Below are 52,260 nucleotides of genomic sequence, written 5' to 3'. Positions count from 1 at the left end.
TCGTATTAAAACCACTCGAACTGACGTTGGTTCTCGATACGCTTTGCACTCGAACTGACGGTGTGTAGTGTTCGTCACTTCGAGTGATTTTATGAAGCAAAGCGGAATAAAATCGTATCGAGAAGCGGTTTGTTTTTTAAAAAGTAGTAAACACTAAATGAAAAAAATAGTATTTCTTACAGGTACAAGAGCTGATTTTGGTAAATTAAAATCACTAATTCAAGTACTTCAAAATAATAATGATTTTGAGCCTTTTATTTTTGTAACAGGCATGCATTTACTGGAAAAATACGGATATACTTTAATAGAAATAGAACGCAGCGGATTTAAAAACATTCATGCCTATAAAAATCACACGCATGAAACTACAATGGACTTAACCTTAGCAAAAACAATAGAAGGTTTTTCAAGTTATGTTAAAGAAGTAAATCCGGATTTGATAATTGTTCATGGTGATCGGGTTGAAGCCTTAGCAGGTGCAATAGTAGGCTCGCTTAATAATGTTTTGGTAGCCCATATTGAAGGGGGAGAATTATCAGGAACTATAGATGAATTAATCCGACATTCTGTAAGTAAATTGAGTCATATTCATTTTGTAGCTAATGACGCTGCTAAAAAAAGATTGTTGCAAATGGGCGAATTGGAAACGTCTATTTATGTTATAGGATCTCCAGATGTTGATGTAATGTTTTCAACGAATTTACCAACAATTGAAAAGGTTAAAGCGTATTATGAAATTGATTTTGACACGTATGGTGTGGCCATGTTTCATCCGGTTACAACAGAAATAAAAAGTATGCAATTGTATGCCGCTAATTTTGTGGAGGCTTTATTAAATGATACTAAAAACTATGTAGTTATTTATCCAAATAATGACCTAGGGTCAGAAATTATTTTAAAAGCATATCAACGGTTAACTGGTAATAAACGCTTTCGTGTTTTTCCATCCATTCGATTTGAATATTTTTTAACTTTATTAAAACACAGTGATTTAATTATTGGGAATTCTAGTGCAGGCATTAGAGAAGCACCTTATTATGGAATTCCAACCATAAATATTGGTTCACGCCAAGAAAATAGAGCGGTTCATTCACACATTATCAATACAGATTATTCCATTGCTGCTATATCAGAAGCATTGTTGTTAAATAAAGAAAAGGTGACAATAACGACCGCATGTTTTGGTTCAGGTACAAGTGCACAAGAATTTTTGGAGAGTTTAAACTCAAAATTACTTTGGAAAATTAACCATCAAAAACAGTTTAGAGATTTAAAAAATAATTAATGAAAAAATTAGGTGTTGTTATAACCGATGGTGTTGGCTTTAGGAATTATGTAATGAGTGATTTTTTAAAGGAAGCTTCAAAACAATTTGATAGTGTAATTGTATATTCTGGATTGCCAAAAAGCGCTTATAAATCAATTGAAAATTCAAATATTATTATTAAAGAACTAACGGTTTTTAATGAGCCTAAATTAACGTGGTTTTTTAGAAAATGGAAAGAAGTAGCGCATTTAAAAAAGTATCAAAACTTTTTTGGAATGAAGGCTAGTTTGGCTTTAGGATATCCTTCTAACAATTCGTTAAGATCGTTATTAATAAAATTTATATATGCTATAACTAGTATTTTTAACACATCAAAAAGTATTCTTTTTATTGAAAAATTACAATTTTTATCATTTTCAACTCATAAAGTAACAAAGGAGTATGTAAAGATTTTAAAAGAAGATATACCGACACATTTATTTTTTACACATCAAAGACCACCTTATTTAGCACCTTTTTTATATGTAGCTTTAAAGTTAAAAATTCCAACCACCACCTTTATTTTTAGTTGGGATAATTTGGCTTCAAAAGGTAGGATGTTGGGTAGTTTTAATCATTTTATGGTTTGGAGTAATTTAATGAAAGAAGAGTTGCTTTATTTTTATCCGAATGTTAAACCAAATGATGTAAAAGTAGTTGGAACCCCACAGTTTGAACCATATGTACTGGATAGATATACTATGAATGAAAATGATTTTTTTTCAAAATTTAAGTTAGATACATCAAAAAAAATACTATGCTATAGTTGTGCAGATGTTTCTATTGGTAAAAATGATCCTATAGTTATTAGTGTTATTGCAAAAGCCATTAGAAATAAAAGTATAAATGAGCAAGTGCAACTTATTGTGAGGACTTCACCAGCTGAAGATGAATCGAGATTTAAAGAAGTGAAAAATGAGTTTCCTGAAATAATTTGGAATGTGCCTAAATGGATATTAACCAGAGAAAACCATATTGAGCGTTGGTCGCAGCGGATACCTTTAGAGGAGGATATAAGAGATTTACGCGCTTTATTAACGTATTCAGCTATTAGTATTAATATGTGCTCAACCATGAGTTTAGACTTTATGTTGTTTAACAAGCCTGTGATTAATACAGTTTTTGGAACAAAAAACAATGGTTTGTATGATGATCAAAAGTTTTTAAACTACGATCATTATAAGAAAGTGATAGAAAGTGGTGCTGTAGTTATTGCTAAAAATGAATATGAATTGATATCAGCTATTAACAACGAGTTAACAGCACCTGAAAAAAGAAAGCAACAACGTGAAAAATTAATTGCTTTGCAAATAAGTAAGGAATTGAAAGGGACGAGTAAAAGAATTGCTGAAAATTTAGCATTATGAAATCACAACAAAGAATAGCAGTATTATGTAATTATGCCTTAGATGCGGATAGAGTTGGTGGTATGGATTATTTTTTTTGGAATTTTGATGAAATTTGTAAAGCAAATGCTATACGTGTAGATTGGTTTTTTCCAAATAAATTGGCACACGGCGGTTATAAAAATATGACTATCTATGCAAGTAATCAGGTTAATGTTGAAAATTATTTTGTAAAAAACAGCTTACAAAACAAATCTGAATATAGTTATATTATTACGCATTTTGTTGAGCTATGTACCCATGTTTTTAAAGAAATAAAGCAAAAATCAAACGCAAAAATTATTTGTGTTGACCACAATCCTAGACCAATAAATGGATATACTTTTAAAAAGAAAATAGCTAAAAAAATAAAAGGGTTTCTGTATGCTAAATATATTGATTTATTTGTAGGTGTTTCAAATTATACTTCAAATGAAATTATGAAGGATTTTGGTGCGCATTTAAAATCAAAAACAATTACCATATATAATGGTGTTGTTATAGATGAGATCTTAGTTAGAAAAGAAAGAAATTTTCAAAACCCTACTTTTTTAGTGGCGTCACATTTAAGGGAGTCAAAAGGTATTCAAGATTTAATTGCCGCTGTAGATTTACTACCAAAAAATTTGAAATCTAAAATTAAGGTTGATGTTTATGGCGATGGGCCTTATAAAGCTACTTTACTAGCGTTGATTAAAAAATATGAGTTAGAGCCTCAGATAACATTTAAAGGAAGTGTATCCAATTTAAATAGCATTTACTATTTATATGATTATATGTTGCAACCTACACATATGGAATGTTTTAGTTTATCCATTTTAGAAAGTTTGGCAGCCAATGTACCTGTTATCACAACCAATGTTGGAGGTAATGAAGAAGCAATACAACATACAAAAAATGGATTTATTTTTAAAGCTGGAAACATACAAGAACTTTGTACTATTTTAGAAAATATAGTAACAGCAGAAATGAAAATTACAACAGCAACCAGAAATTTAATTGAAACCTCATTCTCATTAAATGAAATGGTAAAAAATCACTTCAAATTAGTGCAATGAATATAGCTTTTTTAACTTCCGAATATCCTCATCCTAAAATTCTGAAATCTGCTGGAATTGGTACAAGTGTTAAAAATTTAGCAGTAGCATTAGCTAAAAGAAATTATAACATTACTGTTTTTGTTTATGGACAAGATTGCGATGAAGTATTTGTTGAAAATGGTGTTGAGATTCATAAAATTAAATATGTAAAGTTCCAGTTTCTAAGTTGGTTTTTTTACAGAAAAAAAATTCAGAATTATATCAATCGATTTATTTTAAAGAATACTATATCGTGTATTGAAGCTCCAGATTGGACAGGGATTACTGCATTTATGAAATTTAAGTGTCACTTGGTAATTAGACTACATGGTTCTGATGCATATTTTTGTAATTTAGAAGGCAGAAAACAAAAATTTAAAAATTATTTTTTTGAAAAAGTAGCATTAAAGTCTGCGGATTCTATCATATCAGTAAGTTCATTTACCGCAAAAAAAACAACAACGCTATTTAATTTAAGTGCGAATATTAAAATTATTCATAACGGAATTGATATGCATTATTTTAATACAAAATTGATAACTAGTATTTCCAAAACTACTAATAAGGCTGTAAATACCAATCAATTATTATATTTTGGAACAATTATTAGAAAAAAAGGAGTGTTAGAATTGGCTGAAATTTTTAATGAAGTGATTAACAAAATGCCAACTACAACTTTAACTCTTTTAGGGAAAGATGTTGTAGATATTTTTGAGAATAAATCAACCTTACAACTTTTTAAAAATAAATTATCTAAAGAGGCAAAATTACAATTAACACATATTGATGAAGTTACTTATGATGAAGTAAAGAGTTATATAAATAACGCAACTGTTGTTGTTTTGCCTAGTTTTGCTGAAGCATTTCCAATGACTTGGTTAGAAGCTATGGCAATGGGTAAGGCATTGGTTACCTCAAATATAGGTTGGGCAACAGAATTAATGATTGATGGTGAAACAGGGTATATGGAACATCCAAAAAATCACATAGAATTTGCTAATAAAATTATTGTATTGCTACAAAATAAGGAGTTAAATAGTACCTTTGGAATAAATGCAAAAAAACGAATAGCAACCCATTTTTCAATTGAAATTATAGGAGATGAAAATAGTAAGTATTACCAATCTATAGTACATGAATGAGATAAAAACACATATAACTAAAACAGGTGAATCATTATTGTATTTTGGAAATCCTGATTTAAGTCAATTAGATGAATTAGCATTAGGACCTGGAGATTTATGGCATAGCTCCTTAGATCAGGGGTTTACAAATGCATTTGAAGATATTATCTATCAAACGGCTGTATATTGGTGGTTTTTAAATGACTTTGAAGGGTGCAATCAAGTTGTTTCATGGCGTGTAAATCCATCCAGTTTTGTCATTCGAAAAAAGATATGGGAACAATTAGGAGGATTTGATTCAATGTTTCTATCCATGGAAATGAAAGGTATTGATGTAGGTTGTAACTTGTTGCGAAATCAATTTGGCTTACCACTTTATATAAAAGGACTTTTTCAACCAGAAGAAAATAATATTGAAATTCCTTCCAATGATCGCTATTTATTTTATCGGAAACATTTTAAGATTCATCATAGTATTTATATGATTTATAGAAAAGGGTTGTTTAACTTTTTTTCAGAAATAAAAGCTTATAAGTATGCAAAAAATCATTTTGTAAAAAAAGAAGTACTTCCAGTAACACCTAGAAAATTAAATCCAATTGAAGGAACTCCAACAGTTAGTTTGGTGATACCAACCATGCGCAGGCAAAAATACACTCAGTTGTTGTTAGAAGACCATAAAAAGCAAACGTATCCTATTTCACAAGTTGTAATTGTTGATGCAACACCAGAAGAGGAGCGAGATGCAAGTTTTTATAAACAAGCTGATTTTAATTTTAAGTTAGACGTGCATTGGCAAACCACCAAAGGAAGTTGCAGAGCTAGAAATGAAGCATTAGAAAAGTGTACTGGCGATTATATTATTTTTGCCGATGATGATATTCGCATTCAACCAGATTTTGTTGAAAATCATATTCGTTTATTACAAACCTATAATGCTGATGCTTGTAATGGATTGGATATAATGGCTGAAAATGTAAACCAAAATTTAGAAGATTTAGAGAATAGATTGAATAAACTTGGAGAAAAAAGATGGCATGTTGGCGTAGCAAAAGCATTTAGTAATGCTAATTCCTGTGTTAAAAGAGCATGGATTGATAGAATTGGATTTAATGATATCAATTTTGATGGTGGTTATGGTGAGGATAGTGATTTTGGAATGCGTTTATTAAAAAATGGCGCTGTAGTATTACACAATCCATTTTCAGCAAATTTACACTTAAAACCTCCAACAGGTGGATATAGATGGTGGGGAAGCCAAGCTAATATTCTTGGTAAAAAAAGAAAACAACAACCATGGGAATTAAACAATCCTGTTAAATATATAAAACCAGTTCCAAGTCCTACTATTACTTATGGAATATTGAAGCATTATAAACCACATCAAATTAAAGAATGGCGTACAAAACATTTTTTTATTTATTTATTGAAAGCGCCATTAAAGGTTCAACTAATTAGGTTTTTAAAATATCCGTATAAACAACTTCAATTTAGCAAATCACTACAATATGCAAAAGGCTTGCTACATATAGGTGAACGTTTTAAATAATTTATTTTATGAAATTTAGCCTAATTATTTGTACCTATCAGCGAAAAGAAGCTATTGAACAACTATTAAATTCAGTTACCCATCAAACCTTGTATCCTTCCGAAATTTTAGTTGTTGATGGTTCAATAGATACTGAAACCCAAACATTTATTGAAGCATCCAGCTATAAAAATCTACACTACTTTTTGGTAGAAGCAACAAATAGGGGATTAACAAAACAACGCAATTTTGGAATTTCAAAAGTTGCAATAGATAGTGAAATTGTTTGTTTTTTAGATGATGATACCATTTTAACTCCCACTTATTTTCAAGAATTACTTAAAACGTATCGGATTAAACCAGATGCTTTGGCTGTTGGGGGCTACATAGCCAATGAAGTAAAATGGAGTAATGCTGTAATAAAAAATGGCTATTGCATAGATGGCTATTGTAGAAAAGAAAGTGTACGTTTTCAACTTCGTAAAAAATTAGGACTTATTGATAATACACCACCTGGCTTTATGCCTACATATTCACATGGTCGCTCTATAGGTCATTTACCTCCTAGTAATAAAGTTTATCCTGTGGAGTTCTTTATGGGTGGAGTGGCTTCCTATAAAAAAGAAGTAGTTGATAAAATTCAGTTTTCTACCTATTTTGAAGGCTATGGTTTATATGAAGATCTAGATTTTTGTTTGCGAGTTGCGAAACTGGGAAATTTGTATGTAAACACAGCAGCTCAATTAGCGCATGATCATCACGAAGCAGGAAGACCAAACAAGTACAAGTACGGTAAAATGGTAGTACGCAATGGTTGGTATGTTTGGCGTGTAAAATACCCGAAACCAACATTAAAAGCTAAATTGTTATTTCACCTAAATGTAATTGTGTTATTAAAACTGCGTTTTATCAATAGTATTACTGGAAGTCATAAAAAAGAAGCATTTACAGAAGCTTTAGGTAGATTGGTTGGTTGGTTTTCATTATTTTTGAATAAACCTAAATAACCGTATGAAATTCGCTATAATAACACATGCCGAACATAAAATTCATGAGCAGCAAATAGTTGCGTATGAACCCTATGTGAAAGAAATGAATTTATGGTTGAAGCATATTGATGAGGTTCAAATTGTTGCTCCGGTTGCTAAGGGTAAGAGAAGTGAAATTGATAGTAGTTATCAACTAAAGAGACAGATTCCCAATCAAGTTGGGAATGACGAATACGTAGTACAGGTCTCAAATCAAATTCAGCAAGACGAATCTGAACGGCATCCTCAGCTTGGCGACAGCAAACGTCATCCTCAGCTTGGCGACAGCAAACGTCATCCTCAGCTTGGCGACAGCAAACGTCATCCTCAGCTTGACTGGGGATCTCAAGAATTGGAAAACGAGTATAAGATTCCGGATCAAGTCCGGAATGATGGAATAAAACTAATTGGCATACCTTCGTTTGATATCACTTCATTGAATAATAGTATGAATGCATTGCTAAAAATTCCAAAAATTTGTTATAAAATTTACCAAGCCATGCAATGGGCAGATCATATTCATTTGCGCTGCCCAGGAAATATTGGATTGTTAGGATGTTTTGTACAAATATTATTTCCAAAGAAACCAAAAACGGTAAAATATGCTGGAAATTGGGATCGAACAAGTAAGCAGCCAAGAAGTTACAGGCTTCAAAAATGGATACTTTCAAATACTTTTTTAACTAGAAATTGTAAAGTATTGGTATATGGAGAATGGCCGAACCAATCAAAGAATATTGTACCCTTTTTTACTGCAAGTTATTCAGAAAAGGAGATTGAAGCGATTGAAATTAGAAGCGTTTTGGGTTTTAAGAAGCAGATTCCGCATCAAGTGCGGAATGACGGATACGATGGGCAAGAATCAAATGAAGTTCAGCATGTCGATTCAGAACGTCATCCTCAGCTTGACTGGGGATCTCAAGATTTGGATTTCGACAAACAGATTCCGCATCAAGTGCGGAATGACGGAATACTAAAATTCATCTATGTTGGTGGATTAACACCAGGAAAACAACCATTGTTAAGTGTTCAAGTAATTCATAAACTGAAAAAGAATGGCTATAATGTTCAGTTAGATATGTATGGCGATGGTGTTGAAAAAGCTAAAATAACAGATTATATTTTAGATAACTCATTAGAAGGTATTATAATTTTACATGGAAATACTTCAAAAGAAATTGTAAAAAAGGCCTATCAACAAGCTCATTTTTTAGTATTTATTTCAAAATCTGAAGGATGGCCAAAAGTAGTTGCAGAAGCTATGTTTTGGGGATGTGTTCCTATGACAAGTAATGTATCATGTGTTCCAGAAATGTTGGGAAATGGTAGTAGAGGAACTATTGTTACTGCTAATTTAGATGAGATTGTAAATGCTGTAGAAAACTATGTTAATAATGACAGTTTGTATGCTCATCACGCTCAAAATGGTATGGATTGGTCTACATTGTATACATTGGAAAAGTTTGAAGATGAGATTAAAAAGTTATTGTAATATTCCCATCCAAGAGGGGAAATGTGATGAATGAAAATAAATTAATGAACAAAACCATAAAAGTCATACAAATTATAGATTCTCTACATCCAGGAGGTGCTGAAATGATGGCAGTAAATATTGCTAATGGTTTGTATGAGCAGGGAGTTGAATCGCATTTGTGTGCCACTCGTGTTGAAGGTTCTTTAAAAAATAATATTGCTAATGGAGTTGGTTATTTGTTTTTAAATAGAAAGCACACATTAGATATACAAGCAATTTTAAAGTTACGATCTTATGTTACTAAACATCAAATAACTATTGTTCACGCACATTCATCGTCATTTTTTGTGGCAGTATTGTTGAAAATAGTAAAGCCATCAATTCAAATTATTTGGCACGACCATTATGGAAATAGTGAGTTATTACACGAAAGAAAAAGTTTTGTGTTAAAATTTTGTTCCTATTTTTTTAAAACTAGTATTGCAGTTAATCAATTATTGTTAGATTGGGCAACTATAAATTTACATAGTAAAAATAAAAAGTATTTAGCAAATTTTGCTCATTTAAATACTACTGTTGAAAAGAAAACATTTTTAAAAGGCATAGAAGGGAAAAGAATACTATGTTTAGCCAATTTGCGCCCTCAAAAAGATCATTTAAATTTATTAAATGCTTTTAAAATAGTGCACCAATATTGTCCTGATTGGACGTTACATTTAGTGGGAACTGATTTAAATGACCAATACGCTTCAGAACTAAAAGAATTTATACAAAAAGAAAGATTGCAAGCGTTTGTATTTATTTATGGTAACTGTGCAGATACCTTTGAAATTTTAAAACAAGCATCTATAGGAGTACTGGCATCAAAATCTGAAGGCTTACCTGTTAGTTTATTGGAATACGGACTGGTTTCTTTACCGGTAGTTGCAACAGATGTTGGAGCGATACGTAATGTAATTATTGCAAATAAAACGGGTATATTGATTCCTGCTGCTAATCATTTAAAATTAAGTGAGGCATTATTGAATTTAATAAATAACAAAGATACAAGCATTCAATTAGGAGCTGCATTGCATATATTTGTAACTAAATATTTTTCTAAGGAAAAATATATAAATGAATTAATTAATAGATACCAATTTGTATAGCTTTTCAAAATATACACGCACATTTTTAACATTATTACATTTGGTATTAGGTGTTTTATTGTTATTAGGTAGTGTTAGTAAGATTTATTCAATTCTTATATTATTTATTGGCTTGTTAGTTATTTTTAAAACTAAAAATAAACATAATGAAGCTATGTTTTGGAGTGGTTATTTGGTTGGTGGAGAAGTATTGTTTAGAATGTCAGGTGGTATGTTTTTTCATGAGTTACCAAAATATGCAGTGTTACTATTTTTATTTATGGGATTAATGGTAGAGACCAAAAGACATCATGTATCCGTAAGTTACCTCATATATATATTATTATTATTAATTGGCATTGCCTTTGTTGATATTCCTTTTAATGAATCTATACGAAAAGCTATTGCTTTTAATTTAAGTGGTCCAATTCTTCTAGGTGTAGCTGCTATTTATTTTTATGGAAGAAAAATAACATTAACAGCACTTTTAAATGTATTATTTGTAATGTGTTTACCTATTATTTCCATGCTAAGTTATTTGTATTTTAAAACACCTGATATAAAAGATATAGCATTTGGAGGAACTGCAAATTTTGAGACTTCTGGAGGTTATGGCCCTAATCAAGTAGCTACGATATTGGGATTGGGGGTTTTTATTTTGGTTGTGCATCTTTTTTTAAAAAAGCGCTTTTTATTTGTTTTTAGTCTAGATATTTTGTTGCTGTTATATTTGTTATTTAGAGGATTGATTACACTGTCAAGAGGAGGAATGCTAACTGCATTTATTGCGATTGTTGCTTTTGCCTTTTTTTATATTTTATCTAGAGAAGATAGAGTAATAAGTTTTTTAAAATATGCTGGGTTAATGACATTGTTTTTGTTAATTACTTGGATATATTCTGCTGATTTAACAGGAGGCATGTTAACCAATAGATATGCTAATAAAAATGCAGCTGGTGTTGTAAAGGAAGATGTTAGTACTGGAAGAATTGATTTATTTGAAAGTGAACTGGAGGCTTTTTTTGAACACCCATTTTTTGGAATTGGAGTTGGGGGGTCAAAATATAAAAGAATAGACGAATCTGATATTGTAGCAGCATCACATAATGAAATAAGTAGACTTTTAGGAGAACATGGTATGATTGGTTTACTAATTTTGGGAATTCTTTTAATTATTCCAATACGTAATATGTTTAAACAACCTTTACTAACAGTAGCATTTTTAAGTGCTTTTTTAATATTTTGGTTTTTAACCATCAACCATTCTGCCATGCGTGTAGCATTTCCTGCTTTTATTTATGGTTTAAGCTTAATAATTTTAGAAAAAGATAAAGAAAATGAAGAAGCTACTGTATATAGGAAATAATCTTTCTCATGGAAATCCAACCACCATTATACAACTGTCTTTAGCCTTAAAAACTGAAAATGTTGAAGTATTGGTATATTCTAATAAGAAAAATATATTTTTTAGATTATTGGATATGTGTTGGGGAATCATAAAAAATTATAATGCATCATACATTTTAATTGATACTTATAGCACCGCTAATTTTTATTATACATTTATAACATCACAAATAGCAAGACTATTGCATATAAAATATATTCCGATATTACATGGTGGAAATTTACCTAATAGGTTAAAAAACAGTACCTTATTGTCAAAAATGATTTTTAAGAATTCTTATATAAATGTTTCACCTTCTAAGTACTTGTATCATGAATTTTCAAAATCAGGTTATGATACAATCTATATACCTAATGCAATTTCAATGCGTTTGTATCCGTTCACTTTAAGATCAGTGTTTACTCCAAAGCTTTTATGGGTACGTGCTTTTGATGAAATTTACAATCCAAAAATGGCAGTAGAAGTACTTTTTGAGTTAAAAAAGAAATATAAAAATGCAGCGTTGTGTATGGTTGGTCCTGATAAAGATGGTAGCTTACAAGAAGTAATTGATTTGGCTAAAACTAAAAGTGTAGCTGACTCTATTGAATATACAGGATTGTTAAGTAAACAGGAATGGATTAAAAAATCTAAAAACTATAGTTTTTTTATAAATACAACTAATTTTGATAATATGCCTGTAAGTATTATTGAAGCTATGGCATTGGGTTTGCCTGTTATTTCAACAAATGTAGGAGGAATGCCTTATCTAATTGAAGATGGTGTTACAGGAAAATTAGTTGCTAAAAATAATGTTTTACAAATGGTAAATACTATAGAAAGTATTATTGAAAATTCATCTTTAGGTATTGAAATTACGAAAAATGCAAAACAACAAGTGACACATTTTGATGAGGCTATTGTAAAAAAAATGTGGTTAAATTTATTAAAATAATGCTCTATAAATTAATTTTTAAAATTGGTCAATATTTTAGAAACCCTTCATTAACAAATAATTACTTGTTTTTGAAGGCTTCAGAAAAATGGTCTTTAGAAAAATTACAAGCATATCAACTGTTAAAACTACAAGCATTAGTTACATTTTGTTACCAAACTTCACTTTATTATAAAACCATTTTTGATGAAATTGGTTTAAAACCAGAAGACATTCAATCATTGAATGACATAAAAAAAATACCAACAATATCTAAACATGAACTGATTCATTATAACGCTACAATTCACACTTCAAAAAAAATAAGAAAGAAATTTAAAGCATCAACTTCTGGTACTTCAGGTAGCTCATTAACATTTTGGAAAGATGAACATGCCGATTCATTTAATAGAGCAAGCATTTTTAGAGGTTATTCTTGGTATAATGTAAATCCTTGGGAGCGAAATTTATATTTTTGGGGGTTCCAATTTTCTGTAGTTTCAAAAATTAAATATAGTATTTTAGATGGGTTACAAAACAGATTTAGAATGTTTAGTTACAATGAAAATACCATAAAAAAAATAATTCCTAAATTTTCAAGCCTTTCCTATATTCACGGTTATTCCTCTATGATTTATGAAGTTGCTAAAATTTACAACAAACTGCATTTAGAAAAACCTAAAAAATTAAAAATGATAAAAGGCACTTCTGAAAAAGTATTTCCGGCCTATCAAAATGAGATAATCAAAGCGTTTGGATTGCCAATAATTAATGAATACGGAGCTGCTGAAACTGGTATTATTGCATTTGAATGCCCTAAAGGAAATATGCATTTAAATATGGAAGGTGTAATTGTTGAAGAGGTTAATAATGAAATATTGGTTACAAACTTACAGCAAACTTCATTTCCCATATTGCGCTATAAATTAGGAGATTACGTTACGTTAAGTGATGTTAAAGTTCAGTGTGCTTGTGGAATACAACATACTATAATTAAAGAAGTTACAGGAAGAGTTGGTAAAGTTGTTTTAGGGTTTAAAGAACAATATCCGAGTTTATATTTTTATTATATTTTTAAAAACTTAGGGTTAAAATACCAGTTATATTTAAATTATCAAGTAAAGCAACACGAAAAGGGAAAATTACTATTTTTAATAGAACAAGATTTAAGTATGGGGCAATTAGAAATCTTAAATAAAGAAATTTTTGCTTATTTTAATACAGATATAGTTGCTGAAATTACATATAATCAGAGAATTTCATCTAACTTAAAAAAACAAGAAAGTTTTATTTCAACAATTTAGTACATGAATAACCCTTTAATTTCTATTATTACTCCCAATTTTAACGCAAGTCAATTTATTTCGCGCACAATAAATAGTGTGCTTAATCAAACGTATAAAAATTGGGAACTGCTAATTGTTGATGATTGTTCTACAGACAATTCAGTTGAAATAATAGAAAAATTTGTTTTAGAAGATGCGCGAATAAAACTTTTTAAAACACCTCATAATTCGGGACCAGCAAGTACCAGAAATTTAGGTATTAAACAAGCGTCAGGTACTTATATTGCTTTTTTGGATAGTGATGATTATTGGGATGTAAATAAATTAGCAATTCAAATTAAAACAATGCTTGAAAATGAGCTATCTTTTACATTTACAGGGTATTATGTAGTGAGTGAAGACAATCAAGAGTTAAAATTAGTAAAGCCTAAACACATAGTTAATTATACTGATTTATTGACAAACAACTATATTGGTTGCTTAACGGTAATGTATTCTGTTGATGCTTTAGGGAAAGTGTATTTTCCAAATATATTAAAGCGACAAGATTGGGCTTTATGGTTAGCTATAACAAAAACAGGAATAAAAGCAATTGGCATAGATAAGCCTTTAGCATATTATACCAAAAGAAATAATTCAATTTCAAGCAATAAATTATTGCTATTAAAATATAATTGGATAGTTTATCGTAAATTTGAAAAAATTAAATTGTTACAATCATTAAAATTGATGTTCATTTTAATTATAAAAAAAATTTTGAAATAATTGTTTTTACTTGTATTTCATAAAAATTAAATGCCAAATTCTAAAATACATTTCTCCCTATCTGAACGTAAATTATATTTGCGATTTTTAGATATGTTTTTCCCCATTTTTAGCTTTTATTTAATTAGTTTACTTACAGATTATCAGTATTTTAATTTTAATAATCCACAGATTTTTACCTGGAGTATTTCGTTAAGTATTTACTTGTTATTTTTTGGTGAAATATTTGAAATGTATAACTTAAAAGTAGCAAGTGATATTTATTTAACCCTTAGAAGTACCATACTTACCGTAGTGTTTGCAACGTTGTTTTATGTTTTTACACCGTATTATTCTCCTTTACTACCCCAAAACAGGTTACAAATACTTTATTTTTTCGGAGTACTTTTAGTTGCAATTTTATGCCACAGATTTATTTACATCAAATTTATTTTTTCTCCACGATTTTTAAAAAATATATTAGTTATTGCTGAAGAAGAAGAAATTGAAAAAATATTGGCCTGTAAACAACATCAAGAAATAAATACTATTAAGTGTTATGTTTCCAATGAAAGAATTGAAAATGACACTCTAAATTTTATAAATGTTAACGATGCTAATATTGCTTTTTTGGTAAAAGAATATGCTATTAATGAAATTGTTGTAGCATCAAACAATAGTAAGTTAATTACTAAAAGTATTAATAATCAGTTAATTGCAATTTTTGAAAAAGGATTGAATATTAAAAGCGTTGATAGTTTTATTGAAGATGAAACTTTTAGAGTTTCAGAAAATAAACTAACACATAATTTTTATAATTATTTTACATTTAGTAAAAGTCATCAAAATAATTTATACATGGCTTTTCATAGAATTTTAGATATTGTTATTGCTATTATAGGAATACTTACACTTGTAATTTTAGTTCCTGTAGTACTTTTAGGAAATTTATTGGGCAATAGAGGAAAGTTAATTTATACACAATTGCGTGTTGGAAAAAGAGGCAAAGTATTCAAAATTATTAAATTTCGTTCAATGGTTTCTAATGCTGAAAAAGATGGTGCAGTTTGGGCTCAAAAAAATGATATGCGTGTTACCAAATTTGGTAGATTGTTGCGTAAGTCTAGAATTGATGAAATTCCTCAATTTATAAATGTTTTAAAAGGTGAAATGAGTTTAATTGGGCCAAGACCTGAACGACCTGAATTTGTGAAACAATTAGAAAATGAAATTCCTTATTACGCCATGCGTCATGTAATTAAACCAGGTTTAACAGGTTGGGCGCAGGTAATGCATCCGTACGCCAGTACTTTTCAAGATCAGCAAGATAAATTAATGTACGATTTATATTACATTAAAGAGCGAAATTTGTTGATGGACTTTAAAATTATTGTTAAAACAATTAGTACCGTTTTATTTTTTAGAGGAAATTAAAATTTTTCAAAAACTCCCAAACCAAACAACGCAAAATCGTATTTTACAGGATCAAGTTTATCCATTTTCCTTAAGTTGCTATCAAGTTCAGCCAATGCTTTAGCATCGTTTTGTTTTCTTTTAAGCAATCCTAATTTTCGGGCAACATTTCCAGAATGCACATCTAGCGGACACGATAATTGAGCAGGAGAGAGATGTTTCCAAATACCAAAATCTACATCAGCTGCATCATTTCTAACCATCCACCGTAAAAACATATTGATCCGCTTTGCAGCCGAACCTTTTAAAGGGTCTGATATGTGTTTTTCGGTACGTTTTAAATGATTAATTTCAAAAAAAACATTTTTGAATTGATGTATAGCAGGTTGTAACGAGTTTTTTGTAGCTGAATTTTGAAAGATAGTTTCTAAACCGTTATAATTTTTATAAATATGATTTAATGCAGTTATAAAATAGGAAAAATCGTCACTGTTAAAGGTTCGATGCACAAAATTATCAATGGTATTTAAATGTTCTTTTTTATGGTTCATTACAAAATCAAAAGGAGAATTACCCATTAAGTCTATCATTTTATGAGCATTTTTAATAATCATTTTTCTATTTCCCCAAGCAATAGTTGCAGTTAAAAACCCTGCAATTTCAATATCTTGTTTTAATGAAAATAAATGAGGAACTTGAATAGGATCACTTTCAATAAATTTTGGATGATTGTATTGAATTACTTTTTCATCTAAAAATTGTTTTAGTTCTGTTTTATTCAAAATGTAATAATTCGGTTATTTTTTTTATGATTTCAGCGGTATTTTCATCAAAGTTAAACCAATGAATATCAGTATCTTTTTTATTCCAAGTAACTTGTCTTTTAGCAAACCTTCTGGTATTTTTTTTAATCTCTTCAATGGCAAAATCTAAAGTAAACTCATTTTCAAAATAGCTAAATAGTTCTTTGTAACCAACAGTTTGCAAGGCATTTAAGTCTTTGTGTGGATGTAGTTTTTTAGCCTCTTCTAGCAAACCTTGTTGCATCATTATATCAACTCGTTGATTGATACGTTGGTACATGATTTCTCTTGGAGCTGTTAATCCTATTTTTATAGTTTTAAAATTTCTTGGATGTTTATTTTTATTTTTAAATGAAGCGTAGGTTTTTCCTGTACCAATACAAATTTCTAAGGCTCTAATTAATCTTTGAGGGTTTGCTATTTCAATGGTTTGGTAACTTTCAATATCCAATTTTTTTAATTGTTCTTGAAGTGCGGTAATTCCATTTTGTTGTAACTGATGATTCAGTTGTTTTCTAATATCAGGAGAAACTTCTGGAAAATAATCTAACCCGTCAATTACAGCGTTGGCATATAAACCACTTCCTCCAACAAGCACCACTACATTATGTTTTTTAAATAACTCTTCTAATTTTTTGATTGCATCTTTTTCAAAATCGCCTACACTATAATCATCAAAAATTGATCTGTTTTGTATAAAATGATGTTTTACTGCATTCAATTCTTCTTTGTTGGGAACTGCAGTGCCAATTTCCATTTCTTTATAAAATTGGCGAGAATCACATGAAATAATTTCAGTATTCAAATGTTTTGCTAATTGAATGCTTAATGTTGTTTTTCCGATAGCAGTTGCTCCAACAACAGCAATTAAATACTTATTCATAATTTAATTTTTCGCCACAGTTACTACAAAAACTTGAATTGTCTAAATGTTTATCTGAGCCACAGTTTGCACAATGTTGTGTATTTTTAGGAACGTTATCTATTTTAGCCATTTCAGAAGAAACAATCCCTGTTGGTACGGCAATAATTCCATAACCCAAAATCATAACAATACTTGCAATAAATTGCCCAAGAGGAGTTTGTGGTGATATATCTCCATAGCCAACTGTTGTTAAGGTAACAATTGACCAGTACATACTGTAAGGAATGCTTGTAAAACCGTTTCTAGGACCTTCAACTAAATACATAATTGTTCCTAAAATAATGGTAAGCACTAAAACGGTTAATAAAAACACAATAATTTTAATTCTACTGGCTTTTAAGGCTGTAGTTAAAATTTTTGATGCACCTAAATAACGGGCGAGTTTTAAAATTCTAAAGACTCTTAAAAGGCGTAATGCACGTAATGCAATTAATGCGTGAGTACCAACAAATATTAAAGATATATATTTTGGTATGGTGGCTAACAAGTCTATAATTCCGTAAAAACTAAAAATATATGAACTTGGTTTTTTTATAGTAAAAATCCGTAAAACGTATTCAATGGTAAATAAAATGGTAATTATCCATTCTGCAATATTTAAAAAGTTGTGATAATTTTTATTTATGCTTTCAATACTTTCTAGCATAACTAAAATGATACTCACTATAATAGTGAGTATCAAAAGTATGTCAAACCATTTTCCAGCAGGAGTATCTGCTTCGTAAATAATTTGATGTATTTTTTCTTTCTGTTTCTCGAAAGTTGTTTTAGTTTCTTTCAATTATTATTTTTTAATAAATATAAAGTCTCCACCTTCATCACCAATACCATGTATTACACCGTATTGCGGAACATTAGGACTGTTATTTGCAACAGGTGTTTTTATGGCACTAAATAAGTCTAATGCAGACATATATTTTTCATTATTATTTTTTAATCTATCGATTAAGTATTTGTAAAATACACTTTTATTTGGAACTGTTTTTAAAGTTCCGCTTGTAATTGCTTTTTTACTTGGTAATTCATATAATTTTTTAAATGCCGTTGGTGCATCTTCTGTTAATGCTCTAGATTTAAAGATACTTCCACTAAAACAAGCATCAGAAATTAGTAATGTATGTTTAGATTTTATTCTTTTAATTGTTGAAACAATTACAGAATTTTGAATCCAATTTGCAGTGTATTCTTTTTCAGCATCCGAAGGTAACCAATATCCAACTTCAGAATCTTCTTCATAAACACCGTGGCCAGCATAAAAAATTAATAAATTATCTTCATCAGTTAATTTTTTTCGTAAATCATCAAAAGCATTTAAAATTTCAGTTCTTTTAGCATTTACCAATACTTTTACATTTTCAGGCTTAAAATTATAAAATGTTTTTAATATAGTGGCTAAACCTTCGGCATCTTTATTTGGTAAATCTTCTAAATCTACAATTTTTGCATCACCATATTCACTAACACCAATTAAAAGTGCATAATATTCTCCGTTATTGGTGGTAACAACATTGTCATTATCGTCATCATCATTGTTATTGTTGTTATTATTAACAACCACTACCGGAGATTCTCTTTTGAAAAAGAATTTTTTTGTTGTTGTTTTTCCTTTAATATCAGCCGCTGTAACTATCAATTCATTATCGCCATATTTTAAAGGAACATCTGCATTAAAATCTCCATTTGCTGTAACATAGGCATCAATATCGTTAATTTTTACGTAGTAAATACCATCTTTATCGGTTGCTTTACCTCTAACTTGAATATTTTTTGTTTTTACAATTTTAAATCCTCTTGAAACAACTTCTGGTTCAATAATTTCTATTTCTGGAGGATTATTAAAATCTTCTTGAAGGTATTTAATTTTAAAATCATCAATTTCTAATACTGTTTTATCATAAATTACCCAGCCAAATCCTGTACCTGGCAATGAATATACATCAATTTTATCTAAATATTGATTGTTGATAAAGAACCTAAATTGATTTCCGTTTTTACGAATACTTAAATGGTTTGGTGCGGTTCCTGTTGCAATATACGGACTCTCTGTCCAATCAAAAACAATTGTTTTTTCTCCATTTATATATTTGCGGAGTAAATAACTGCCATTATTGGTAATAAAAAATTCATATTTATTATTGTCGTCTTTTTTGCCAAATACAAATGCTAAACTTGTATTTGCCATTGTTTTTCTTTCTAAAGTGGTTTCAATTTCAAAATCTTTAGATTGATTAATAGTTACATTTTTACCAAAGTACCATCCACCAGTTTCTCTTTTGTGCTCAATGTGGTATTTGCCATTTGCAACGTACGAATAATAATTTTCAGTATTTGCAGATACCCACGAAGCGCTGTTATTGCTAAAATCTTCATTAATGATATAATCTTTATCATTATTGTCATTTGTTACAATTACATTTTTTTTGCCATCTAAATACTGAATTGTTAAATAGTTTACTGCAAATTTTTGCGTTGAAAAAGCCACAAAACCAATATTATTGCCAAAAAATGGTGCATAAGAAATTTCATTTACATACGTATCATTAATATAAAATGTATATTTATTTTGATCTTTTTTTATTTTTAATTTATTGGCTACTCCTATATTTTTGTTAATTGCATCTGTAGTTTTCCAATCTATAATATTAGTATATACGCCATTTTCATATTTTGATATTCTATAAAAACCAGTACCCGAAATATTAAATAAGTATTGATTATTAGCATCGTTTCTTCCAAAAACTAATCCATAACCACTATTATTTTCACCAGAAATTCGTGTTAATTCAGTTTCAATTTCAAAATCTTTGTATGAATCTATTGGAGCATTGATAAATCTGTAAATACCTGATGATTTTTTAAATTGATCAAAATAATAATTTCCAGCTTGTAAATAAGTATTCACATCAGCATTTGATCCTGTTGGCCAATAATTTGTATTTGAGGAAAATTGTTCATTAAAAGCAAAATTTTGCCCATTAGATAAATACGAAACATTTATGTTATCAATTCCAATTTTTTGATTTTGATTTACAACAAATCCAACTCTATTAACATCAATTGCTTTTAAAGTTGCTGTATAAATTAATTTGTTATTTACATAAAAATTGGTGGTATTTCCTATTTTACTAATACTTAGTATGTTTGAAGCTTCTTCGGAATTATTAGTATAACTTGTATATTCCCAATTTTTTAATGCAACAAATTGATTGGTAGATTTGTTGTAATTGTATAAAGAAAAATAGCCCTGGCTGGTTATTAAAAACTCATAATAATCATTATCAGTACCCCAATCTAAACCATAACCAGAGTTTTTAACGCCGCTAATTTTTTTAATTGCAGCTTCAATTTTATAGTCTCTTTTGGTATCAATTGTTATATTTTGAGTTGTTAGCCAGCTTCCTTGTAGTTGCTTATGTTCAAAATAATAAAAGCCATCTCGAACTGAAAAAGTTCTTTTGTTATCACTTCCTTCATACCAATTGTTGATGTTTGAATTGAAATTGTCTGAAAAAATTTCTGTACTATTTTGAGCTATAATGGTTTGAAAACAAAATAATACAAGAAAAAGAGCTTTAAGTTTCATAGTATTCTATTTATGGTTTACTTCTATAAATAATGGTACAATAGCTGCATTTTTATTTGTTGAAGTTGCTTTAAAAGCAATTGAGTTTTCTTGTAATTGTAAATCTTTACCAGCATATAAATAAGGTTTTAATATAGATTTTAAATTACTCGTAAATTCTCCGTTCATTTGTTTTAAGGATGTAAATATTGAATTTAAATCAAGCATTTTTGTACTGTATAAAATGCATAAAATATCTGTACCAGGCTTGTTATCAAATTCAATAAAATAATCTTCATTTGGAATGGCAATTTCACTTTTTGAGTATCCAAAGTAAGCGCTGTAGTTTTCAAAAGGATATAATTGATTGATAGATTTATCGCTACCGCCATAACCAATTAAATAAATATAAGCAGCTTGTTGGCTATCAAAATAAATTCTGAATTGAGTTCCAGAACTATATGAATCAACAATTTTGTAGGTGCTTTTGCTTGCTGCAACTATATTAAAGTTTCTTGTTGCATCTGGTAAAAGTTGCGCTTTCATAGTTGTTCCATTGCTTAATTGAAGTTTCATAGAACCTTGTAAAGCAATAGTTTCAGGTTTAGGTTCTTCAATTTTATCAATCATTACATAGGCAGTTTTTACATAACTTTCAAAGTTATTATATTTTACCCAAATAAATCCGTTGTTTCCCCAAGTTGCCCCCCAAGAATTCATAATTTCAAAAGCACCGCCATCTTTGTTATCATCATAACCAACTACTACCATTGCATGTCCACCAATTCTGCCTGATTGTAATCCGCTCCAAGTTCCTTTGGTATAATGAAATGTATCTGATATTTGCATACCAATTACTACCGGATTGTTATTTGCAATTGCTTTTTTTACTTTTAAGGCTAGGTTAGAAGGATTGTCCCAATTTGCTAACCTTTCAAAATTTTCAATTTTATTCATACCTGCAATTTCAAGTGCGCTATCAGTAGGCAATAAGGTGCAACTTTGTTGATTGTAATTGAAATCACTTAATTTTAAAATGCCATATTTTTTAATAAGCAACATGGCATCCGAAACATAAGATCCGTTTTTACAAGCGGTGTCTGTAGGTCCTTTAATTAAGTTATATACAAATGCTGGTGAAAAAGTGTTTTCATTTATTTTAGCAATGTTATTTGCCCATTTATTTTTAATCGCATTTGAAATTGTTCTTGCTCCAAAACCACTTGCCCATCCAACACATGATGGTTGAGCTCCTTGACTTTGTGGCGTTGGGCAATATGCTTTTAAACTGTAGGAAGCTGGTAAATCATCTAAACTTCTTGTTGTTAATGGAGCGGTTAATTCAATAGCCTCATACTTTTCTTTGTCTAATAACAATCCTGTTGTAAATTGTTCTTGACTAAAAATGATGGAAGTGAAGCATAAAAATAAGAGCGTAATTTTTTTCATTGCTGACAGATTTTATTTATAATTAATAAATGAGCTTTTAAAGTGCTCATTTACAAATATAAATTTTACGCATAACATAAAAAATACGCTAAATGCCGTATATTTTATATTACGATATTTTTTTAATGATTTTTTATGCGAAAATTGAATTTATTGCAAAGCCTGTTTTTACATACATAAATTAATTAAAACTTAAATTATTTTAATTGAAATAGGTTGTTTTTGAGTTATTATAATTTGTTTAAAATATTCTTGTAAAAACTCATAATCTGAATTGTAGTATACTGCCTTATTTATAGTAATTGTGCTGAACAATCCTAATTTAGAATTACTAAATTTTTTGGTAGTATGAATAAATTTTCCGCCATTTTCTGGTAAACTTATGGCTACATTGTTTGGAAATGATTCAATTTTATAGTTTTCAGGTATTTCTAACATAAAATTAACCACATACTTTTTTGGATGACCAAAATTAACAGGATATAATCTTTTATTTTGTTTAAAAGGGTTTTGTTTAAATTGTTCTGTAAAGTATGGATTTATAAGATGTGTTGTTGCGTTTGTTTTATTTTCAATTACAATATCAATAATTTGTATAAGCGGTTCATTTAAATTGTCTTTGTTTTCAATTTTATAATCTGTTACTTCCAGTTTATTGAAGTCTTTTTCAAAATCAGACATTAAATACTCAATACTTCTATTTTCAATTTTTTTACGTTCAGAAATGGCATCATAACCAAAACTCAATTTTTTTATTTTTCCAGTAATTGTACCATTTTCATCTAATTTTAAATCTACATTTAACTGACTTTTTGAATTTTCTATTGGAATAATATCTGTCCAATAACTGTCATTTTCAAAATCCATTACTCTTCCATCTTTATTTAAACATCTAAAAGGTAATGTGCCAAACGGCGTAAATTTATCAGTAGCATCAAGAAAATAGGTGGTATTGTTTATGGTAGTTTTTGCAATAATATAATTAAAGTCAGAAATTACTGGATGCAATTTTGTTGGAAAACCATTTTCACGAGTTGAAATTAATACAAGATCACAGTTTATATTGGCTGCTTTCAGGGAATTAATTAGTGAAATATTAATTTCACCTACATTTCCTATTTTGGTTTTATAACTTTCTTTAATATCTATATCTTTAAAAATGTTGTATTTTTTGTTCCAGGTATAATAAGATTGAATATAACTATAAATAGCTTTTGCTTTATCTAATTCTGAAGTTATTGTATCAATTTCTGGCGGTAATTTATCTTTAAAAAAGTTAGTTTTTTTAAATTGTCCACCTATATTTTTATCTGTTTTAAATTCACGGTCAACTGCTTCCCAGGTTGTTGTGTATTTTTGTTTTCTACCATCAAACCAAATAAAATCTGCTAATTCAAATTTAATTTTTGATATGAAGTTTTCCTCATTAGTCATGTAATCTTCAGGTGTAAAAGCAGGAATGTCTTTTATGGCATACGTTACATTTTCACAATTTGCAGTATTTACATATCCAGGTACTCTAAAGCAATCTTTTTTAATATCTGAAGAATTAACATCTAGTTTTAAATAACCATTTAAAATTCGGTTGTAGTAATAATTTCCTGGTATTGAAGCTTTGTATATACTGTAAACTTTAGGAATACTAGATTGAAATTTCCATCCTGTTAAATTAAATTTAAAAGGAGAGTCTACCGTATATTCTAATTCTATAACACTTCCGTCTTTTAAATTGGGCATTGTAAATTTAACTTCATTTACATTCTCAGTCAATTTATCTTTAAAAATTTGAGACTTATTTAAATATGTTTTTGTAAAACCGTTATGAGTTATTGCTTTAATATCAATTACTTCTTCGCGTGCATTATTTGTTTTATACAATTTAATACTAAAAGTTCCATGTTCAAATCCGTTAGAATTAAAGAGTTTTATTTTTTTATAAAATTTTGTACTAATAATTATTTTATCATTTTTAAGATCAAATGTTGTAGCACCCATTTCAAAGAGTACAACAGCATTGGCTAAAGTATCTTTATCATATTTTTTTAAATCGAGTTCTTCTTTTGATACAATGCCAAATTTATAGTTATCAAAATTTTGAGCAATTGTGGTTGAAATTAAAAGTAATGTAATAATAAGGGTAGCAATCTTTTTCATCTTTTTTAAGTTTAAAATCGAATGAGCTTTTCGACTTTGTTTTTTTGTAAGTAATTTTTTATAATATACCTATTTTCAATAGAGTTTTCCATTGGTGAAATAAGGGTTCTTAGTATTTCTATATTATTAATCTGATATTCTAAATTTACGTAGCAATAGCCTTTAAATTGATTGTTTTCAATAAGTAAAACAGATTTTTCGCCAATAGATCGCCCTTTATCAATCACTAATAAATTTTCGTTGCTAAATTCAATTTTAGAAAACTGTTGTTTTTTTGTAAAGTTGAATTTAGGTTTGTTGGTTTTAATTTCTTCTAAATATTTTAGTTGTGCAATTAAATCGTTTCCTGTTTCTTCATAAGAAACAGACACTACACTGTTTTGTATAATAGTTGCTTTTTTGGAAGATCTTAAAAATAACTGATTAACTGCTTTTTGTATATTTAAACCTTTGCCAATATAAAGAATGTTGCTGGTGCAATTATGTACATAAAACAAGCCAATCTTTTTAGGAAGTTCATCTAAAATATTTAATAATTTAGGTGCTAATTTTCTTGTTGTATCAATTTTAATAGCACTTTTAATAATTTCTTTATGAACGTCTTTACTTAGTAAAAGTTTGAATAATTGTACGGTGGCAAGGGCATCACCTTCAGCTCTATGTCTACTAGAAACAGGTATACCTAACGATCTGCAAAGTTTTCCTAATTTATAGGAATCTTGTTCTGGAATTAATTTTTGACTTAATTCTACCGTACACAACGTTTTTCTTTCAAAATCAAAACCCAAACGTCTAAATTCGGTTGTTAAAATTCTATTATCAAAATTGGCATTATGTGCCACTAAAACACAATCTGTAGTTATTTCAACAATACGTTTTGCAACTTCGTAAAATTTAGGAGCATTTTTAAGCATTCCGCTATTTATGCCAGTTAAATTCACTACAAAAGGTTGAATTTCTCTTTCAGGATTAATTAAACTAATAAATTGATCAACTATTTGATGCCCGTCAAATTTGTAAATAGCAATTTCAGTAATTCCTTCTTGATTGAATTTACCGCCCGTGGTTTCTATGTCTAATATTGCGTACAAAAATTAATTATAGTTTCTTGTTCCAAAAATTGAACTACCAATTCTTACCATTGTACTACCTTCTTCAATGGCTATTTCATAGTCGCCACTCATTCCCATTGAAAGTATTGTGGGGTTAAAATTGGTTGTTTTGTATTTTTTTGATGAATTTAAGTAATTTTTTAGTATTCTAAACTCATTTTTTATAATAGTTTCATCATCTGTAAAAGTAGCCATTCCCATAAATCCTTTTATACAAATGTTATTTAAATTTTTAAGATTCTCATATGCTAATAGTTGAGTTGCTTCAGTTGTTGATAATCCAAATTTGGTATCTTCAGAAGCAATTTTTATTTGAAGCAAACAATCAATAACGCGGTTATTTTTTATAGCTTGTTTGTTAATTTCTTCTAGTTTTTTAAAACTATCAACACCGTGTATTAAACTTACAAAAGATGCCATATATTTTACCTTGTTGCTTTGTAAATGTCCAATCATATGCCATTGAATATCTTTAGGCAGCGCTTCATATTTTTCAGCCATTTCCTGAATTTTATTTTCTCCAAAAACACGTTGCCCTGCGTTATAGGCTTCTAAAATATCAGATTCAGGTTTTGTTTTTGAAACAGCAATTAAGGTAACTTCTTTTGGTAATAATTTTTTAATGTGTTGTAGGTTTTCTGCGATACTCATAAAATATAAATGCTATTAAAGTTCAAAGATACTTTAATTTTGCTAATCATTTATTTCAAAAATGGTTAAACCACTTCTTAATTTTGGTTCAATGTATGTACTTTTTGGTGGCATACGTAAATCTTCGTTTACAACTGCTTTTAGCTGATCGACAGAAACAGGAAACAAACCAAATCCAACTTTAAAACCACCAGAATCTACTTCTTTTTTTAATTGTTTTTTGTCTAAAATAGCTGGTAGGCACTTAATTCTAGGATCCGTTTTTAAATCGTAGATTCCTAAAATAGGTTTTAATATTGTTTTATGAATGATGTGCGTGTCTAGGTCAGAAAGTGCATTGTTAATTTTATAATTGGTATTTTTTAAGTACAACGAGTAGTAATTACCGTTTAAATACATACTAAAATGATGTTTTTTACTTGGCTTATATACTTTTTCACCTTTTAATTCAATGGTATAAAATTCACTTAGTTTTTCTAAAAATTGTTCGCTGGTATAACCATTTAAATCTTTTACAAATCGGTTAAATTCTGATATTTTTAAATTGGCATCAGAAATTAAATATCCCATAAAATAATTATAACATTCCTCACCAGTATGATTTGGATTCTCAGTTTTCAATTTATTTGCTAAATAATTAGATGAAGCTGTTCTATGATGTCCATCGGCAATATAAATAGCATTCATTTTTTTAAATTCTTCAGAGATGGTTTCAATATCAAATTCATCATCAATAATCCACATTTTATGCAGTCGTTTTGTATGAGTCATAAACTCATATTCTGCTCTGTGTTGTGAGTATTTTCTATAAATTCTATTTAAAGAATTATTATCAGGATAGGTGAGTAGTACAGGCTCAGCATTAAAGCCTGCAATACCTAAATAATTCCCGAAAAGTTCTTCTCTTTCCTTTAATGTATCTTCGTGTTTTTTTATGATGTTATTTTGATAATCTTCTACATGAACTGCTGCAATAATTCCCCAAAAAACATCTTTTCCGTACGATTTTTGATGTAGATAATAATTTGGTTTTGTGTCTTTTTTATAAATTTCTTGGTCTTTAAAATCTTGATAAGTTTTATGTACCATTTTAAATTTTTCTTCGCCCGATAAATTAATGTCATTTACATATCCAGGTTTTATTATATGAAGAAAGGAGTAAGGGTTGTAACTTAATTGTGCTTTTAACTCTCTTTTAGAATATTGATCATATGATCTTGATGTTGCAAGAGCAGCTTTATCTCGTGTAGGTCTAATTGCTCTAAATGGTTTGATATTTGCCATATTGATAAAATGAGTTTGTTGCGTTATTGATAAATTAGCTATTCAAATATACGTTAATATTACATTTTAATCAAAAAAAAGGATGCTATTTTAGCATCCTTTTAATTTATTTTGGTATTTGTAATTATTTTAAAATACTTACAATTTGTTCAGCAAGTTCTGTTCCAATTCTATCTTGAGCTTCAGCTGTTGCTGCACCAATATGAGGTGTTAAAGATAAAGCAGGATTCATTAATAATTGAATTTCAGGCGTTGGTTCATTTTCAAAAACATCTAATGCAGCACCTGCAATTTTACCAGATTCAATTGCTTTTACTAAAGCAACTTCATCAATAACACCACCACGAGCAGCATTTACAACAAAAGCACCATCTTTCATTAAATCTAATTCTTTTGTAGAAATTACGTACTCTTTTTGAGCCGGTACATGAAGTGTAATAAAATCAGCTTGTTTTAAAACTTCTTCTTTTGAAATGGTATTGATATTAAAAAATAACGCTTGACCATCAAAAAATTCAACTTCTAAATTTACAGCATCAATAAATGGATCAAAAGCAATTACTTTCATTCCTAAACCTAATGCAATTTTTGCGGTTGCTTGTCCTATTCTTCCAAAGCCTAAAACACCTAATGTTTTTCCTTTTAATTCAATTCCTTTACCATAGTTTTTTTTAAGTGCACCAAATTTAGCATCGCCTTCTAATGGCATATTTCTATTTGATTCAGGTAAAAAACGCACTAATCCTGATAAATGAGCAAATACTAATTCTCCAACAGAATGTGATGAAGCAGCTGGTGTGTTTATTACTTTTAGTCCTTTTCCTCGGGCATATTCTACATCAATATTATCCATTCCAACACCACCACGACCAATAATTTTTAAAGAAGGACAATTGTCAATAATATCTTTTCTAACTTTTGTAGCACTTCTAACAAGTAATACATCAATATTATTTTTATTTATATAATCTACTAGTTGGTCTTGTGCTACAGTAGTTAAATCTACTTCAAAACCATTTAAACCAAGTGCTGCAATACCACTTTTAGCTAAACCGTCATTTGCTAATACTTTCATTTTATATTTATTTTTTTAGTTATGCTATTTTTCTAGTTGTTGCATGGCTTTAATAAGAACTTTAACACTTTCTAAAGGTAAAGCATTGTACATACTTGCTCTGTATCCACCAACTGATCTGTGACCTTTAATTCCGCTTATTCCTGCTTCATTCCAAATTTTATCGAAAGCTTCTTTATCACTTTCATTTGTTAAGTTAAAAGTTACGTTCATTAAAGATCTATCTTCTTTTGCTGCATATCCAACAAAATGCGGATTTCTATCAATTTCTGCATATAAAAGAGCCGCTTTTTCTTCGTTAATTTTTTCAATTGCTGAAATTCCACCTAAATCTTTTAACCATTGTAAAGTTAACATTGAAACATATACAGGGAAAACAGCCGGTGTATTATACATACTGTCTTTTTTAATATGAACCTGATAATCAAGCATTGAAGGGATTGTTCTGCCTGTTTTTCCTAAAATTTCATCTTTAACAACTACTAAAGTTGTTCCTGCAGGGCCCATATTTTTTTGTGCACCAGCATAAATTAAATCAAATTGAGTAAAATCTAATTGGCGAGAAAAAATATCTGAGCTCATATCACAAACTAATAAGCTATCAGTTTTAGGGAATGTTTTTAATTGTGTTCCGTAAATTGTGTTGTTAGATGTGCAATGGATGTAATCTACATCTGTTGGAACTGTGTAATTTTTTGGTATATAATTAAAGCCTTTATCTTCTGATGAGGCAAACACATTAATTTCTCCCATCATTTTTGCTTCTTTAATAGCTGCTGTACTCCAAGTTCCAGTATTCATATAGCCAGCTTTTCCATTTACTTTTAATAAATTGTAAGGTGTCATTAAAAATTCTAGACTTGCGCCACCTTGTAAAAATAATACAGAATAGCCTTCGGGTAAGTTTAATAGTTCTTTTACTAAACTACGCGCATTTTCCATTACATCTACAAAATCTTTGCTTCTATGCGATATTTCAATTAATGATAAATTTAAATTGTTGAAATTAAGTACTGCATCAGCAGCTTTTTTTAAAACTTCTTGTGGTAAAATACAAGGACCTGCACTAAAATTATGTTTTTTCATTTTTTATAATATGAGTTTAGTTCAAACAAATTTCGTGAAAAAAAGAGAAATAGCCCTAATTTATTTACTAAAAAAAAGGTTATAATTTTAGTAAAAATGAAATTGTATCAACATTATCTGCATAATTCCATAATTTAGGATGTTGAGTTTGCCCAAATTTTACGAAATCTACAACGTTTTCGTTGCTTACAACGCATTGAATATCTGATTTTTCAGTATTTAGTTTATTTAGTAAATTATCAAAATCATCATAAAATTCGTAAAATACTGTTGCTATGGGAGATGCGTAGCTTTTATCTTCTTTTAACATTACAAATCCGTTTTCTAAAATATTGAACAAACTCATAATATAAACTGCTTTGTTATAGTCGTAATTGTTCTCGTATTTTTTATAATTTATAATGTTATTAAATTTGTAAATGGCTTTAAAAAGCATATCAAAATTATAATTTTTTGGTACAAATAATTTTGAAACACTTCTGCAACCTAATCCAAAATATTGAAAAATATCTTCGCCTAATAATGCTAATTCTTCTTCAGTTTCTTTTCCTGTTAAAATAGCTACAGAATTTCTGTTTTGACGAATAATTGAAGGATATTTTCCAAAATAATGCTCAAAATATCGTGCAGTATTATTACTTCCAGTTGCAATAACCGCATCAAAATCAGTTAAAACAGTATCAGTAAAAGTAATTTTATTTTTAAAATATGGATTTGTGTGTTCTAAAAACTTAGCAATTAATGGCAAAAAATGTTTGTCGTTAGATGATTGTTTTATTAGCGCTTTATTTCCAGTTATTAATACCGATAAAAAATCATGAAAGCCAACTAAAGGAATGTTACCAGCCATTATAATGGCAATAGTTTTAGGAGATGTGTTTTTGGAGAAACTATATTTAGAAGTCCATTCAATTAAATTTTCTACGCTTAAAGCTTCACTCCAACTTTCAAAGGCTTTTAAAACATTTTCTTTGGTAAACCAACCATTAAATTCTTGTGCCCGTTCAATTTGCATTTTAAAAGCATCAAAAAATAATGTATTTATTTCAGAATTTGAATGTTTTTCAATTTTAGCTGTTGAAAATTGTTTAAAGAAAATACCCAATTTTTGAAATGCATTTATCCGTTGCGCTAAATTCATTGAAATAATTTTTTAGATTTAAAATTTTATATTTGCACAAAAATAATCTAAATAATAGTATGGCAATAAAAATAACCGATGAATGTATTAATTGTGGCGCTTGTGAACCTGAATGTCCTAACAATGCCATTTATGAAGCATCTGAAGAATGGCGTTATGCTGATGGAACCTCACTTTCAGGAAAGTTAGTATTACCAAATGGAAAAACTGTAAATGCAGAAGATTCGCAAGAACCAGTTAGTGATGAGTATTATTTTATAGTAACTGATAAATGTACGGAGTGTAAAGGCTTTCATGATGAACCACAATGTGCAGCTGTTTGCCCAGTAGATTGTTGTGTGCCAGATGAAGAGAATGAAGAAACGGAAGAACAATTACTTGCTAAACAACGTTTTTTGCATAAAGAATAATTTATTATATTCGCCTAATTAAAAAATTTCAAATTTTATAAATTATGCTGAAGAATTATATTTTTTCTATACTATTTTTAACGTTTTCTTTGTCATATTCTCAAAGTAAGATTACAATTACTGCAAATTATACTGATGCAACTTTCTATAAAGTAGTAGGAAATGATATTATAAAACCCGCATTAGGAGTTGGTTCAATAGTTCTAAAACTTGAAAAAAATGAGCTGAATAAAATTATTGTTGTTAAAGAAGGATTTCAATCAGTAATTCAAGAATTTCCAAGAACCAGAAAATGGCCAAAAAATGTTCAAGTTAACCTTGAAAATAGATTAATTGAACTTAATGTTGAGCCATATGATGCTGGAATTTATGTAGATGGTCATTTTGTTGGTAATAAAAAATACAATTTAGTAGTTAAGAAGGATTTTAATGCAACTGTTGAAATTAAAAAGAAAGGATATAAACCTATAATAAAGACTTATTATAATACCAATAATAAAGAAGTTCCACCATTTAATGCAAATTTATCATTAGCTGATAGAATGGTGCAAGTAAAAGTTTCTCCAGCTGATTCAGAAATTTTTGTAAATCAAAATTCTCAAGGAATAGGGTATTCAGAAGTTATTATACCTAAAGGAGAATGTGTTGTTGTGCAAGTAAAAAAAGATGGTTTTGTTTCTGAAGAAAAAGTTTTTTGCAATAAAGAAAATGATACAGAACCTCCAGTTAATTATCAATTTAATTTAATTGATAGATTAGTAAAGTTAGAAGTTACGCCTAATGATTCCGAAATTTTTGTTGATGGAAAAGTTGTAGGTGTAGGTGTATATGATTTGAAAGTGCCAGAAAATACGTGTGTAGAAGTAATAGTTAGTAAAGAAAGTTTTTTATCTATTAAAAAAAATTATTGCAATTCAAATGATTATCAAGCACCACCTTTTAGAGATCATTTAGAACTAGTTGAAGACGAGGCTTATAAACAGTCAATTGCTACGGATTTAGCGAATGTAAATTTTACAATTGTGGTTAATCCTGATGTTTCTGAAGATGATGCGTGGAAGTTATTAAGCTCTATTGTTACAACGGAATTTGATGTTTTAGAAGTAATTGATAAAGAAACAGGTTATATGAGAACTGCATGGCAAGTAGAAGGTTTTAGTGGTAGTACGATTAGAACAAGAATTATTGTTAAATTAGGTGATTCTAATCCATTAAAATATGTTATGAAAATTAGTAGTGAGAGAGCAGATGGTGCAGTAAGCGTAAAAGATGATCAGAAGTTTGATGAATGGGGTAGAATATTAAAAAAGTATAAAAATATTATAGAAGAAGCGCAATCGAGACTTTAATTTTTATGAAAAAAATATAATATACTAAAAAAAATCCCAAGATGACATTTCATTTTGGGATTTTTTTATTTTGATAACTATTTAAGTTACTTTTAATTTTGTAGTAGAAAAAGCCGCATACTCTTTGGTTTTTACAATTTCAACAATTCTAATAACAGCCTCATATAAATCTAAATAAGTAGTGTAAAGTGGCGTAATTCCAATTCTAATAAAACTTGGAGGTCTAAAATCAGGAATTACCACTTTTTCTTTTTTATTTATAGGATTAATCATTGCTAGATTAATTCTATAACTTTCAGGATGTTCAATAGCAATATGAGAACCTCTTTGTTTATTGTTTAAAGGTGAAACCATTTTAAATCCTAAAGGAACTAAATAATGTTGAATTAACTCAATTAAAAATTCACTTTGATTGTTACTTTTTGTTTGAAGATTTTTAATGCCAGCTTCTAAAATTACATCCAATCCAGGTGCTATTGCACCTAATGAAAGTATAGAAGGAGTGCTAATTGCAAACTTTTGAATTCCAGGGTTTTCTACAAAATTTGAATCAAAATCAAATGGGTTTTTATGTGCAAACCATGACCAAATTGGATTGTTTAATTTTTCTTGTAAATCTTTTCTAACATATAAAAATGCAGGCGCTCCTGGTCCACCATTTAAATATTTATAAGTGCAACCTACGGCCATATCAGCATTGGTTTCATTTAGTTTTATAGTAGTAGCTCCAGCCGCATGTGACACATCCCAAATAACCAAGCTATTATTTTTATGAGCTAAATTATTAACGGTTTCCATGTTGTATAAAAATGAACTTTTATAGCTTACCAAACTTAAAGTTATAACAGCTGTTTTAGTATTTAATGACGATTTAATTTTTAAATCATCCATAAAAATTTCATTTTCACTTTTTAAAACTTTTAAAGTATGATTTTTAAATTGTTGATTTATAAGTCCTTGAATAATGTATAAATCTGTAGGAAAATTTAAATCATCAGTAATAATTTCTGTTTTATCTTTTTGAATTGAAAGTGAAGCAAATAAAAGTTTGTATAAATTAATTGAAGTTGTATCACCAACAAAAATTTCATCAGGTTGGGCTCCAACTATTTGCGCAATTTTTTTAGCAATATCCCCTGAAAGATCCATCCAATTTTCATTCCAACTTCTAATAAGGCGTTTTCCCCATTGATTATTTACAATATTTGAGGTTGTTTCAATGGTTTTTAAAGGCAATTTCCCTAAAGAATTTCCATCTAAATAAATCATAGCTGGGTCATTCTCAAAATAATTTTTAAAGTGCGCTAAATGGTCTGTTTTATCTAGAGTAATAGCTTTTTTTAAAAAAGTATCCATAATTTTTGTTTAATTGAATTTTTTTTGAATGATTTCATTCACCCATAATTGATGCATTAAACCAGAAAAATGAAGTCCGTCAGAAGCAAAATATTCAGGTTTGTTTAACCCTTGTCTAGATATTGGAGTAATATCAATAAATTTTACATTTCTTTTTAATGTTTCTTCTTTTTTTACGGCATTAAAAGCATCAATTTCAGCACTTATTTTATCTCGATCTCTATTTTTAGCAAACGGACTTACAGCCCAATCAGGTATAGAAATTACTAAAACATTATCGCTGTTATTTTTTGCGAAAATTATGGCCATATTTAATAATTCTGAAAATTCAGTTCTAAATTCTTCAATATTATATCCTCTATATTGATTGTTTACTCCAATTAATAAAGTAACCAAATCATAGTTGTTATCAATATTTTCTTTTAAAATAGCTGATTTTAGTTCTCCAGTTGTCCAACCTGTTTTAGCAACAATTTTAGGTAGATTAAAATTGAAGTTTTTAGTATTTAAATTATCAACAAGAATTACTGGAAAACGTTCATTTTCAGAAACACTTTCGCCAATGGTATAACTATCGCCAAGTGCTAAATAATTTTTTGTTATTTGTGGTTCAATTTCCATTTGATATGGCTCAGTGTTATTATTTTTGTTTGAACAAGAAAATAATAGTAAGATAGTAATTATAAAATATTGTATTTGATACATTTATTAAATTGATTTATGTTTAATTACATAAATATAAATTAAAATAATTACTTCACAATTTAAATTTAATACATAAAAAAGTTGGTGTAATATTTATCAATAAAGTATTAAACTATTTTAGTATTTCATTTGATTTATAGCCTGAAATACCATAAAATATTAAATATAGCATTCCTATTATTGGAATTATAAATGAGGTTTGAACATTTACTTTTTCAATAATAACACTTTGTATCATCGGTAAAATAGCACCACCAACTACTGCCATTACTAATAATGATGATCCTTGTGAAGTATATTTACCCAAATTATTAATTGCCAACGAAAAAATGTTTGTCCAACCAATTGAAAAGAATAAACCAGTACTAATAATTACTATAAAAGCAAGTTGACCTTTAGCTAATAGTGCAATTGTTAATAAAATAAAGTTTATAACTGAAAAAATTACTAACGATTTTGAAGCTTTTCCTTCACCTAAAATAAATGCCACAAAACACAATGCAATAAATGCTAAATACATCGCTATGTTTCCAAAAGGAACTGGATGAAAAGCAAACGAGCCTTCATGCATTTTTATGCCAGTTACTAAATAAATTCCAAAAAAGACAATTAATCCAACAATAGCCATTGAAAAGTATTTTTTACGTTTTGTTAATTCAACATTTAACGCGTAGCTTGCCATTAATCTACCAATCATAAGTCCACCCCAAAAAAATGATAGAAAGTAACTAGCGTTTTCTTCAGTCATTCCAACAATAGTATCATCTTTTAAATATTCAACAATCCAACTTCCAATAGCTACTTCAGAGCCTACATAAAAGAAAATAGCTAAAATACCTAATGTTAATTGTCTGTGTTTAAAAACGCCACCACCAGATTCAATTTTTTCGGTATTTTGAAAAGATGGCATATTGCTAAATTTTACAACTAAAGCCAAAACAACAAATATAATTCCATAGGCTAAATAGGTTTTACTTATTGAAAATGCATTTAATTCACCGGTTGAAAATACTTTGTAAATTAAAATTGTTCCTACAATTGGACCTAAAGTTGTACCTAATGAGTTAAAACCTTGTGCTAAATTTAAACGACTGCTTTCAGAACCTTTATTTCCTAAAATTGTAGCATAAGGATTTGCGCAAATTTGAAGCAAAGTAACTCCTGAAGCTAAAATAAATAAAGAAATTAAAAATGAATAATAAGAATTTAAATGTGCCGAACCAAAAAAGCTTATACAACCAATTCCACAAATTAATAAACTAATTGCCATCCCATTTTTATATCCAATTTTATTGATAGGATCTTTTCCACTTGAAGAAGAAATCAAATAATAAATTAGAGAAATGATAAAAAAAGCACCAAAAAAAGAAAACTGAATTAAAGCTCTTTGTGTAGGAGTTAAATCAAAAACACCTTTAAATGTATTAATTAAAATGTCGTTCATTACAGTTATAAATCCCCACATGAAAAATAACGATGTTAATAATGAAAATGATTTGCTATAGTTTTTTTTTGTGTTCAAAATAAAATGGTTTTAAGAGTTCTGTATTTTTTTGCCTATAAAAATGACATATAAATACCTAATAATTAAAGAAATGATAAGTGGTAAAATGGCTATATTAAAAACTTGAATTTTAAAAATCCAAACAATTATTGTAATCACTAATAAAATAGTTAATACTTTGTAATATGTTGTTATCCAGTTTTTTAAATTAGTTTTTGTGATGTAAAAAGCGATTATTAAATTTGGAGCAAAAGCCCATAAAAAATTTAAATTTTTATAGGTTGCAGTGTGTGATGTTGCAAACCATAATAATAAAACTACAACACCAACAATACCTGTAACAAATAAAATTAGAAAGTCTAAAATTTTGGTTCTTCTTTTTAATTTATAGTTTTTATATGTTATAAATAATATCATAAAACTTATGATTGAAAATATAAATAATGGAGTAAAACTGAATGAAAATGGCGCTTTTGTAATTGGCTTTTCATCAATTATAGTAAGTTCATTTTTTATTAAAGGAAGTTTAATAGTATCTGTATTTATAGTAGCATTTTCAAATGCTTTAAAAATATAATCAGGCAAAAATTTATATTCATCTTTGGTTGCTTCTTTGTCAATAACAGAACCTAAAGCTAAATCAATTCCAAATTTCCCCCATTTTTGATTTTTTGTATAATCTGCAATTAAATCTCTATGTGTTTTATGGCTTGTAATGTGATTGTTGTTAAAGGTGATTGTATTTGGTAGCGCTTTTTTTAAAACTTCTTCAATTTTGGTTGAACAATTATCAAAAAAGAAATCGTACTGATAATTTTTATTTTCAGGTTTGGCATTATTTTCTAAAAAATTAAATACCTGCACAACTTCATTTTCATTTAAATTTAAAACCTGTTCTTTTACCCATCTGTTTTCATACCTGTATTCTGCTAAAAAATATTGAAATCTTGTAGTTGATAGCTGATAAGTAAGTTTTCCTTTGGCAAAATTTAAATAAAAGTTTGGTGCATTAAAATCAAAAGTGCCATAATTGTAAACTTTATCAAATCCCGTTTTTGGATCGTGAATTCTAAAAGCACTATGTCCAAATGTGGTATAAAGTTCACTTCCAGGACCACAAGTTAAAACGCTTATAGTTGCTTTATCTGTTAAAACAGATTGAGTAAAACCTATAAAAAAGGAAATAGAAAAAAGTAAGGTTACTAATTTTTTTTGAAACATAATTATCTAAAATAATCAAAATCTAATACTAATGAAAACACGTTTGAATATAAGGCATTTCCAACACTTGCTATATTTGTTAAAGCATAATCAATTTGAATTCCTTTGTATTTAAAACCAACGCCTAAATTGGGTTGAAAGGATATTTCTTTGGTGTTGTCAAATCGTAATTCATTTTGAATATTTCCAACACCTAAACGTAAAAATACAGTATTTAAATAATCAGCCTGCACGCCTATAGCAGGATCAATACTTATAAAATCTGTTGAAATAATATCATTGGTTTTTGAAAAACGAAGATTTAAATCAATTTCAGAAAGTAAATTAAAATCGCGTGAAATTTCAAATTTTCTGGCAATACCTAACTGTGCTTTTGGTGGTGTTAGCTCAGTAGTTTCGGGTAATTCTTGATTTTGATCTGGAATTGAATTTTTTATTTTTTCAAATTCCAGTTCATCGATACTCCAACTATTAAAAGTGGTTGTAATATCACGAACCATCACTCCAAATTGCCAATTATTTTTTTTAAACTGAATTCCGGCATCAAAACCAAATCCCCAAGAAGTTGCAAAATCGCCAATAATTCTTCGTACAATTTTTGTATTTAAACCAATATTTAAGCCTTGTACTGGTAAATTTCTTGCGTAGGCAAAATTTAAGGCATAATCTGCTGCAGAAAATAAACTAATTCTATTATAATCTATATTTCCGTTGTTATCTATAAGTTCAGTTGTGTTTAAAATGTCATCCACTCCAAACCTAATTAATGAAATTCCTAAAGCACTGCTATCATCTATTGGCATTGCAAAACCTACATAATCATATTTTGCAATTCCTTCAAAATACTCAGCGTGCATAATTGCACCTTGATAATCTTTGATACCAACTAAACCAGAAGGATTCCAATACACTGAGTTTACATTATTACTAGTGGCAACAACAGCTTTACTCATTCCAAAAGCAGCAGCATCAACTCCAATGTTTAAAAATTCATTAGAATACTTTCTAACTGACTGGTTAAAAGCTAATTGGTAGACAAATAGTAAGAGGAGTAAACTTTTTTTCAAGAAATATAAATTTTAAAGCGAATGTAAAAAAACTTTGTAAGATTCTGTTTAAAATTATGAAATTATATGATTCATAAATTCTAACACTCTGTTTTCACTCCAAAGAAGATCTCTTTTGCCAATATATGTATTGAAACCAACATGTCCGCCATATTTTGGGGTTTCAAAATAAAGCTTCTTATTTTCTAAGGCTTCTTTAAACGGATAACAACTTTCTGATAAAAAAGTATCATCTAACGCATTTATTAACAAAGTAGGTATGTTAATATTTTTTAAAAATTGCTTTGAACTACATTTTGTCCAATAATCTTGAGCATTTTTAAAACCAAATAATGGAGCTGTTACAGCATTATCAAAATCAATAAAATTTTTAGCATTTTTAATAGCAGTAGGATTAAGCGCTGAATTTGGAAATTTTTGATGTTTTGCTACACTTTTTTTTATTAATGAAATTAAAAAACGTTTGATATACACTTTGTTTTCCCAATGAGAAAGCGCATTAGAAGAACCTTCTAAATCTGTTGGAACAGAAATTGTAATGGCTCCTTTTATTTCGGAAGGTAGTTTTGTGTTTTCTCCCAAATATTTAAGTGTAATATTTCCGCCCATACTATAGCCAACTACAAAAATGTTTTTATAATTGTAATTCTCTAAAATATAGTTAATTACGGTGTTTAAATCGTCTGTTTTCCCACTATTGTATGAATAAATTTGTTTATTATCTTCTTCACTACAACCTCTAAAATTTACAGCAACTGAATCAACATTTTTCGAGTTTAAAAAGTTAACTAATGATATAATGTATTTAGATTTTGAACTTCCTTCCAATCCGTGTAATGCAATAACTAGGCTTTTAGAGGCAATTGTAGAAAAATCTAAATCTAAAAAATCATTGTCAGGAGTTGTAATTCTTGTTCTTTTATATTGATTGGTGTTGTTGTAAAATAACGTTTTGTACACGGTATTAATATGCGCACTTTTAAATAAAAGTGTAGGTTTATAGGTTGATTGAATTAAAGGCATTGTTATTTTTTTAAAAAATAAATATAAATAAATCTTACTAAAAAATAGTTTATTAAATTTACCAGAAACAAAACCAAATGAATTTTAAAAAATCTATACCAAATATTTTAACCTTATTAAACTTATTATCAGGTACTATAGCTGCAATTTTTGCTGTGCAAGGCGAATTAGTTTTAGCGGCATATTTTGTTTTTTTAGGTATATTTTTTGATTTTTTTGATGGTTTTGCAGCAAGGTTATTAAATGTTCAAGGCGAATTAGGAAAACAATTAGACTCTTTAGCAGATGTTGTTACAAGTGGAGTAGTGCCTGGAATAGTGCTGTATCAATTGTTAAAAACAAAAAATACATTAGAAATTTTAAATACAGAAATTATTTCTTGGGAACCTCAAAAAATTGAGTTTTTACCTTTTGTAGGATTGTTTATTACTTTAGCAGCAGCATACAGGTTAGCAAAATTTAATATAGATGAGCGTCAGACAAGTTCATTTATTGGGTTGCCAACTCCAGGAGCATCGTTGGTAGTTTTATCGTTACCATTAATTTTAGAGTTTACTTCTTTTGAATTTGCCGCAACAATTATTGAAAATAAATGGTTTTTAGTGGTGTTAACACTTGTGTTAAGTTTTTTAATGAATGCTGAAATTCCGCTTTTTTCATTAAAATTTAAAAACTTTACTTGGAAAGATAATCAACTAAAATTTGTTTTTTTAATGTGTACAATGTTGTTAGTTGTTGCTTTTCAGTTTATTGCAATTTCACTAGTTATTTTATTATATATATTTTTATCGTTGTTTTATAAAGAAAATAAGTTGTAATTACTTTTTAAAAATAAAATAAACGGCTAAAATTAAAAATACAAAACCTATTGCATGGTTTACCCTAAAAGTTTCCTTTTTAAAAACAAGGATGGTGAAAATCACAAAAATCACCAATGTAATTACTTCCTGAATAACTTTTAATTGAATTAATGAAAAAGGTCCGCCGTTACCTTTAAAACCAATTTTATTAGCTGGCACTTGAAAACAATATTCAAAAAAAGCAATTCCCCAACTAATAAGTACAATGGCAATTAAACCCAGTTTATTAAACCATTTCCATTCAGCAAATTTTAAATGTCCGTACCAAGCTAGTGTCATAAAAGTGTTCGACAAAATAAGCAATACAATTGTTACAACTGATTTCATAGTGATTTTAATACATGATGATTTAAAAAATAGAGACTTCGGTTTCTGAAGTAAAAAGCTCTAAAAACTTTATGCCTTTATTAGAATTTCCTTTTTCATTTAATTTAGGACTCCAAACGGCTATGCAGTATTTGTTAGGGTGAATAGCTACAATACCACCGCCAACGCCACTTTTACCTGGTAAGCCAACTTTAAAAGAAAAATCTCCAGCTTCATCGTAAAAACCACATAACTGCATTATTGCGTTAATACGTTTAGATTTACTTCTACTTAAAATAATTTCTTTTGAAAACGGACAAACACCATAATTGGCTAAAAATAAAAAAGTTTGAGATAACTCTTTGCAAGTCATTTCAATAGAGCAAAGGTTAAAATAAAAATCTAGGACAACATCAATATCATTATTAATATTTCCGAAGGATTTCATTAAATTAATTAAGGCGGCATTTTTGTAACCCACAGATTTTTCAGAATCAGCAATTCTACTACAGTAATCAATAGTTGGTATGCCAGAAACTTTTCTAATAAAAGTAATTAATTCTTCTTTTGGGTTGGTTAAATGTGTTATAAGAATATCGCAAATAACAAGCGCCCCAGCATTTATTAAAGGGTTTCTTGGAATTCCTAAATCGTGTTCTAACTGAATAAGTGAGTTAAATGGTGTGCCAGATGGCTCAACACCTACACGTTGCCAAAGATTTTCACCTTCTATTTTGTAAGCTAATGTAAGTGATAAAACTTTTGCAATACTTTGTATTGAAAACTTTTCATCAGCATCACCAAAATTAAAATGTTTGTTTGCAATAGTAGTTAGATGTACGCCAAATTTTGAAGGATTTACATTGCAAAGTTCTGGTATGTATGAAGCAACGTTACCTAAATTTTCAAAATTAGCAAGTTCACTATTAACTTTTTTGAATATTTTATTGTACTTCATAAACGAAAAAAAAGTTAGAATTTTTTCTTTTTAAGTTGAAAGTCTTTCCCTAAATAAACACGTCTAACAGTTTCATCTTCAGCAAGTTCTTCTGGAGTTCCTTCTTTTAAAATTCCTCCTTCAAACATTAAATAAGTTTTATCAGTAATAGCTAACGTTTCTTGTACGTTGTGGTCTGTAATTAAAATACCAATATTTCTATCTTTTAAATGCGCCACAATACTTTGTATATCTTCTACAGCAATTGGGTCAACTCCAGCAAAAGGTTCATCTAATAATATAAATTTAGGGTCTGATGCTAAGGCGCGCGCAATTTCTGTCCTTCTTCGTTCACCACCAGACAATAAATCGCCTCTATTTTTTCTAACGTGTCCTAAACTAAATTCTGAAATTAATGATTCTAATTTATCTTTTTGAGCTTGTTTTGATAGTCCTGTAAATTCTAATACAGACATAATATTATCTTCAACCGAAAGTTTTCTAAAAACAGAAGCTTCTTGTGCTAAATAACCCACACCTTCTTGCGCTCTTTTGTACATCGGAAAGTCAGTAATATTTTGATTGTCTAAAAAAATAGTTCCTTCATTAGGTTTAATCATTCCAACAATCATATAAAATGAAGTGGTTTTTCCAGCGCCATTTGGACCTAATAATCCCACAATTTCGCCTTGTTTTACTTCAAGTGAAATACCTTTTACAACATACCTACTTCCGTATTTCTTTTTTATATTTTCAGCTCTTAAAATCATTTTTTTTTAATTTTTAATTGATGTGTTGGTTAGTTTTATTGATTTGTTGATTCCAATTCATCCCAAAATTCATAAGCTCTTCTTAAATGTGGAATAACAATAGTGCCGCCAACTAAGGTTGCAATAGATAAAGTTTCCATAACTTCTGCTTTTGTTGCACCTTCTTTGTAACAAGTTTCAAGATGATATTTTACACAGTCATCGCATCTTAAAACTGCTGAAGCAACTAAACCTAGCAATTCTTTTGTTTTAACATCTAAATGTCCTTTTGCATACGCATTGGTATCTAAATTAAAAATTCGCTTGATAACTTTATTATCATCAGCTAAAATTTTTTCATTCATTTTTTTTCTATATGCGTTAAATTCTTCTACTTGATTAGGCATTTTTTTCTTTTTTTGTTTGACGTTTAATTACAATTTTTGAAATAAAAATACTTACTTCGTAAAGCAATAATATTGGAATAGCAACAATAATTTGACTAATTATATCTGGCGGAGTTATTACAGCTGCCAAAATTAGTACTAGTACCAACGCATGTTTTCTATATTTTTTTAAAAAGCTTGGAGTAACCAACCCAATTTTAGTTAAAAAATACATTACAATAGGTAATTCAAATACTAAACCACACGCTAGTAATGATGAACGTACCAAAGAAATGTATGAATCAATTTTAATATTTCGCTCTACCAAGTCACTAATTGAATAATTTCCTAAAAAATTAACCGAAAGCGGTGTAACTACATAGTAGCCAAATAATACTCCTACAAAAAATAAAAAGGAAGAAATGATAATAAAACTTTGGGCATTTTTACGTTCGTTTTCATACAATCCTGGACTAATAAATTTCCAAAATTCCCAGATAATAAAAGGAAATGCAATTATAAAACCAACAGTAATTGATGTCCAAATATGCACACTAAATTGTTCGCCCATTGCCAAACTTTGAAATGTAAAAGGCATATCGTCAATACATAAACCATCGGTTCCAAAAAATTGGGAGACCTTGCAGAAAAAACGATAGGTAATAAAATTTGGATCTTTGGGTGCAAATAATATTTGATTGAAGATTAAATCCTTTAAAAAAAAGGCTACTGTTGCAAAAATCATTATTGCAAATGATGATCGTACCAAATGCCATCTTAATTCTTCAACATGGTCTAAAAAAGACATGTCTTTTAATTCTTTTGCCATACTAAAATATTCCTTCTTTTAATAAATCATGTAAATGAACAACGCCCACATATTGGGTATTGTCTACTGCTAATATTTGAGTAATGTTATTATTTTCCATAGTTTCAAGAGCTTCAATTGCCATGGCATCTACAGAAATTGTTTTTGGGTTTAAACTCATAATATCTTTTGCAACTAGGTTGCTAATATCGGAATTATCTTTTAACATGCGTCGTAAATCTCCATCAGTAATAATTCCAACAAGTGCATTGTTTTCTAGAACAGCAGTTGTTCCTAATCGTTTTTTTGAAATTTCAATAATAACATCTTTAATTAGCGTTAATGGCGTAACCATAGGTACTTCATTTTTGCTAATTAAATCGCTCACACGCAAATATAGTTTTTTACCTAACGCACCGCCTGGGTGGTATTTTGCAAAATCTTCATTTGAAAAATGATTCATATCTAACAAACAAACAGCTAGCGCATCACCTATAACCAATTGTGCGGTTGTGCTTGATGTTGGCGCTAAATTATTTGGACAGGCTTCTTTTTCAACAAAAGCATTTAAACAAAAGTCAGCATTCTTTCCTAAAAATGATTCGGTATTTCCTGTAATTGCAATTATTTTGTTACCATAATTTTTTATAAATGGTACTAATACTTTAATTTCAGGAGTATTTCCACTTTTTGAAATACAAATTACTACATCGTTTTTTTGTATGGTACCTAAATCACCATGAATAGCATCAGCTGCGTGCATATAAATTGCTGGTGTTCCTGTAGAATTAAAAGTAGCCACAATTTTTGTTGCAATTAAACCACTTTTTCCAATACCCGTAATAATAACTCTTCCTTTAGAATTATGAATATAATTAACAGCATTTTCAAAATCTTCATTTAAAAAATTAACTAAATTTGCTATTGCGTTAGATTCAGCTAATATAGTTTGCTGTGCGTTTTGTAAAATTGTATTTTTAATTTTTTTCAAAAGTTTAAGTTTTTGAATTAAAAAAATGTTTTATATTTAATAGCTAACAAAATTAATTTATTTAAGTTAGTAAAATAGAAATCTATAAAAAAAAATAAATGTAATATGTTAAATTTACTTTGCAATAGTTTGAAGTAAGTATATAACTAAAAAATAAGAATGAACAATAAAGAAATTGATTTACACGGCGCTTTGAAAAAGTATTTTGGGTTTAATAAATTCAAAGGTTTACAAGAAGATGTAATTAGAAGTATAATTGATGGTAATGATACATTTGTTATTATGCCAACTGGAGGAGGAAAATCGTTATGTTATCAATTGCCTGCATTAGCAAAAGAAGGAACTGCAATTGTAGTTTCACCTTTAATTGCGTTAATGAAAAATCAGGTGGATGCTATAAGAGGAATTTCTGCAGAACAAGGCATTGCCCACGTTTTAAACTCATCACTTAATAAAACGGAAGTAAACATTGTAAAATCAGACATAGAAAAAGGGATTACAAAATTATTATATGTTGCTCCAGAATCATTAATAAAAGAAGAATATATAGACTTCTTAAAATCGCAAAAAATTTCATTTGTAGCCATAGATGAGGCACATTGTATTTCAGAATGGGGGCATGATTTTAGACCAGAATACCGAAATTTAAGAACAATTATTGAAAAAATTGATGATGTTCCAATTATTGGTTTAACTGCAACAGCTACTCAAAAAGTACAAGAGGATATTTTAAAAACCTTAGGAATGAGTGATGCTAAAACATTTAAAGCATCGTTTAACAGACCTAATTTATTTTATGATGTGCGTCCAAAAACCAACAATATTAATTCGGATATTATTCGCTTTATACGTGAACATCAAGGAAAATCGGGAATTATTTATTGTTTAAGTAGAAAAAAAGTTGAAGATATTGCGCAACTTTTACAAGTAAACGGAATAAAAGCAGTTCCATACCACGCAGGTTTAGATGCAAAAACGCGCTCTAAACATCAAGATATGTTTTTGATGGAAGATGTAGATGTAGTAGTTGCAACTATTGCTTTTGGAATGGGTATTGATAAACCAGATGTTCGTTTTGTAATTCACCATGATATTCCAAAAAGTTTAGAAAGTTATTACCAAGAAACAGGAAGAGCGGGAAGAGATGGAGGAGAAGGTTACTGTTTAGCTTATTATGCGTATAAAGATATTGAAAAATTAGAGAAATTTTTATCAGGCAAACCAATTGCTGAACAAGAAATTGGAAATGCATTGTTACAAGAAGTTGTAGGATATGCAGAAACTTCTATGTCTCGCCGAAAATATTTATTACATTATTTTGGTGAAGAATTTGATGAAGTAAATGGCTTAGGTGCTAATATGGATGATAATGTAAGAAACCCAAAAGTTAAAAAAGAAGCACAAGCTGAACTGAAAAACTTATTAGAAGTAGTTAAAGAAACCAATCAAAAATATAAATCTAAAGAATTAGTAAACACGTTAATAGGTAAAGTAAATGCCTTGTTAAAATCGCATAAAACCGATGAAAAACCTTACTTTGGTTCAGGTAAAAATCATGACGATAAATATTGGATGGCATTAATTAGACAAGCACTGGTTGCAGGTTTTATTAAAAAAGAAATTGAACAATACGGAGTGGTTAAAATAACAGATAAAGGATTAGAATATATCAAAAATCCATTTTCTTTTATGATGTCTGAAGATCATATTTACAGTGAAAATGAAGATGCATCTATTTCTGTAAATACAAAAGGTGGCGGTGGTGTAGCTGACGAAGTTTTAATTAAATTGTTAAAAGATTTACAAAAATCAGTTGCAAAGAAAAATGGTGTGCCACCTTATGCTGTTTTTCAGGAAACTTCTTTAGAGGATATGGCTTTAAAATATCCGATAACCATAGAAGAATTAAAAAATATTTATGGCGTTGGAGAAGGGAAAGCATCAAAATTTGGAAAACCGTTTGTTGAATTAATAGCAAAATATGTTGAAGAAAATGATATTTTAAGACCCGATGATTTTATTGTTAAAAGTACAGGAGAAAACTCAGGATTAAAATTATATATCATTCAAAATACAGATAGAAAAATTCCATTAGAAGATATTGCAAAATCTAAAGGTTTGGCATTTAACGAACTAATTGAGGAAATGCAACGTATTGTGTATAGCGGTACAAAATTAAACATTGATTATTGTATTGATGAATTACTAGATGAAGACCAACAAGAAGAAATTTTTGATTATTTTATGGAATCTGAAAGCGATAGAATTCAAGATGCTTTAGATGAATTTGATGGAGATTATGATGAAGATGAATTGCGTTTAATGCGTATAAAATTTATAAGTAAAGTAGCAAATTAAAATAAATTTCACTAAAAAAAGCACAAAAGACCGCCACTTTGAATAAATTTCAAAGTGGCGGTTTTTTTATATATTATAAAAAGCTTTTTAGGCCAAATATGCTACGAGCATTCCAACTAAAATAGCAATAAATTTCAGCAAATTAAATTTATGATCTTTTGAAGTTTCAAAAAGGATAATGGTAGAAATATGTAAAAATATTCCAATAATTATTGCTGTAATTTCAGTTTTGTAAGTAGTTAAAAATGTAATATTTTCTCCTGCAAAACTTCCAAATGGCGACATCAATGAAAATAATAATAAAAATAAAATTGCATTTATTTTAGATATTTTAGACTTCACAAAAAATGTTCCTAAAATAATTGCAATTGGAACCTTATGTATAACAATTGCCCACAATAAATGCTCGTGGTTGTGATTATGCGCTAAAGGAATTCCTTCCATAAATGCGTGAACACAAATACTTATAAATAAAGCCCAGGGAAAAGCGGTGTTTTCTTGTACATGAATATGGCCATGTTCTGCACCTTTTGAGAAAAAATCTAAAATTAGTTGCAATAATAGTCCTAATAAAATAAATAAACCAATATTAGAATGATTTGATGCCGTATAAATCTCAGGAAATAAATGTAAAATGGTGATAGATAGTAAATAAGCTCCACTAAATGAAAGTGATAGTTGTACTGTTTTATTGCCAGGTTTTAAACCAAAAACAATTAAAACACCAACTAAAACCGAAGAGATAAGCGCTATATAAGTCATTCTAAAACTAAAATTAATCGATCAGAAGTTTGTTCATTAAATTCTTCTAATTGATAGTTTCCAAAAGTATGTTTTATTTTAAAACCTACAGAATTTAAATATAAATTAATTTTTTGAAGGTCTAAACTTTTAACTTTTTCAAAATATTTATGTTGTTTTCCATCTGCCTCAAAATTAATTTCTTTTACTATAAATCCATTTTCTAAATAACGGTTGATTTTAAATGTAATTCCATCAATTATTTGTATTTCTTCAGCAACTAAATTAGAAATTACATGTGTACAATTCATAAAATCAATAACTGCAATTCCATTTTTATTTAATCCATTTTTAATATTTTTTAAAATGGCTATATCTTCTGCATCGTCTTCAAAAAAACCAAAGCTTGTAAATAAATTTAAAATAATATCAAACTTTATTTTAAATGGGTTACGCATATCATGTTCAATAAAATGCATTCTTTCATTTTCATGTTTTTTTGCTTTTTTTATACTGTTTTTAGATAAATCTGCGCCAATAACATTGTAGCCTAAAGAGTTTAAATATATGGCATGTCTGCCTTTGCCACAAGCTAAATCTAACAAAAGAGCATCTTTTTTTACCTTTAAAAAAGCTATTAAATTTTGCATAAAATTTTCAGCTTCTTTATAATCTCTATGTTTATATAATGTATGGTAATAATTGGTGTCAAACCAAGAAACAAACCATTCTTTAGTTTTAGTCATAATTTTTAAATTGAAACAAAAATAATCATTTGTTTTGTTAATGAAGAAATTTTTCAAGCCATTTAAATTTTAAAAACTGTTTAACAGTATATTTAAAACTTATTAATTAAGTACTTTTGCAAAAATATTATTTATGAGTCGTAATTTTAAAATGGTTGCTACCACAATTTTTGGTTTAGAAGAAGTTTTAGCCGAAGAACTTAAAAATTTAGGAGCACAAGATGTTGAAATAGGAGTTAGAAACGTATCTTTTTCGGGTGATAAAGGTTTTATGTACAAAGCAAATATTGCATTGCGAACAGCTATAAGAGTTTTAAAACCTATAAAACGTTTTAAAGTAGGAGATGAAGATGATTTATATAAAAAATTACAAACTATTGATTGGGAGCGTGAAATGGATGTAGATAGCACATTTGCAATTGGTGCAGTTGTAAATTCTAAAAATTTCACTACAAATTCACATTATATTGCATTAAAATCTAAAGATGCAATTGCCGATTATTTTAGGCATAAATACCATAAAAGACCCAATGTTGATGTGAAATATCCAGATTTAAAAATTCATGTACATATACAAAACGATTTATGTACTGTTTCATTAGATAGTTCAGGAGATTCTTTACACAAACGCGGTTATAGAAGCGCTACTAATATTGCACCAATTAACGAAGTTTTAGCTGCAGGCTTGGTGTTACTTTCAGGTTATACTGGTGATTGCAATTTTATTGATCCAATGTGTGGTTCAGGAACTATTTTAATTGAAGCTGCAATGATTGCTAATAATATTCCGGCCAATATTAACAGAAAAGAATTTGGTTTTGAAAAGTGGAAAGATTATGATGAAGATTTATTTTTTACAATTCAAGATGCTTTGTTGAAAAAAATTAGAAGTTCTCATTTTAAAATCATGGGTTTTGATAAAGCTCCATCTGCGGTTAGAAAAGCAACTGAAAACGTTGAAAATGCTAATCTATCAGAATTTATTGGCGTGCATCATGTGAATTTTTTTAACTCTGTAAAAGAAGTGTTCGGACAAACAACCATTTTGTTTAACCCTCCTTACGGTGAACGTTTAGATATTGATATGCAGGCTTTTTACAAAAATATTGGCGATACCTTAAAAAGCGGTTATCCAGGTTCAACAGTTTGGTTTATAACTTCAAATATAGAAGCTATTAAACATGTAGGTTTAAAAACTTCACGTAGAATTCCACTTAAAAATGGTGATTTAGATTGTATTTATGTCCGTTATGATATGTATGAAGGTAGTAGAAAAGCAAAAAAGAATAACTTAGATAGCTAAATAATTAAGCTATATTTTTAATTATAAATGTTGATGTTGGTTCTGCTACTGAAGAGTTAAAATCAACATTTTTTTTGCTCAATAAACATTTATTAGTGTCTTTTATACAAAATCTTAAATTTTATTGTATACTTGTTAAAAATATAAATATCTGTATATTAGATATTTATAATTAAATAAACTTTAATTTCATTATTTTATTAAAAATATAGTTTTGTTAGTTCGGAAAATACCGAACTAATTGTATATTTGCAAAAATATTTTAAATTATGTTAAAAGATTTTGATTTAAAAAAGAAGGAACTAATAGAAAAGTTAGGAGTTCATATAGAAGCTAATGACCATTACGCACCATTAGCGGCTAGAATTGTAGCTTTTATAATTTTAAATGGAAGAAAAGGCGCAACTTTTGAACAGTTAGTTACAAATTTATGCGCTAGTAAAAGTACTGTTTCAACACATTTAACTCATTTACAAAGTTTAAAAAAGATTTTGTATTATACTAAAACAGGTGACCGCAAAAAATATTTTGTGGTTAATAAAGATCATCTTGTACAAAATATGGATAATATGATTGCTACTTGGACTTCTCAAAAGATATTACATGAAGAAATTAAAGAATTTAAAGATTCTTATAATCAATTGGAAACAACGGATGATGAATCAAAATTTGATTTAGAATTTCATACAGATTTTATCACATTTTTAAATGAAGCAACTGCATCAATATCTATATTAAGAAAAAAATTAATTGAAAAACATCATATTTAAAACGTATAAAAAATTAAAAATAATTAAAGACTTAAAACACATGAAAAATAAAATAATCTACTATTTAATACCTGGTGTAATTATTATTTTAGGTATTGTAATTAGTATTAGTAGCTATGGTAGTGAAAATACAAAACAAGCAGCACCTAAAAGTATGGTTTTGCCATTTCCAGTGGTTAAAGTTGTACAGCAAAATACTACAAGTTTTCAAAAATTTCCTGCAAGTATTGAGGGAGAAATTAATAGTGAAGTTAGGCCAAAAGTAACAGGATATATACAAGATGTATTAGTTGATGAAGGTGATATTGTTAAACAAGGTCAGTTGTTATTTAAATTAGAAACGCAATCTTTAAGTCAAGATGCTGCAGCTGCAAAAGCGAATGTTAATACAGCGCAATTAGCAGTAAATAAATTGATTCCATTAGTTGAAAAAAATATTATAAGTAATATTCAACTTGAAACAGCAAAAGCTCAGTTAGAACAAGCCAAAAGCGCTTATAATAGTGTAATTGCAACTATTAATTATGCTAATGTAAAAAGTCCAGTTAATGGTGTTGTAGGTTCAATTAATTACCGAAAAGGAGCTTTGGTTAGCGCTTCAAACTCTTTACCTTTAACAAGTGTATCATCTATAGAAAATGTGTATGCGTATTTTTCAATGAATGAAAAAGCATTTATCGAATTTATTCAAAATGCAGAAGGAAAAACTATTGAAGAAAAAATTAAAGCCCTTCCAAAAGTGCAGTTAGAATTGGCAAATGGGAAAGTTTATGAACAAGATGGAATTATAGAAACCATTACAGGAGATATTAACCAACAAACAGGTTCAGTTACATTTAGAGCAAAATTTAATAACGAAGCAGGTTTGTTAAGAAATGGTAGTAGTGGTACAATTTCAGTTCCTAAAATTTACAAAAATGCATTGGTTATTCCTGCAGAATCTACCTTTGAAAATCAAGGGAAAAAGTTTGTTTATACAGTTCAAGGAGACTCTCTAGTAAATACCTCTATTTCAGTTTTGGACTCTTCAGATAAATTATATATCATTGAAAGTGGTTTGCAAGAAGGAACTATAATTTTGGCAAAAGGTGTAGGTAAAGTAAAACCAGGGATGAAAATAGCGCCAATTTTAACTCCACTAGATAGTATTACCAACTCATTTCAAACAGTATTTAAATAATTAATTAAACACGTATGTTAAAGACATTTATTGAAAGACCAGTGCTTTCAACAGTTATCTCTATTATAATAGTTATACTAGGGGTGTTAGGTTTATCGCAGTTACCCGTAACTCAATATCCAGATATTGCGCCACCAACAGTTCAAGTTACAGCATCCTATCCTGGAGCAAATGCAGAAACAATATTAGAAAGTGTAATTATTCCTATTGAAGAGCAAATAAATGGTGTTGAAGGTATGACTTATATAACTTCAACAGCAAGTAATTCAGGTAGTGCAAGTATTCAAGTATTTTTTGAACAAGGTTATGACGCCGATATTGCAGCTGTAAACGTACAAAACAGAGTTTCAAGAGCCAATTCATCATTGCCTTCAGAAGTGATAAGAGCTGGTGTTACAACAGCAAAACAACAAAACTCTGCATTGCTATATGC

The 52,260-nt window shown here is 28.7% G+C and carries 47 protein-coding genes (1 of these 47 only partly in view); 21 read left to right on the top strand and 26 right to left on the bottom strand.

What is annotated here, in order from left to right; translation table 11 throughout:
• Positions 1 to 157 precede the first annotated feature (157 nt).
• The 13 genes from neuC (at position 158) to BM335_RS03300 (ending at position 15,836) form a co-directional block, all read left to right on the top strand.
• Positions 158 to 1,285 carry a UDP-N-acetylglucosamine 2-epimerase gene (neuC, locus tag BM335_RS03360; protein ID WP_090223161.1) on the top strand — a complete coding sequence of 376 codons (1,128 nt, stop codon included), beginning with the start codon at positions 158 to 160 and terminating at the stop codon, positions 1,283 to 1,285.
• On the top strand, positions 1,285 to 2,673 hold the full coding sequence (locus BM335_RS03355) for a hypothetical protein (protein ID WP_090223158.1): 1,389 nt from the start codon (positions 1,285 to 1,287) through the stop codon (positions 2,671 to 2,673). Before neuC ends, BM335_RS03355 begins: the two co-directional genes overlap by 1 nt.
• Positions 2,670 to 3,749 (top strand): glycosyltransferase family 4 protein, encoded by a 1,080-nt coding sequence (locus BM335_RS03350; RefSeq protein WP_245780596.1) that lies wholly within the window; start codon positions 2,670 to 2,672, stop codon positions 3,747 to 3,749. Before BM335_RS03355 ends, BM335_RS03350 begins: the two co-directional genes overlap by 4 nt.
• Entirely contained in the window at positions 3,746 to 4,912 is a 1,167-nt protein-coding gene (locus BM335_RS03345) for a glycosyltransferase family 4 protein (protein WP_090223155.1), read from the top strand. Before BM335_RS03350 ends, BM335_RS03345 begins: the two co-directional genes overlap by 4 nt.
• Complete coding sequence (locus BM335_RS03340) at positions 4,905 to 6,443, top strand: glycosyltransferase family 2 protein (RefSeq protein ID WP_090223153.1); 1,539 nt, start codon at positions 4,905 to 4,907, stop codon at positions 6,441 to 6,443. The genes BM335_RS03345 and BM335_RS03340 overlap by 8 nt, the downstream gene beginning before the upstream one ends.
• A gap of 8 nt (positions 6,444 to 6,451) precedes the next feature.
• Positions 6,452 to 7,429 (top strand): glycosyltransferase family 2 protein, encoded by a 978-nt coding sequence (locus tag BM335_RS03335; protein WP_090223150.1) that lies wholly within the window; start codon positions 6,452 to 6,454, stop codon positions 7,427 to 7,429.
• 373 nt (positions 7,430 to 7,802) lie between these two features.
• Entirely contained in the window at positions 7,803 to 8,942 is a 1,140-nt protein-coding gene (locus tag BM335_RS03330) for a glycosyltransferase family 4 protein (protein WP_143102376.1), read from the top strand.
• A 44-nt stretch (positions 8,943 to 8,986) separates the two neighbouring features.
• On the top strand, positions 8,987 to 10,072 hold the full coding sequence (locus tag BM335_RS03325; protein WP_177219142.1) for a glycosyltransferase family 4 protein: 1,086 nt from the start codon (positions 8,987 to 8,989) through the stop codon (positions 10,070 to 10,072).
• Entirely contained in the window at positions 10,065 to 11,417 is a 1,353-nt protein-coding gene (locus BM335_RS03320; RefSeq protein WP_143102375.1) for an O-antigen ligase family protein, read from the top strand. The genes BM335_RS03325 and BM335_RS03320 overlap by 8 nt, the downstream gene beginning before the upstream one ends.
• A complete protein-coding gene (locus tag BM335_RS03315; protein WP_090223140.1) occupies positions 11,389 to 12,393 on the top strand; it encodes a glycosyltransferase family 4 protein in 1,005 nt (334 codons plus the stop codon). Before BM335_RS03320 ends, BM335_RS03315 begins: the two co-directional genes overlap by 29 nt.
• A complete protein-coding gene (locus tag BM335_RS03310; protein WP_090223275.1) occupies positions 12,393 to 13,676 on the top strand; it encodes a phenylacetate--CoA ligase family protein in 1,284 nt (427 codons plus the stop codon). Before BM335_RS03315 ends, BM335_RS03310 begins: the two co-directional genes overlap by 1 nt.
• 3 nt (positions 13,677 to 13,679) lie before the next feature.
• Positions 13,680 to 14,423 carry a glycosyltransferase family 2 protein gene (locus BM335_RS03305; protein WP_090223137.1) on the top strand — a complete coding sequence of 248 codons (744 nt, stop codon included), beginning with the start codon at positions 13,680 to 13,682 and terminating at the stop codon, positions 14,421 to 14,423.
• A 30-nt stretch (positions 14,424 to 14,453) separates the two neighbouring features.
• A complete protein-coding gene (locus BM335_RS03300) occupies positions 14,454 to 15,836 on the top strand; it encodes an exopolysaccharide biosynthesis polyprenyl glycosylphosphotransferase (RefSeq protein WP_090223135.1) in 1,383 nt (460 codons plus the stop codon).
• Here the strand turns inward: BM335_RS03300 and BM335_RS03295 are convergent.
• The 12 genes from BM335_RS03295 to BM335_RS03240 form a co-directional block, all read right to left on the bottom strand.
• Entirely contained in the window at positions 15,833 to 16,597 is a 765-nt protein-coding gene (locus BM335_RS03295; protein ID WP_090223133.1) for a TIGR02757 family protein, read from the bottom strand. The genes BM335_RS03300 and BM335_RS03295 overlap by 4 nt on opposite strands.
• On the bottom strand, positions 16,590 to 17,501 hold the full coding sequence (gene miaA / locus BM335_RS03290) for a tRNA (adenosine(37)-N6)-dimethylallyltransferase MiaA (RefSeq protein ID WP_090223131.1): 912 nt from the start codon (positions 17,499 to 17,501) through the stop codon (positions 16,590 to 16,592). The genes BM335_RS03295 and miaA overlap by 8 nt, the downstream gene beginning before the upstream one ends.
• Positions 17,494 to 18,324 carry an ion transporter gene (locus BM335_RS03285; protein WP_090223129.1) on the bottom strand — a complete coding sequence of 277 codons (831 nt, stop codon included), beginning with the start codon at positions 18,322 to 18,324 and terminating at the stop codon, positions 17,494 to 17,496. The genes miaA and BM335_RS03285 overlap by 8 nt, the downstream gene beginning before the upstream one ends.
• A 3-nt stretch (positions 18,325 to 18,327) precedes the next feature.
• A complete protein-coding gene (locus BM335_RS03280) occupies positions 18,328 to 21,126 on the bottom strand; it encodes a caspase family protein (RefSeq protein ID WP_090223126.1) in 2,799 nt (932 codons plus the stop codon).
• A gap of 6 nt (positions 21,127 to 21,132) precedes the next feature.
• Complete coding sequence (locus tag BM335_RS03275; protein ID WP_090223124.1) at positions 21,133 to 22,554, bottom strand: C1 family peptidase; 1,422 nt, start codon at positions 22,552 to 22,554, stop codon at positions 21,133 to 21,135.
• Between the two features lie 192 nt (positions 22,555 to 22,746).
• Positions 22,747 to 24,708, bottom strand: a complete 1,962-nt coding sequence (locus tag BM335_RS03270) for a transglutaminase family protein (RefSeq protein WP_090223121.1) — start codon at positions 24,706 to 24,708, stop codon at positions 22,747 to 22,749.
• An 11-nt stretch (positions 24,709 to 24,719) separates the two neighbouring features.
• On the bottom strand, positions 24,720 to 25,799 hold the full coding sequence (locus tag BM335_RS03265) for an exonuclease domain-containing protein (protein WP_090223119.1): 1,080 nt from the start codon (positions 25,797 to 25,799) through the stop codon (positions 24,720 to 24,722).
• Between the two features lie 3 nt (positions 25,800 to 25,802).
• The gene (locus tag BM335_RS03260; RefSeq protein ID WP_090223116.1) at positions 25,803 to 26,471 is read right to left on the bottom strand and encodes a YggS family pyridoxal phosphate-dependent enzyme; all 669 of its coding nucleotides are present in this window, start codon (positions 26,469 to 26,471) and stop codon (positions 25,803 to 25,805) included.
• 42 nt (positions 26,472 to 26,513) lie between these two features.
• Positions 26,514 to 27,755 carry a DUF1015 domain-containing protein gene (locus tag BM335_RS03255; protein ID WP_090223113.1) on the bottom strand — a complete coding sequence of 414 codons (1,242 nt, stop codon included), beginning with the start codon at positions 27,753 to 27,755 and terminating at the stop codon, positions 26,514 to 26,516.
• Between the two features lie 124 nt (positions 27,756 to 27,879).
• On the bottom strand, positions 27,880 to 28,830 hold the full coding sequence (locus BM335_RS03250) for a D-2-hydroxyacid dehydrogenase (RefSeq protein WP_090223111.1): 951 nt from the start codon (positions 28,828 to 28,830) through the stop codon (positions 27,880 to 27,882).
• A 24-nt stretch (positions 28,831 to 28,854) separates the two neighbouring features.
• Positions 28,855 to 29,916, bottom strand: a complete 1,062-nt coding sequence (gene serC / locus BM335_RS03245) for a 3-phosphoserine/phosphohydroxythreonine transaminase (protein ID WP_090223109.1) — start codon at positions 29,914 to 29,916, stop codon at positions 28,855 to 28,857.
• A gap of 79 nt (positions 29,917 to 29,995) precedes the next feature.
• On the bottom strand, positions 29,996 to 31,057 hold the full coding sequence (locus BM335_RS03240) for an acyl-CoA reductase (protein ID WP_090223107.1): 1,062 nt from the start codon (positions 31,055 to 31,057) through the stop codon (positions 29,996 to 29,998).
• A 59-nt stretch (positions 31,058 to 31,116) separates the two neighbouring features.
• Here BM335_RS03240 and BM335_RS03235 point away from each other — a divergent pair, with 59 nt between their 5' ends.
• Both BM335_RS03235 and BM335_RS03230 read left to right on the top strand, forming a co-directional pair.
• The gene (locus BM335_RS03235) at positions 31,117 to 31,467 is read left to right on the top strand and encodes a 4Fe-4S binding protein (protein WP_090223105.1); all 351 of its coding nucleotides are present in this window, start codon (positions 31,117 to 31,119) and stop codon (positions 31,465 to 31,467) included.
• Between the two features lie 44 nt (positions 31,468 to 31,511).
• On the top strand, positions 31,512 to 32,816 hold the full coding sequence (locus BM335_RS03230) for a hypothetical protein (RefSeq protein ID WP_090223103.1): 1,305 nt from the start codon (positions 31,512 to 31,514) through the stop codon (positions 32,814 to 32,816).
• 81 nt (positions 32,817 to 32,897) lie between these two features.
• On the opposite strand, the gene kynU is transcribed toward BM335_RS03230, so the two are convergent.
• From kynU to BM335_RS03200, 6 genes are all read right to left on the bottom strand, one after another.
• Positions 32,898 to 34,172: a kynureninase gene (gene kynU / locus BM335_RS03225; RefSeq protein ID WP_090223101.1), complete on the bottom strand. Its 1,275-nt coding sequence runs from the start codon at positions 34,170 to 34,172 to the stop codon at positions 32,898 to 32,900.
• A gap of 9 nt (positions 34,173 to 34,181) precedes the next feature.
• Positions 34,182 to 34,793 (bottom strand): SGNH/GDSL hydrolase family protein, encoded by a 612-nt coding sequence (locus BM335_RS03220; protein ID WP_090223270.1) that lies wholly within the window; start codon positions 34,791 to 34,793, stop codon positions 34,182 to 34,184.
• Positions 34,794 to 34,989: 196 nt separating this feature from the next.
• A complete protein-coding gene (locus BM335_RS03215) occupies positions 34,990 to 36,399 on the bottom strand; it encodes a sugar MFS transporter (RefSeq protein ID WP_218157799.1) in 1,410 nt (469 codons plus the stop codon).
• A 12-nt stretch (positions 36,400 to 36,411) separates the two neighbouring features.
• Positions 36,412 to 37,602 carry an Lnb N-terminal periplasmic domain-containing protein gene (locus tag BM335_RS03210; RefSeq protein ID WP_090223097.1) on the bottom strand — a complete coding sequence of 397 codons (1,191 nt, stop codon included), beginning with the start codon at positions 37,600 to 37,602 and terminating at the stop codon, positions 36,412 to 36,414.
• Positions 37,603 to 37,604: 2 nt separating this feature from the next.
• Positions 37,605 to 38,669 (bottom strand): putative type IX sorting system protein PorV2, encoded by a 1,065-nt coding sequence (locus BM335_RS03205; protein WP_090223095.1) that lies wholly within the window; start codon positions 38,667 to 38,669, stop codon positions 37,605 to 37,607.
• Between the two features lie 54 nt (positions 38,670 to 38,723).
• Positions 38,724 to 39,692: a YheT family hydrolase gene (locus tag BM335_RS03200; RefSeq protein ID WP_090223092.1), complete on the bottom strand. Its 969-nt coding sequence runs from the start codon at positions 39,690 to 39,692 to the stop codon at positions 38,724 to 38,726.
• A 77-nt stretch (positions 39,693 to 39,769) separates the two neighbouring features.
• Between BM335_RS03200 and BM335_RS03195 the strand changes: the two genes are divergently transcribed.
• A complete protein-coding gene (locus BM335_RS03195; protein WP_090223090.1) occupies positions 39,770 to 40,510 on the top strand; it encodes a CDP-alcohol phosphatidyltransferase family protein in 741 nt (246 codons plus the stop codon).
• On the opposite strand, the gene BM335_RS03190 is transcribed toward BM335_RS03195, so the two are convergent.
• From BM335_RS03190 to BM335_RS03165, 6 genes are read right to left on the bottom strand one after another with little or no spacing between them, the layout of a single operon-like run.
• A complete protein-coding gene (locus tag BM335_RS03190) occupies positions 40,511 to 40,879 on the bottom strand; it encodes a DMT family protein (protein ID WP_090223087.1) in 369 nt (122 codons plus the stop codon).
• 22 nt (positions 40,880 to 40,901) lie between these two features.
• The gene (locus tag BM335_RS03185; protein ID WP_090223084.1) at positions 40,902 to 41,816 is read right to left on the bottom strand and encodes a glutaminase; all 915 of its coding nucleotides are present in this window, start codon (positions 41,814 to 41,816) and stop codon (positions 40,902 to 40,904) included.
• 14 nt (positions 41,817 to 41,830) lie between these two features.
• The gene (gene lptB / locus BM335_RS03180; RefSeq protein WP_090223082.1) at positions 41,831 to 42,565 is read right to left on the bottom strand and encodes an LPS export ABC transporter ATP-binding protein; all 735 of its coding nucleotides are present in this window, start codon (positions 42,563 to 42,565) and stop codon (positions 41,831 to 41,833) included.
• 35 nt (positions 42,566 to 42,600) lie between these two features.
• The gene (locus BM335_RS03175; RefSeq protein ID WP_090223080.1) at positions 42,601 to 42,951 is read right to left on the bottom strand and encodes a carboxymuconolactone decarboxylase family protein; all 351 of its coding nucleotides are present in this window, start codon (positions 42,949 to 42,951) and stop codon (positions 42,601 to 42,603) included.
• The gene (tatC, locus tag BM335_RS03170) at positions 42,944 to 43,759 is read right to left on the bottom strand and encodes a twin-arginine translocase subunit TatC (RefSeq protein ID WP_090223074.1); all 816 of its coding nucleotides are present in this window, start codon (positions 43,757 to 43,759) and stop codon (positions 42,944 to 42,946) included. The genes BM335_RS03175 and tatC overlap by 8 nt, the downstream gene beginning before the upstream one ends.
• Position 43,760: 1 nt before the next feature.
• On the bottom strand, positions 43,761 to 44,729 hold the full coding sequence (locus BM335_RS03165; protein WP_245780595.1) for a KpsF/GutQ family sugar-phosphate isomerase: 969 nt from the start codon (positions 44,727 to 44,729) through the stop codon (positions 43,761 to 43,763).
• Between the two features lie 159 nt (positions 44,730 to 44,888).
• On the opposite strand from BM335_RS03165, the gene BM335_RS03160 reads away from it, so the two are divergent.
• Complete coding sequence (locus BM335_RS03160; RefSeq protein WP_090223072.1) at positions 44,889 to 47,087, top strand: RecQ family ATP-dependent DNA helicase; 2,199 nt, start codon at positions 44,889 to 44,891, stop codon at positions 47,085 to 47,087.
• An 87-nt stretch (positions 47,088 to 47,174) separates the two neighbouring features.
• On the opposite strand, the gene BM335_RS03155 is transcribed toward BM335_RS03160, so the two are convergent.
• Together BM335_RS03155 and BM335_RS03150 are read right to left on the bottom strand one after the other, a co-directional pair.
• Positions 47,175 to 47,849 carry a ZIP family metal transporter gene (locus BM335_RS03155; RefSeq protein WP_090223069.1) on the bottom strand — a complete coding sequence of 225 codons (675 nt, stop codon included), beginning with the start codon at positions 47,847 to 47,849 and terminating at the stop codon, positions 47,175 to 47,177.
• Positions 47,846 to 48,574 (bottom strand): class I SAM-dependent DNA methyltransferase, encoded by a 729-nt coding sequence (locus BM335_RS03150; RefSeq protein ID WP_090223066.1) that lies wholly within the window; start codon positions 48,572 to 48,574, stop codon positions 47,846 to 47,848. The genes BM335_RS03155 and BM335_RS03150 overlap by 4 nt, the downstream gene beginning before the upstream one ends.
• A gap of 133 nt (positions 48,575 to 48,707) precedes the next feature.
• On the opposite strand from BM335_RS03150, the gene BM335_RS03145 reads away from it, so the two are divergent.
• The 4 genes from BM335_RS03145 to BM335_RS03130 form a co-directional block, all read left to right on the top strand.
• A complete protein-coding gene (locus tag BM335_RS03145) occupies positions 48,708 to 49,877 on the top strand; it encodes a THUMP domain-containing class I SAM-dependent RNA methyltransferase (RefSeq protein WP_090223063.1) in 1,170 nt (389 codons plus the stop codon).
• A 269-nt stretch (positions 49,878 to 50,146) separates the two neighbouring features.
• Positions 50,147 to 50,647 carry a GbsR/MarR family transcriptional regulator gene (locus BM335_RS03140; protein WP_090223061.1) on the top strand — a complete coding sequence of 167 codons (501 nt, stop codon included), beginning with the start codon at positions 50,147 to 50,149 and terminating at the stop codon, positions 50,645 to 50,647.
• Positions 50,648 to 50,687: 40 nt separating this feature from the next.
• Positions 50,688 to 51,827 carry an efflux RND transporter periplasmic adaptor subunit gene (locus tag BM335_RS03135; protein WP_090223265.1) on the top strand — a complete coding sequence of 380 codons (1,140 nt, stop codon included), beginning with the start codon at positions 50,688 to 50,690 and terminating at the stop codon, positions 51,825 to 51,827.
• Positions 51,828 to 51,841: 14 nt separating this feature from the next.
• On the top strand, positions 51,842 to 52,260 hold the beginning of the coding sequence (locus BM335_RS03130) for an efflux RND transporter permease subunit (RefSeq protein ID WP_090223058.1). The gene runs 2,734 nt beyond the window's last position; 419 of the gene's 3,153 nt are visible here — the first part of the coding sequence; its start codon is at positions 51,842 to 51,844; the stop codon falls past the right edge of the window.

This window comes from Lutibacter maritimus (assembly GCF_900116115.1).
Lineage (GTDB): Bacteria > Bacteroidota > Bacteroidia > Flavobacteriales > Flavobacteriaceae > Lutibacter > Lutibacter maritimus.
The sequence above is the reverse complement of the archived record's forward strand: the minus strand, read 5'-3'. Positions and strand labels throughout refer to the sequence as shown.

What these genes read in the sequence shown, in the direction of transcription:
- neuC (WP_090223161.1), top strand. Translation starts at nt 158, where the DNA reads ATGAAAAAAATAGTATTTCTTACAGGTACAAGAGCTGATTTTGGTAAA.
- BM335_RS03355 (WP_090223158.1), top strand. Translation starts at nt 1,285, where the DNA reads ATGAAAAAATTAGGTGTTGTTATAACCGATGGTGTTGGCTTTAGGAAT.
- BM335_RS03350 (WP_245780596.1), top strand. Translation starts at nt 2,670, where the DNA reads ATGAAATCACAACAAAGAATAGCAGTATTATGTAATTATGCCTTAGAT.
- BM335_RS03345 (WP_090223155.1), top strand. Translation starts at nt 3,746, where the DNA reads ATGAATATAGCTTTTTTAACTTCCGAATATCCTCATCCTAAAATTCTG.
- BM335_RS03340 (WP_090223153.1), top strand. Translation starts at nt 4,905, where the DNA reads ATGAATGAGATAAAAACACATATAACTAAAACAGGTGAATCATTATTG.
- BM335_RS03335 (WP_090223150.1), top strand. Translation starts at nt 6,452, where the DNA reads ATGAAATTTAGCCTAATTATTTGTACCTATCAGCGAAAAGAAGCTATT.
- BM335_RS03325 (WP_177219142.1), top strand. Translation starts at nt 8,987, where the DNA reads ATGAACAAAACCATAAAAGTCATACAAATTATAGATTCTCTACATCCA.
- BM335_RS03315 (WP_090223140.1), top strand. Translation starts at nt 11,389, where the DNA reads ATGAAGAAGCTACTGTATATAGGAAATAATCTTTCTCATGGAAATCCA.
- BM335_RS03310 (WP_090223275.1), top strand. Translation starts at nt 12,393, where the DNA reads ATGCTCTATAAATTAATTTTTAAAATTGGTCAATATTTTAGAAACCCT.
- BM335_RS03305 (WP_090223137.1), top strand. Translation starts at nt 13,680, where the DNA reads ATGAATAACCCTTTAATTTCTATTATTACTCCCAATTTTAACGCAAGT.
- BM335_RS03300 (WP_090223135.1), top strand. Translation starts at nt 14,454, where the DNA reads ATGCCAAATTCTAAAATACATTTCTCCCTATCTGAACGTAAATTATAT.
- miaA (WP_090223131.1), bottom strand. Translation starts at nt 17,501, where the DNA reads ATGAATAAGTATTTAATTGCTGTTGTTGGAGCAACTGCTATCGGAAAA.
- BM335_RS03280 (WP_090223126.1), bottom strand. Translation starts at nt 21,126, where the DNA reads ATGAAACTTAAAGCTCTTTTTCTTGTATTATTTTGTTTTCAAACCATT.
- BM335_RS03275 (WP_090223124.1), bottom strand. Translation starts at nt 22,554, where the DNA reads ATGAAAAAAATTACGCTCTTATTTTTATGCTTCACTTCCATCATTTTT.
- BM335_RS03270 (WP_090223121.1), bottom strand. Translation starts at nt 24,708, where the DNA reads ATGAAAAAGATTGCTACCCTTATTATTACATTACTTTTAATTTCAACC.
- BM335_RS03260 (WP_090223116.1), bottom strand. Translation starts at nt 26,471, where the DNA reads ATGAGTATCGCAGAAAACCTACAACACATTAAAAAATTATTACCAAAA.
- BM335_RS03255 (WP_090223113.1), bottom strand. Translation starts at nt 27,755, where the DNA reads ATGGCAAATATCAAACCATTTAGAGCAATTAGACCTACACGAGATAAA.
- BM335_RS03250 (WP_090223111.1), bottom strand. Translation starts at nt 28,830, where the DNA reads ATGAAAGTATTAGCAAATGACGGTTTAGCTAAAAGTGGTATTGCAGCA.
- serC (WP_090223109.1), bottom strand. Translation starts at nt 29,916, where the DNA reads ATGAAAAAACATAATTTTAGTGCAGGTCCTTGTATTTTACCACAAGAA.
- BM335_RS03240 (WP_090223107.1), bottom strand. Translation starts at nt 31,057, where the DNA reads ATGAATTTAGCGCAACGGATAAATGCATTTCAAAAATTGGGTATTTTC.
- BM335_RS03235 (WP_090223105.1), top strand. Translation starts at nt 31,117, where the DNA reads ATGGCAATAAAAATAACCGATGAATGTATTAATTGTGGCGCTTGTGAA.
- BM335_RS03230 (WP_090223103.1), top strand. Translation starts at nt 31,512, where the DNA reads ATGCTGAAGAATTATATTTTTTCTATACTATTTTTAACGTTTTCTTTG.
- kynU (WP_090223101.1), bottom strand. Translation starts at nt 34,172, where the DNA reads ATGGATACTTTTTTAAAAAAAGCTATTACTCTAGATAAAACAGACCAT.
- BM335_RS03220 (WP_090223270.1), bottom strand. Translation starts at nt 34,793, where the DNA reads ATGGAAATTGAACCACAAATAACAAAAAATTATTTAGCACTTGGCGAT.
- BM335_RS03210 (WP_090223097.1), bottom strand. Translation starts at nt 37,602, where the DNA reads ATGTTTCAAAAAAAATTAGTAACCTTACTTTTTTCTATTTCCTTTTTT.
- BM335_RS03200 (WP_090223092.1), bottom strand. Translation starts at nt 39,692, where the DNA reads ATGCCTTTAATTCAATCAACCTATAAACCTACACTTTTATTTAAAAGT.
- BM335_RS03195 (WP_090223090.1), top strand. Translation starts at nt 39,770, where the DNA reads ATGAATTTTAAAAAATCTATACCAAATATTTTAACCTTATTAAACTTA.
- BM335_RS03190 (WP_090223087.1), bottom strand. Translation starts at nt 40,879, where the DNA reads ATGAAATCAGTTGTAACAATTGTATTGCTTATTTTGTCGAACACTTTT.
- BM335_RS03185 (WP_090223084.1), bottom strand. Translation starts at nt 41,816, where the DNA reads ATGAAGTACAATAAAATATTCAAAAAAGTTAATAGTGAACTTGCTAAT.
- lptB (WP_090223082.1), bottom strand. Translation starts at nt 42,565, where the DNA reads ATGATTTTAAGAGCTGAAAATATAAAAAAGAAATACGGAAGTAGGTAT.
- BM335_RS03175 (WP_090223080.1), bottom strand. Translation starts at nt 42,951, where the DNA reads ATGCCTAATCAAGTAGAAGAATTTAACGCATATAGAAAAAAAATGAAT.
- tatC (WP_090223074.1), bottom strand. Translation starts at nt 43,759, where the DNA reads ATGGCAAAAGAATTAAAAGACATGTCTTTTTTAGACCATGTTGAAGAA.
- BM335_RS03160 (WP_090223072.1), top strand. Translation starts at nt 44,889, where the DNA reads ATGAACAATAAAGAAATTGATTTACACGGCGCTTTGAAAAAGTATTTT.
- BM335_RS03155 (WP_090223069.1), bottom strand. Translation starts at nt 47,849, where the DNA reads ATGACTTATATAGCGCTTATCTCTTCGGTTTTAGTTGGTGTTTTAATT.
- BM335_RS03150 (WP_090223066.1), bottom strand. Translation starts at nt 48,574, where the DNA reads ATGACTAAAACTAAAGAATGGTTTGTTTCTTGGTTTGACACCAATTAT.
- BM335_RS03145 (WP_090223063.1), top strand. Translation starts at nt 48,708, where the DNA reads ATGAGTCGTAATTTTAAAATGGTTGCTACCACAATTTTTGGTTTAGAA.
- BM335_RS03140 (WP_090223061.1), top strand. Translation starts at nt 50,147, where the DNA reads ATGTTAAAAGATTTTGATTTAAAAAAGAAGGAACTAATAGAAAAGTTA.
- BM335_RS03135 (WP_090223265.1), top strand. Translation starts at nt 50,688, where the DNA reads ATGAAAAATAAAATAATCTACTATTTAATACCTGGTGTAATTATTATT.